At 63.7% G+C, this 54,954-nt stretch carries 60 protein-coding genes (2 of these 60 running past the window's edge); 21 read left to right on the top strand and 39 right to left on the bottom strand.

From position 1 onward, the window contains the following. A protein-coding gene (locus CQ12_RS19780; protein WP_057836973.1) for a histidine kinase crosses the window boundary here: on the bottom strand, window positions 1–1,259 show its 5' portion. Its footprint begins 97 nt before the window's first position; only the first 1,259 of its 1,356 coding nucleotides appear in the window; its start codon is at window positions 1,257–1,259; its stop codon lies off the left edge, out of view. A gap of 184 nt (window positions 1,260–1,443) precedes the next feature. On the opposite strand from CQ12_RS19780, the gene CQ12_RS19785 reads away from it, so the two are divergent. The 7 genes from CQ12_RS19785 to CQ12_RS19815 all read left to right on the top strand — a co-directional run bounded on the left by CQ12_RS19785 (window position 1,444) and on the right by CQ12_RS19815 (window position 7,498). After that, entirely contained in the window at window positions 1,444–2,100 is a 657-nt protein-coding gene (locus tag CQ12_RS19785) for a response regulator transcription factor (RefSeq protein ID WP_057836974.1), read from the top strand. Then, entirely contained in the window at window positions 2,097–2,942 is an 846-nt protein-coding gene (fghA, locus tag CQ12_RS19790; RefSeq protein ID WP_057836975.1) for an S-formylglutathione hydrolase, read from the top strand. Before CQ12_RS19785 ends, fghA begins: the two co-directional genes overlap by 4 nt. Before the next feature lie 114 nt (window positions 2,943–3,056). Next, entirely contained in the window at window positions 3,057–4,238 is a 1,182-nt protein-coding gene (locus tag CQ12_RS19795) for an ABC transporter substrate-binding protein (RefSeq protein WP_057836976.1), read from the top strand. Between the two features lie 17 nt (window positions 4,239–4,255). Next, window positions 4,256–5,227 (top strand): YVTN family beta-propeller repeat protein, encoded by a 972-nt coding sequence (locus CQ12_RS19800; RefSeq protein ID WP_430642248.1) that lies wholly within the window; start codon window positions 4,256–4,258, stop codon window positions 5,225–5,227. Next, window positions 5,224–6,045 (top strand): ABC transporter ATP-binding protein, encoded by an 822-nt coding sequence (locus CQ12_RS19805; RefSeq protein ID WP_057836978.1) that lies wholly within the window; start codon window positions 5,224–5,226, stop codon window positions 6,043–6,045. Before CQ12_RS19800 ends, CQ12_RS19805 begins: the two co-directional genes overlap by 4 nt. Further along, window positions 6,042–6,890 carry an ABC transporter permease gene (locus CQ12_RS19810; RefSeq protein ID WP_057836979.1) on the top strand — a complete coding sequence of 283 codons (849 nt, stop codon included), beginning with the start codon at window positions 6,042–6,044 and terminating at the stop codon, window positions 6,888–6,890. Before CQ12_RS19805 ends, CQ12_RS19810 begins: the two co-directional genes overlap by 4 nt. Then, on the top strand, window positions 6,887–7,498 hold the full coding sequence (locus tag CQ12_RS19815; RefSeq protein WP_057836980.1) for a hypothetical protein: 612 nt from the start codon (window positions 6,887–6,889) through the stop codon (window positions 7,496–7,498). The genes CQ12_RS19810 and CQ12_RS19815 overlap by 4 nt, the downstream gene beginning before the upstream one ends. Before the next feature lie 130 nt (window positions 7,499–7,628). On the opposite strand, the gene CQ12_RS19820 is transcribed toward CQ12_RS19815, so the two are convergent. Next, window positions 7,629–8,204 (bottom strand): PQQ-dependent catabolism-associated CXXCW motif protein, encoded by a 576-nt coding sequence (locus CQ12_RS19820; RefSeq protein WP_057836981.1) that lies wholly within the window; start codon window positions 8,202–8,204, stop codon window positions 7,629–7,631. Next, the gene (locus tag CQ12_RS19825; RefSeq protein ID WP_057837100.1) at window positions 8,201–9,085 is read right to left on the bottom strand and encodes a substrate-binding domain-containing protein; all 885 of its coding nucleotides are present in this window, start codon (window positions 9,083–9,085) and stop codon (window positions 8,201–8,203) included. The genes CQ12_RS19820 and CQ12_RS19825 overlap by 4 nt, the downstream gene beginning before the upstream one ends. A 234-nt stretch (window positions 9,086–9,319) precedes the next feature. Between CQ12_RS19825 and CQ12_RS19830 the strand changes: the two genes are divergently transcribed. Beyond that, window positions 9,320–10,243, top strand: a complete 924-nt coding sequence (locus CQ12_RS19830) for a quinoprotein relay system zinc metallohydrolase 2 (protein WP_057836982.1) — start codon at window positions 9,320–9,322, stop codon at window positions 10,241–10,243. A 56-nt stretch (window positions 10,244–10,299) separates the two neighbouring features. Then, on the top strand, window positions 10,300–11,118 hold the full coding sequence (locus CQ12_RS19835; RefSeq protein ID WP_057837101.1) for a quinoprotein dehydrogenase-associated SoxYZ-like carrier: 819 nt from the start codon (window positions 10,300–10,302) through the stop codon (window positions 11,116–11,118). 17 nt (window positions 11,119–11,135) lie between these two features. Here CQ12_RS19835 and CQ12_RS19840 read toward each other — a convergent pair whose 3' ends face one another. Next, entirely contained in the window at window positions 11,136–11,495 is a 360-nt protein-coding gene (locus CQ12_RS19840) for a hypothetical protein (protein WP_057836983.1), read from the bottom strand. An 86-nt stretch (window positions 11,496–11,581) separates the two neighbouring features. Here CQ12_RS19840 and CQ12_RS19845 point away from each other — a divergent pair, with 86 nt between their 5' ends. Genes CQ12_RS19845 through CQ12_RS19865 form a run of 5 tightly spaced genes read left to right on the top strand, consistent with a single transcriptional unit; the run spans window position 11,582 to window position 15,242 of the window. Then, on the top strand, window positions 11,582–12,556 hold the full coding sequence (locus CQ12_RS19845) for an ABC transporter substrate-binding protein (protein ID WP_057836984.1): 975 nt from the start codon (window positions 11,582–11,584) through the stop codon (window positions 12,554–12,556). 1 nt (window position 12,557) lies between these two features. Then, complete coding sequence (locus CQ12_RS19850) at window positions 12,558–13,295, top strand: ABC transporter permease (RefSeq protein ID WP_057836985.1); 738 nt, start codon at window positions 12,558–12,560, stop codon at window positions 13,293–13,295. Next, window positions 13,285–14,013, top strand: a complete 729-nt coding sequence (locus CQ12_RS19855) for an ABC transporter ATP-binding protein (protein ID WP_057836986.1) — start codon at window positions 13,285–13,287, stop codon at window positions 14,011–14,013. The genes CQ12_RS19850 and CQ12_RS19855 overlap by 11 nt, the downstream gene beginning before the upstream one ends. 49 nt (window positions 14,014–14,062) lie before the next feature. Continuing rightward, window positions 14,063–14,857: a pentapeptide repeat-containing protein gene (locus tag CQ12_RS19860; protein ID WP_057836987.1), complete on the top strand. Its 795-nt coding sequence runs from the start codon at window positions 14,063–14,065 to the stop codon at window positions 14,855–14,857. A 34-nt stretch (window positions 14,858–14,891) separates the two neighbouring features. Then, on the top strand, window positions 14,892–15,242 hold the full coding sequence (locus tag CQ12_RS19865; protein ID WP_057837102.1) for a hypothetical protein: 351 nt from the start codon (window positions 14,892–14,894) through the stop codon (window positions 15,240–15,242). Between the two features lie 18 nt (window positions 15,243–15,260). On the opposite strand, the gene CQ12_RS19870 is transcribed toward CQ12_RS19865, so the two are convergent. The 10 genes from CQ12_RS19870 to CQ12_RS19910 all read right to left on the bottom strand — a co-directional run bounded on the left by CQ12_RS19870 (window position 15,261) and on the right by CQ12_RS19910 (window position 24,820). Further along, window positions 15,261–15,497, bottom strand: a complete 237-nt coding sequence (locus CQ12_RS19870; protein ID WP_057836988.1) for a hypothetical protein — start codon at window positions 15,495–15,497, stop codon at window positions 15,261–15,263. A 115-nt stretch (window positions 15,498–15,612) separates the two neighbouring features. Beyond that, window positions 15,613–16,473 (bottom strand): DUF6662 family protein, encoded by an 861-nt coding sequence (locus CQ12_RS19875; RefSeq protein ID WP_057837103.1) that lies wholly within the window; start codon window positions 16,471–16,473, stop codon window positions 15,613–15,615. 299 nt (window positions 16,474–16,772) lie between these two features. Further along, on the bottom strand, window positions 16,773–16,853 hold the full coding sequence (gene pqqA, locus CQ12_RS42515; protein WP_035728097.1) for a pyrroloquinoline quinone precursor peptide PqqA: 81 nt from the start codon (window positions 16,851–16,853) through the stop codon (window positions 16,773–16,775). Between the two features lie 283 nt (window positions 16,854–17,136). Further along, window positions 17,137–17,460: a hypothetical protein gene (locus CQ12_RS19880; RefSeq protein WP_063799780.1), complete on the bottom strand. Its 324-nt coding sequence runs from the start codon at window positions 17,458–17,460 to the stop codon at window positions 17,137–17,139. Between the two features lie 426 nt (window positions 17,461–17,886). Next, window positions 17,887–19,383: an ABC transporter substrate-binding protein gene (locus CQ12_RS19885; protein WP_057836990.1), complete on the bottom strand. Its 1,497-nt coding sequence runs from the start codon at window positions 19,381–19,383 to the stop codon at window positions 17,887–17,889. 52 nt (window positions 19,384–19,435) lie between these two features. Continuing rightward, a complete protein-coding gene (locus CQ12_RS19890; RefSeq protein ID WP_083519382.1) occupies window positions 19,436–20,464 on the bottom strand; it encodes an ABC transporter ATP-binding protein in 1,029 nt (342 codons plus the stop codon). Next, entirely contained in the window at window positions 20,461–21,474 is a 1,014-nt protein-coding gene (locus tag CQ12_RS19895) for an ABC transporter ATP-binding protein (protein WP_057837105.1), read from the bottom strand. Before CQ12_RS19895 ends, CQ12_RS19890 begins: the two co-directional genes overlap by 4 nt. 2 nt (window positions 21,475–21,476) lie before the next feature. After that, complete coding sequence (locus CQ12_RS19900; RefSeq protein WP_057836991.1) at window positions 21,477–22,373, bottom strand: ABC transporter permease; 897 nt, start codon at window positions 22,371–22,373, stop codon at window positions 21,477–21,479. Then, on the bottom strand, window positions 22,370–23,320 hold the full coding sequence (locus CQ12_RS19905) for an ABC transporter permease (RefSeq protein ID WP_057836992.1): 951 nt from the start codon (window positions 23,318–23,320) through the stop codon (window positions 22,370–22,372). The genes CQ12_RS19900 and CQ12_RS19905 overlap by 4 nt, the downstream gene beginning before the upstream one ends. 69 nt (window positions 23,321–23,389) lie before the next feature. Continuing rightward, complete coding sequence (locus CQ12_RS19910; RefSeq protein WP_057836993.1) at window positions 23,390–24,820, bottom strand: amidase; 1,431 nt, start codon at window positions 24,818–24,820, stop codon at window positions 23,390–23,392. 104 nt (window positions 24,821–24,924) lie between these two features. Here CQ12_RS19910 and CQ12_RS19915 point away from each other — a divergent pair, with 104 nt between their 5' ends. After that, window positions 24,925–25,812, top strand: a complete 888-nt coding sequence (locus tag CQ12_RS19915; RefSeq protein ID WP_057836994.1) for a LysR family transcriptional regulator — start codon at window positions 24,925–24,927, stop codon at window positions 25,810–25,812. Between the two features lie 17 nt (window positions 25,813–25,829). Here the strand turns inward: CQ12_RS19915 and CQ12_RS19920 are convergent, their stop codons facing one another. The 9 genes from CQ12_RS19920 to phnG are packed head-to-tail and all read right to left on the bottom strand — an operon-like array spanning window position 25,830 to window position 32,774. After that, entirely contained in the window at window positions 25,830–26,441 is a 612-nt protein-coding gene (locus CQ12_RS19920; protein WP_057836995.1) for a pyridoxamine 5'-phosphate oxidase family protein, read from the bottom strand. Window positions 26,442–26,454: 13 nt separating this feature from the next. Next, on the bottom strand, window positions 26,455–27,054 hold the full coding sequence (gene phnN / locus CQ12_RS19925) for a phosphonate metabolism protein/1,5-bisphosphokinase (PRPP-forming) PhnN (protein ID WP_057836996.1): 600 nt from the start codon (window positions 27,052–27,054) through the stop codon (window positions 26,455–26,457). Further along, entirely contained in the window at window positions 27,051–28,205 is a 1,155-nt protein-coding gene (locus CQ12_RS19930; RefSeq protein ID WP_057836997.1) for an alpha-D-ribose 1-methylphosphonate 5-triphosphate diphosphatase, read from the bottom strand. The genes phnN and CQ12_RS19930 overlap by 4 nt, the downstream gene beginning before the upstream one ends. 13 nt (window positions 28,206–28,218) lie before the next feature. Further along, window positions 28,219–28,917, bottom strand: a complete 699-nt coding sequence (gene phnL / locus CQ12_RS19935) for a phosphonate C-P lyase system protein PhnL (protein WP_057837106.1) — start codon at window positions 28,915–28,917, stop codon at window positions 28,219–28,221. An 8-nt stretch (window positions 28,918–28,925) separates the two neighbouring features. Continuing rightward, on the bottom strand, window positions 28,926–29,726 hold the full coding sequence (phnK, locus tag CQ12_RS19940; RefSeq protein ID WP_057836998.1) for a phosphonate C-P lyase system protein PhnK: 801 nt from the start codon (window positions 29,724–29,726) through the stop codon (window positions 28,926–28,928). Further along, window positions 29,719–30,603 carry an alpha-D-ribose 1-methylphosphonate 5-phosphate C-P-lyase PhnJ gene (locus CQ12_RS19945; protein ID WP_057836999.1) on the bottom strand — a complete coding sequence of 295 codons (885 nt, stop codon included), beginning with the start codon at window positions 30,601–30,603 and terminating at the stop codon, window positions 29,719–29,721. Before CQ12_RS19945 ends, phnK begins: the two co-directional genes overlap by 8 nt. Further along, window positions 30,600–31,703, bottom strand: coding sequence for a carbon-phosphorus lyase complex subunit (locus CQ12_RS19950; RefSeq protein WP_057837000.1), 1,104 nt, complete (start codon window positions 31,701–31,703; stop codon window positions 30,600–30,602). The genes CQ12_RS19945 and CQ12_RS19950 overlap by 4 nt, the downstream gene beginning before the upstream one ends. 2 nt (window positions 31,704–31,705) lie before the next feature. Next, entirely contained in the window at window positions 31,706–32,311 is a 606-nt protein-coding gene (phnH, locus tag CQ12_RS19955) for a phosphonate C-P lyase system protein PhnH (protein ID WP_057837001.1), read from the bottom strand. Between the two features lies 1 nt (window position 32,312). Then, window positions 32,313–32,774, bottom strand: a complete 462-nt coding sequence (phnG, locus tag CQ12_RS19960) for a phosphonate C-P lyase system protein PhnG (protein ID WP_083519383.1) — start codon at window positions 32,772–32,774, stop codon at window positions 32,313–32,315. A 111-nt stretch (window positions 32,775–32,885) separates the two neighbouring features. On the opposite strand from phnG, the gene phnF reads away from it, so the two are divergent. Beyond that, complete coding sequence (gene phnF, locus CQ12_RS19965; RefSeq protein ID WP_057837002.1) at window positions 32,886–33,614, top strand: phosphonate metabolism transcriptional regulator PhnF; 729 nt, start codon at window positions 32,886–32,888, stop codon at window positions 33,612–33,614. A gap of 99 nt (window positions 33,615–33,713) precedes the next feature. Here phnF and phnE (CQ12_RS19970) read toward each other — a convergent pair whose 3' ends face one another. From phnE (CQ12_RS19970) to phnC, 4 genes are all read right to left on the bottom strand, one after another. Next, on the bottom strand, window positions 33,714–34,562 hold the full coding sequence (gene phnE / locus CQ12_RS19970; RefSeq protein WP_057837003.1) for a phosphonate ABC transporter, permease protein PhnE: 849 nt from the start codon (window positions 34,560–34,562) through the stop codon (window positions 33,714–33,716). Next, the gene (gene phnE / locus CQ12_RS19975; protein WP_057837004.1) at window positions 34,559–35,443 is read right to left on the bottom strand and encodes a phosphonate ABC transporter, permease protein PhnE; all 885 of its coding nucleotides are present in this window, start codon (window positions 35,441–35,443) and stop codon (window positions 34,559–34,561) included. Before phnE (CQ12_RS19975) ends, phnE (CQ12_RS19970) begins: the two co-directional genes overlap by 4 nt. Before the next feature lie 76 nt (window positions 35,444–35,519). Continuing rightward, window positions 35,520–36,455 carry a phosphonate ABC transporter substrate-binding protein gene (phnD, locus tag CQ12_RS19980; RefSeq protein WP_057837005.1) on the bottom strand — a complete coding sequence of 312 codons (936 nt, stop codon included), beginning with the start codon at window positions 36,453–36,455 and terminating at the stop codon, window positions 35,520–35,522. A 75-nt stretch (window positions 36,456–36,530) separates the two neighbouring features. Then, window positions 36,531–37,331 (bottom strand): phosphonate ABC transporter ATP-binding protein, encoded by an 801-nt coding sequence (phnC, locus tag CQ12_RS19985; RefSeq protein WP_057837006.1) that lies wholly within the window; start codon window positions 37,329–37,331, stop codon window positions 36,531–36,533. Between the two features lie 182 nt (window positions 37,332–37,513). On the opposite strand from phnC, the gene CQ12_RS19990 reads away from it, so the two are divergent. The 3 genes from CQ12_RS19990 to CQ12_RS20000 are packed head-to-tail and all read left to right on the top strand — an operon-like array spanning window position 37,514 to window position 40,079. After that, window positions 37,514–38,179: a transferase hexapeptide repeat family protein gene (locus CQ12_RS19990; RefSeq protein WP_057837007.1), complete on the top strand. Its 666-nt coding sequence runs from the start codon at window positions 37,514–37,516 to the stop codon at window positions 38,177–38,179. Then, window positions 38,176–39,369: an alpha-D-ribose 1-methylphosphonate 5-triphosphate diphosphatase gene (locus CQ12_RS19995; RefSeq protein WP_057837008.1), complete on the top strand. Its 1,194-nt coding sequence runs from the start codon at window positions 38,176–38,178 to the stop codon at window positions 39,367–39,369. Before CQ12_RS19990 ends, CQ12_RS19995 begins: the two co-directional genes overlap by 4 nt. Before the next feature lie 20 nt (window positions 39,370–39,389). Beyond that, complete coding sequence (locus tag CQ12_RS20000; RefSeq protein ID WP_057837009.1) at window positions 39,390–40,079, top strand: DUF1045 domain-containing protein; 690 nt, start codon at window positions 39,390–39,392, stop codon at window positions 40,077–40,079. 12 nt (window positions 40,080–40,091) lie between these two features. Here CQ12_RS20000 and CQ12_RS20005 read toward each other — a convergent pair whose 3' ends face one another. The 3 genes from CQ12_RS20005 to CQ12_RS20015 are packed head-to-tail and all read right to left on the bottom strand — an operon-like array spanning window position 40,092 to window position 43,050. Further along, window positions 40,092–41,591 carry a tripartite tricarboxylate transporter permease gene (locus CQ12_RS20005; protein ID WP_057837010.1) on the bottom strand — a complete coding sequence of 500 codons (1,500 nt, stop codon included), beginning with the start codon at window positions 41,589–41,591 and terminating at the stop codon, window positions 40,092–40,094. A 13-nt stretch (window positions 41,592–41,604) separates the two neighbouring features. After that, complete coding sequence (locus tag CQ12_RS20010; protein WP_057837011.1) at window positions 41,605–42,054, bottom strand: tripartite tricarboxylate transporter TctB family protein; 450 nt, start codon at window positions 42,052–42,054, stop codon at window positions 41,605–41,607. A 9-nt stretch (window positions 42,055–42,063) separates the two neighbouring features. Then, complete coding sequence (locus CQ12_RS20015) at window positions 42,064–43,050, bottom strand: Bug family tripartite tricarboxylate transporter substrate binding protein (protein WP_057837012.1); 987 nt, start codon at window positions 43,048–43,050, stop codon at window positions 42,064–42,066. Window positions 43,051–43,284: 234 nt separating this feature from the next. Between CQ12_RS20015 and CQ12_RS20020 the strand changes: the two genes are divergently transcribed. Together CQ12_RS20020 and kdgD are read left to right on the top strand one after the other, a co-directional pair. Further along, window positions 43,285–44,211, top strand: coding sequence for a LysR substrate-binding domain-containing protein (locus tag CQ12_RS20020; RefSeq protein WP_057837013.1), 927 nt, complete (start codon window positions 43,285–43,287; stop codon window positions 44,209–44,211). 63 nt (window positions 44,212–44,274) lie between these two features. Beyond that, complete coding sequence (gene kdgD / locus CQ12_RS20025; RefSeq protein WP_057837108.1) at window positions 44,275–45,225, top strand: 5-dehydro-4-deoxyglucarate dehydratase; 951 nt, start codon at window positions 44,275–44,277, stop codon at window positions 45,223–45,225. Between the two features lie 241 nt (window positions 45,226–45,466). Here the strand turns inward: kdgD and mmsB are convergent, their stop codons facing one another. The 9 genes from mmsB to CQ12_RS20070 all read right to left on the bottom strand — a co-directional run. Beyond that, window positions 45,467–46,648, bottom strand: a complete 1,182-nt coding sequence (gene mmsB, locus CQ12_RS20030) for a multiple monosaccharide ABC transporter permease (protein WP_057837014.1) — start codon at window positions 46,646–46,648, stop codon at window positions 45,467–45,469. After that, window positions 46,645–48,207, bottom strand: a complete 1,563-nt coding sequence (mmsA, locus tag CQ12_RS20035; RefSeq protein WP_057837015.1) for a multiple monosaccharide ABC transporter ATP-binding protein — start codon at window positions 48,205–48,207, stop codon at window positions 46,645–46,647. The genes mmsB and mmsA overlap by 4 nt, the downstream gene beginning before the upstream one ends. An 88-nt stretch (window positions 48,208–48,295) precedes the next feature. After that, window positions 48,296–49,369: a multiple monosaccharide ABC transporter substrate-binding protein gene (chvE, locus tag CQ12_RS20040; protein WP_057837016.1), complete on the bottom strand. Its 1,074-nt coding sequence runs from the start codon at window positions 49,367–49,369 to the stop codon at window positions 48,296–48,298. A 109-nt stretch (window positions 49,370–49,478) separates the two neighbouring features. After that, window positions 49,479–50,363: an SMP-30/gluconolactonase/LRE family protein gene (locus tag CQ12_RS20045; RefSeq protein WP_057837017.1), complete on the bottom strand. Its 885-nt coding sequence runs from the start codon at window positions 50,361–50,363 to the stop codon at window positions 49,479–49,481. A gap of 14 nt (window positions 50,364–50,377) precedes the next feature. Next, window positions 50,378–51,514 carry an aldose epimerase family protein gene (locus tag CQ12_RS20050; protein WP_057837018.1) on the bottom strand — a complete coding sequence of 379 codons (1,137 nt, stop codon included), beginning with the start codon at window positions 51,512–51,514 and terminating at the stop codon, window positions 50,378–50,380. Further along, on the bottom strand, window positions 51,511–52,443 hold the full coding sequence (locus CQ12_RS20055; protein WP_057837019.1) for a Gfo/Idh/MocA family protein: 933 nt from the start codon (window positions 52,441–52,443) through the stop codon (window positions 51,511–51,513). Before CQ12_RS20055 ends, CQ12_RS20050 begins: the two co-directional genes overlap by 4 nt. After that, window positions 52,440–53,219 (bottom strand): FadR/GntR family transcriptional regulator, encoded by a 780-nt coding sequence (locus tag CQ12_RS20060; protein WP_057837020.1) that lies wholly within the window; start codon window positions 53,217–53,219, stop codon window positions 52,440–52,442. The genes CQ12_RS20055 and CQ12_RS20060 overlap by 4 nt, the downstream gene beginning before the upstream one ends. Next, complete coding sequence (gene yjfF / locus CQ12_RS20065) at window positions 53,216–54,196, bottom strand: galactofuranose ABC transporter, permease protein YjfF (protein ID WP_057837021.1); 981 nt, start codon at window positions 54,194–54,196, stop codon at window positions 53,216–53,218. The genes CQ12_RS20060 and yjfF overlap by 4 nt, the downstream gene beginning before the upstream one ends. Continuing rightward, window positions 54,193–54,954, bottom strand: partial view of an ABC transporter permease gene (locus tag CQ12_RS20070; protein WP_057837109.1) — the 3' portion only. The gene runs 222 nt beyond the window's last position; the window shows 762 of its 984 coding nt (coding positions 223–984); the start codon falls outside the window, past its right edge — the gene reads right to left on this strand; the stop codon is at window positions 54,193–54,195. The genes yjfF and CQ12_RS20070 overlap by 4 nt, the downstream gene beginning before the upstream one ends.

The raw sequence follows: 54,954 nt of genomic DNA on the forward strand, positions 1-54,954 counted from the left end.
TCGCGCATCCCGATCAGGCCGAAGCCGGACTTGTGATCCGGCGCCAGACCGCGGCCGTTGTCGCTGACGCGCACCAGAGCGCAGCCGCGACTTCCCGGAATGCCTTCGGTCTGTTCGACCGTGACGCTGACAGTCGTCGCGTCGGCATGGCGGAAAGCGTTCGTCAAGGCTTCCTGGACGGTGCGGTAGATCGTCAGATCAGCAACTTCTCCGCCCTCACCCGGCGCGCATGCAATGCTCGCCTCAATCGCAACGTCGGGTCGGGACTCGCGCCACAAGCGCAGCAGCACGCCGAGCGCCTCGGCTAGTCCAAGCTCCGCGAGCCCGACGGGCCGCAGCTTTTCCAGTATCCGGCGATTGAATTTCTGAAGCGCATTGAGCTGCTCCATGATGGCGGTGGCATGCTTGCGCAAGGCATCGGCGCTCGGCGCACGCCCATCCTCGGACAGCCGCGCCAGCGCGCCGGCGTGCGCGCGCAGCGTAAAGAGATGCGGCCCGAACTCGTCATGCAGTTCGCGCGCAATCTCCTTGCGCTCCATGTCCTGCAGCGAGACCGTACGTTCGGCGAGTAGGCGCTTGTCCTCGACGGCTTCGCCGAGGGCACCCGCAAGGTGGTTCAGCTTGGCACAGATTACCGCCAGTTCGGGCGGGCCGCCGGGCTCGACGCGTGAATCATACTGCCCGGCCTCGATATTGGCCATGGTTTGCGACAGCGCCTGCAGCGGCGCCAGCGCGCGGCCGACCACCGTCATCGTAACCAGAAAGAGCGCGAGCGCGAGGGCGGTACCGACCGCAAGCTGGGTCACGATTCCGTCCCAGATCTCGGCCACCTCGTCGTTCGGATGCGAGGTGATCAGCAGCGATTGCGGCTTGCCGTGGATCGTGATCGGCACGCTCACGGTGGTGGTTTCCGGATGAACGAGCGCAATGAACCACGCCGGCGGCGACCGCTCGCCGTCGCCATTGCCGGAGTGTTCGCCCGTGGCGGCGTCGCCCTGCCGCGTGATGCTGACATGACGGAGCCGGCTGAGGTCAGACGCGATCTGGTTCAGCCGCGCTTCCGGGTCCGGCGCCTCGTTCAGGCTTGGCACGATCGTCTCGACGAACTCCCGCGCCAGCCGGATGACGCTCTGATCTTCGGCGCGAACACGGGGCGCCGCCTCTACCACCAGCCGCGCGATGTTGATCGCTAAACCTAGCGTGAGCCCCAGCGCCAGCAGCAAATTGATCCGGGAACGCAACGATAATTTCTGCCACATGACGTTTGCCCCAATCGCGTCTCAATCAGTTCCTCGACGAGAGGACCGTTGACAGTCGAAAAACCGACGATCAGATTGAAGCGTACAGCAATCGCGTCGGCGTTGCATGATCGGCCTCGCGCCGAACTCGGCGTAACGTGATGCGATGCAACAACGCGATCGAAGCAACTCGGGGATCAATGTAATGCGTGTACTGATCGTCGATGACCATCCCATCGTCGCCTCGGGCTGCCGCACGGTGTTTGCAGACGATCCCGAGGTCGTGCTGCTGGAGGCTGCCGACGCGGAGAGCGGCGAACGCGTGTTCATCGCCGAGCGACCCGACATCTGCGTGATCGATATCAACCTGCCGACCGTGTCGGGATTTGAGCTGGCGCGGCGCATTCTTGCGCGCACCGCTTCCGCACGAATCATCATGTTCAGCATGAACGACGATCCGGTCTTCGCGGCGCGCGCCATCGACATCGGTGCCAAGGGTTATGTCGCCAAGACCGGCGATCCGCAGGATCTGGTCGAGGCGATCCGTGAAGTCGGCAAGGGCGGCGTCTATCTGCCGTCTGCGATCGCGCGGAGCATCGCCTTCGCCGGACCGGCATTCGCCCGCAGCCCGCTCTCCAAACTCACGTCGCGGGAGATGGAAATCCTCCGCCTGCTCAGCGCGGGCAAGAGCCTTTCCGAGATCGCGTGGCTGGTTCATTCCTCGTACAAGACCGTTGCCAACACATCGTCGATCATGCGCCAGAAACTCGGCGTGCGAACTTCCGCCGAACTGGTGCGGCTGGCGATCGAAAGCGGCATCGGCGTAACCGTGCCGCACGGCGCCGGAGTAGCAAGACAATGACCATGCAGACCGTTTCGCTCAACACGTCATACGGCGGAACGCAAGGCGTGTACCGACATGCCAGCGGCGAAACCCGCACCGACATGACCTTCTCGGTCTATATCCCTCCGCACGCCGCCGGCGCCAGGCTGCCGGTGGTCTGGTATCTCTCCGGCCTGACCTGCACCCATGCCAACGTGACGGAGAAAGGCGAATTCCGCAGCGCCTGCGCCGAACTTGGACTGATCTTCGTTGCGCCCGATACCAGCCCGCGCGGCGAAGGTGTGCCCGGCGATCCCGCCAATGCGTATGATTTCGGGCTTGGCGCCGGCTTCTATGTCGATGCGACACAGGAGCCGTTCGCGCGCAATTACCGCATGTGGAGCTATGTGACGGAAGAACTGCCGAAGCTGGTCGCTGAGAAGTTTCCCATCGATCCTGATCGGCAGTCCATCTTTGGTCACTCCATGGGCGGCCACGGTGCACTGACGGTCGCGTTGCGTCATCCGGGCCGCTATCGCGCGGCCAGCGCATTTGCGCCGATCGTCGCTCCCTCGCAGGTGCCATGGGGCATCAAGGCGCTCGGCGGTTATCTCGGCAGCGACCGGCAAGCATGGCGCAGGCACGATGCGGTGGCGCTGATCGAGGACGGCGCCAGGCTGCCAGATATCCTGGTTGACTACGGCGATGCCGATCAGTTCTTGACGGAACAGCTCCGCCCCGAGCTGCTGCAAAGCGCATGCGAGAAGGCCAAGATCCCCCTCACCTTGCGCCGGCAACCCGGCTACGACCACAGCTACTACTTCATCTCGACATTCATGGGTGATCACCTGCGTTGGCACGCCGCACGTCTGAAGGGCTGAAACGACGCAGTTCCTGCGCTACAGAATTGAGTTGCAAGCCGAAGCAATTCGGTCATGGTTCAAGCTAACGGTCTTCCACAGCGCGAAATCGAGAAGGCCTTTTAGGGAGAAGCCATGATCCGATGGTTGGTCGCTGCGATCGGCTTGAGCGTCGCGGCTGCCCCCGTGCTCGCGGCCGCCCCCATCGAGATCGGCATCGGCTATCTCGGCCGCGCCGGCGTCAAGCCGAAATTGTCGCTCGTCGAACTGCCGGCCGAGAACGATGGCGTCGCCGGCGCGCGGCTGGCCGTCGAGGACAACAACACCACGGGCAAGTTCCTCAACCAGCGCTTCACGCTCGAAGAGGTCCGGCTCAAGGACAATGAGGACGTCGGGAAAGCCGCGGCGACGCTTGCCGAGCGCGCCGGATTCATCATTACCGACCTTCCGGCGGATGATCTGCTGAAGGCGGCCGACGCGCTTCGCGATCGCGGGACGCTGCTGTTGAACGCCGGCGCCATCGACGACCGGTTGCGCGAGCAGGATTGCCGCGCCAACGTCATCCATGTCGCGCCGACGCGCTCAATGCTGGCGGATGCGCTCGCCCAGTATCTGGTGTGGAAGCAGTGGAAGCGCTGGCTGTTCGTCGTTGGCTCGCATGATCGGGACAAGCTCTATGCCGACGCCTTGCGCCGCGCCGCCACGCGGTTCGGCGCCAAGATCGTTCAGGAACGAACTTTCGAGGACACCGGCGGGGCCCGGCGCACCGACAGCGGCGTCACCCTGATCCAGCGGCAGATACCAACCTTCACCCAGCAGGCGCCGGCCTATGATGTCCTCGTCGCGGCCGACGAGAGCGAGGCGTTCGCGTCCTACCTGCCCTACCGCACCTGGGATCCGCGCCCCGTTGCCGGCTCGGCTGGTCTTGTTCCAACCAGTTGGCATGCCGCACAGGATCAATGGGGCGCGATCCAGATCCAGAACCGGTTTGTGAAGTTGAACTCCCGACAGATGACCGCATTGGACATGCAGGCGTGGACGGCTGCGCGCATGATCGGTGAAGCGACGTCGCGCACGAAGTCCGGCGATCCAAAAGCGATATCGGATTTCCTCAAGGGGCCCGATTTTTCCGTTGCGGCGTTCAAGGGCCGTCGCTTGACATTGCGGGACTGGAACCTGCAGCTTCGGCAGCCGATCCTGCTGGTCGATGGACGCATGGTGGTCTCGGTTTCGCCGCAGGAGGGATTCCTGCATCAGGTGTCGGAGCTCGACACGCTTGGCGCCGATCGGCCGGAGACGAAATGCAAATTGCGTTGAGGAGAACGAAATTGCGCATGTGGCATCACTGCCTGATTTCCGGAATGGCCCTCTGGCTCGCGGCAGCGAGCCCCGCATCGGCCTTCATCGCCTATGTCTCCAACGAGAAGAGCAACACCGTAACGGTGATCGACACGAGCAACTGGTCCGTCATCAAGACCATCAAGGTCGGCCAGCGGCCGCGCGGCATCGAGTTCACGAGAGACGGCAAGTTCGTCTTCGTCGCCGTCGGCGACGACGACAGCATTCAGGTCATCGACGTGGCGAAGCAGGAAGTCGTCGATACCCTGCCCTCAGGCCCTGACCCCGAACTATTCGCCCTCGATGCCGAAGGAAAAATTCTCTACGTCGCCAACGAGAACGACAACACGGTAACCATCATCGACGTCGAAAAGCGTACCCGTCTCGGTGACATCCAGGTCGGCGTCGAGCCTGAAGGCATGGCCATAAGCCCGGATGGCAAAATCCTGATCAATACGTCCGAGACCACCAACATGGCGCATTTCATCGACACCACGACGCGCCAGATCGTCGCCAACGTGCTGGTCGATGCGCGCCCGCGCTACGCCGAGTTCAAGCGTGACAACTCCGAAGTATGGGTATCGTCGGAGATCGGCGGCACCGTTTCGGTGATTGATCCGGTCAAGCGGGAAGTGACAAAGAAGATTGCATTCGAGATTCCGGGTTTGCGGAGCGAGGCCATTCAGCCGGTCGGCATCGGCATGACCAAGGATGGCAAGACCGCCTTCGTCGCGCTCGGCCCCGCCAACCGCGTCGCGGTGGTCGATGTCGCCAGCCACAAGGTCACGAAGTATCTGCTGGTGGGACAGCGGGTCTGGCACGTGGCATTCACCCCCGACGAGAAATATCTGCTCACCACCAACGGCGTATCGAACGACGTCTCTGTCATCGACGTCGCCGCGCAAAAGGTCATCAAGACGATCCAGGTTGGCGAACTACCCTGGGGGATCACGATTGCACAGCCATGACGGCCAGTGACGCATATTCTTCCGGTCAGGATACGCGGGACATCGCCTCCCGGCCCGACGCCATGGCGACGCCTGCACTGTCGATCGACGGCGTCAGTCATTCCTATGGCACCCGGCGCGCGCTGATCGACATCGGCTTTACGGTCGCACCGGCAAGTTTCACCGCATTGCTTGGCCTGAACGGCGCCGGCAAGAGCACCCTGTTCTCGCTGATCACGCGGCTGTTCGGAATCCAGCACGGACGGATCGGAATTTTCGGCCATGACGTCGCGCGTACTCCCGGCGAAGCGCTGCGGCTGCTCGGCGTGGTGTTTCAACCCCGCACCCTCGATCTCGACCTCTCGGTGACGCAAAACCTGCTGTATCACGCCGCTCTTCACGGCATCGGCAGGCGCGATGCCCGCGCGCGCAGCCAGGAGGTACTGGCACGCATCGGCCTTGCCGACCGTGCGGGCAGCAAGGTGCGCGACCTCTCCGGCGGCCAGATGCGACGACTGGAAATCGCGCGGGCGCTGTTGCACCGTCCGCGCCTGCTTCTGCTCGACGAGGCAACCGTCGGCCTCGACGTCAAGGCGCGCGCCGACATCCTCAACCACGTCCGCCAGCTCGTTGCCGAACAGGGAATCAGCGTGCTGTGGGCGACGCATCTGTTCGACGAAATCGGTTCGAACGATGATCTCGTCGTCCTGCATCAGGGCCGGGTATTGGCCAAGGGCAAGGCTCCGCGCGTGATCGCCGAGGCCGGCGGCAGCGACATCAACACGGCGTTCATGCGATTGACCGGCTCCGCCGAACCGAGCGGGAGCGCGATGTCATGACCTCGACAACCATCGCGCCAGGCCGCAGCGGCTTCTCGCTCGCCGAATACCTCACCTGCCTGAACGGTATTGTGTGGCGCGAGGCGCTTCGTTTCCTGCACCAGCGCGAACGCTTCATCTCGGCGCTGGTGCGACCGCTGGTCTGGCTGTTCATCTTCGCCGCGGGCTTCCGCCAGGTGCTCGGCCTCTCCATCATCCCGCCCTACGAGACCTACATCCTGTATGAGGTCTATATCGCTCCCGGCCTGATGGCGATGATCCAGCTCTTCAACGGCATGCAGTCCTCGCTCTCCATGGTCTATGACCGCGAGATGGGCAATATGCGGACCTTGCTGGTGAGCCCGCTGCCGCGATGGTTTCTCTTGTCCTGCAAGCTGCTGGCGGGAACCGCGGTCTCGCTGCTTCAGGTCTACGCGTTCCTGCTGATCGCCTGGTTCTGGGATATCGCGCCGCCGCCGGCCGGCTATCTCACGGTGCTGCCGGCGCTGGTCCTGTCCGGCCTGATGCTCGGCGCACTGGGCATGCTGATCTCTTCCGGCATCAAGCAGCTCGAGAACTTTGCAGGCGTGATGAACTTTGTCATCTTTCCGATGTTCTTCGCTTCGTCAGCGCTCTATCCGCTGTGGCGCATCCTGGAGAGCAGCCCGATGCTCTACTATGTCTGCCTGTTCAATCCGTTCACGCATGCCGTGGAGCTGATCCGTTTTGCGCTGTATGGACAGATCAACTGGATCGCGCTCGCGGTCGTGGGAGGCTGCACGATCGTCTTCATGATCGGCGCGATCCTGGCGTACGATCCCTCGCGCGGCCTGATCCGCCGCGGGCCGGCCGGAGGCGAGACATGAAATACCGGACTGCGATCGCGGCATTTCTCGCCATGACGGCGATGAGCGGATACGGCCACGCCGCGGATCCCCGCTATCCGGATTGGCCGTGCGTTCAGGCCAAGGTGCCCGAGATTTCGCTGGCCGCGGTGTGGGCGGGCCCGCCGCTCGACGATGTCTCCGGCAAATGGAAGGACAATCCCAACGTCAGCACACTGGTCGCGCGGCTCGCAGCAAGGCGAACCCCGCTCGAGGACGCGCAAAAGGCGATCACCGAATATCTGCACGGTACAGCCGACAAGACTGCCAGCGGAAAACTGCTGTTTGCCGGCCTGTTCGAATCGCTCAATGCCCAACGTACCCAGGTGATGAACGGGCTCGAGCGCGTCACCCGCAAGCAACGCGAGGCAGCGGACAAGATCCGCGCCGACACGCTGGCCTTGCAGGCGCTGCAGGGTGAGACGCCGCCCGACCAGGCCAAGGTTGACGAGCTCGGCAATCAGCTCGTCTGGCAGACGCGGATCTTCGAAGACCGGCGGAATGTCATCAAATTCGTCTGCGAGGTGCCGACGGCGATCGACCAGCGGCTGTTCGCGCTCGGACGAACGATTCAGCAGGAGATCGAATAGGCTCTAAAGCGTGATGACTTTTCTTCGAATAGTCATCCCGCTTTATCCTTTGTTTGAGCATGATCTCCGCGCAAACGCTTTCCGCGTTTGTCGCGAGGGAAAACCGCTACACACTTTTCCGGATCATGCTCTAGCGCGGCGATGCGGTCTCCTCACCTGTCCGCGGCTCCGGCTGCGATTCCGCCAGCGGCAAGCCGACCCGCTCCCAACTGTCAGTTCCTTCCGGATACCAGGCCACGTTGGCATAGCCATACGACCGAATTCGCTTTGCCGCATTCCAGGACATCCAGCAATCGGCCTGGCAGTAAACCACGACCAGCGCCGCCGTGTTGCCGGCCGTTGCGCGAACCAGCCCACGCCGCAGATAGTCTTCCGTCACGGCCGCGAGCTTCCCGTAGCCGGTGTCCGGCAGCCATATGCTGCCGGGAATATTGAGCCGCGGCTTGTCACGCCAGATCGTACCTTGCGGAAGGTTTGGCGGCCTTGGCGCGTGCGGCATGACGTCGATGAACACGCCCGTCTTCGCCCGCCAGATCGACTCCGTCTCCGCGGTTGTCAGAACCCGCGCGCCGGCAAGTGTTGCAGGAACCGGCGCGCGGTAATCCTCCATGCGGTAATCGCTGGGTTCGGGAGGTCTTTCCTGCGCGAGGGGCGAGACGATGAACGGGAATACCGCAAGGATCAGGCCTGCGAGCGTGGCCCTCATGGCGCTTTCGTTGCCGTCTCCGCGCCGACCGCACGATCATTCTCGTCGAGCAGAGGAACGCCGTAGTCGAGCAGTATCTTGTTGATGGCGGGCTGGTTTTCCTGGATCAGGCGATTGAGTTGCCGCTTCCAGTTCTGGTCGGCCGCCCGCACCCCCATGCCAATACGAAACGCCAATCGCGGGCCTGTCTTTTCTTTCACGAGCGGCGTGACCTGAAGCGGCAGGTTCGCCTTCTTCGCATAGAAGCCCGCCATCGGTCCCCAGAGAATGCCGACGTCGATCTTGCCGGACACGAGGTCCGCAATCATGGACTCCGCTGACGACTCCAAACGGGTGTCGACCATCAAGTGATATGGCTTGGCATTCGCCATCAGGCCGTTGACCGCCATATTCGTGGCAGGCGGTGTTCCGGCCACGATGCCGATATGCTTGCCTTTGAGACGCTCGTCTTCCAGCGTTGTCACGTCCTCGAGTCCGCTCCCCTTCTTGGCGACAAGCGCATAGGCGGTGCGGTAATAGGGGTTGGTGCCCTGGACCAGATCGTCGCCTTGCGGAAACCCCATGATGACGTCGCAACGATGAGCGCCAAGCGTCATCCGGACGAAGCCCGTGGCCTGCGGGAAGTACATGTAGTCCAGTTTCTTGTTCAGCTTCTCGGCGAACAGCTCAGCGAGCTTGTTCTCGAACCCCTCGCCCTTGTCGTTGGAAAATGGCAAATTGTGCGGATCGGCGCAGACGCGCAGCACTTTGGGATCGACGAGTTCAATCGACAGATCGCCGCCTTCCTTGATCTGCGCGTGCGCCACATCACGCCCGAGGAGCACGGCGAAGACCGCTGCTATGGAAATCACCAGCCAGCGCTTTTGTCCGGCATATGTCATCGAGAACTGCTGCACTTCCGGCCCGCCATGGTTGCCAACTTCACAAAAATATCGGCAACCTCGACGAACAAAGTTCCGTTGAAGCCGCAGACGAGCAAAATGCTATGCTTGTCAATTGGGGCCTGCAACAGGAATAATCCTCGTCGCGGACTGCTGCCTGTGCTGCGACGCAAACATTGCCGCGATGAAACTCGACTCGCCGATCGTGCTTCGTGGTGAGACGGAGACCGAAATATGGCTCGCTCCGCATTGATCCTTGCCGCGCTCGCGATGCTCGCTTCGGCAAGCGCCTCGCTCGCGCAGCAGCGGGAGCTGGCCGTCAACTCCATTGCGGATGGCGTATTCGTGCACACCGGCCAGACAGCACCGATGACGCGCGAGAACCACGGTGCGATCGCCAATGTTGGATTCGTCGTTGGCGAGGATGCAGTTGCGGTGATCGATACGGGCGGCAGCCTCCACGAGGGACGGCAATTGCTGGCAGCGATCAGAGCCCGAACCGACAAGCCGATCCGTTACGTCATCAATACCCACGGCCACCCCGATCACGTTTTCGGCAACGGCGCTTTCGCGCAGGACGGAACGACGTTCGTCGGCCATGCGAACCTGCCGCGCACGCTCGCCGCGCGTGGACAACTTTATCTCGACGCCTTTCGCCGCACGATGGGCGATCAACTGATCGACGAGGTCCGCATCGTACCGCCGACGCTGCTCGTCGATGGCACCCTCAATCTCGATCTCGGCGGAAGAACGCTTATCTTGCGGGCATGGCCCGCCGCGCATAGCGATTGCGACCTCACGGTGCTCGATGAAAAGACCGCAACCCTGTTCGCGGGCGACCTCGTGTTTCTTGCCCATACGCCCGTGCTGGACGGCAGCCTCCGCGGCTGGCTACGCGCGATCGGTGAGCTCGCCGCCCTGCCCGCGCAGCGCGTGGTTCCCGGTCACGGCCCCGTGAGCGAATGGCCTGCCGCCCTCGCCGACGAGCGCCGCTATCTCGAGACGCTAGCCTCGGATATACGCGGGCTGGTCGCCCGCGGCGAGCCGATCGCGGCCGCGGGCACTGCAGCGGGCACCGAGAAATCCCGATGGCAATTGTTCGACGACTTCAACGCCCGCAACGCAACCGCAGCATTCTCGGAAATTGAATGGGAATAGGCTCCGCATTGCCCTATATTGCGCTCGTTGCTTGCATCCGCGTGAAGGTGGTGACCATGTTTGGATATCTCTTCCGCCCGCTCGGCGTTGCTCTCTTGCTGCTGTTCAGCGCGCCACTGGCGCTCGCGGCCGGGACAAATGACCCTTGGCCAGGTCTGGTCCAGGATATCTTCAACAATCGTCCCATGAGCGATGGCAGCGACGTGATCGGCATTGAAATGCCCGCTCGTGCCGAGGATGCCGCAATTGTCCCCGTGACCTTGCGAACCAGGCTTTCGCCTGAAGACAGCCGGCAGGTGGTGAGCATTACGCTGGTCATCGACCAGAACCCTGCGCCGATGGCGGCGAAATTCCAGCTCGGCCCCGACGCCCGGGTGTCAGAAATCTCTACTCGCGTCCGCGTCAACAATTACACCGACGTTCATGCGGTGGCCGAACTCAGCGACGGCAAGCTCTACATGGCCAAAACCTTTGTGAAGGCGTCCGGCGGTTGCTCAGCGCCGGCCGCCAAGAACGCCGACGAGGCCAAGGGCCGGCTCGGCCAGATGCGCTACCGGCAATTCGCAAAGGCCGGCGAAGGTCCGGCCAGCGGCGTCCGCGAGGCCCAGATCATGATCGGGCATCCCAACAATTCCGGCCTGCAGATGGACCAGGTCACGCACCTCTACGTCCCCGCATATTTCATCAACGAACTGCGGCTGTGGCAGGACGACAGCCTGGTTTTGACGATGGAAGGCGGCATCTCGATTTCGGAAGATCCAAATATCAGATTCACCTACGTGTCGAATGGCGCCAAACGCTTCCGCGCCGAGGCAAAGGACACCGAGGGACGTGTCTTCCAGCGCGAGTGGAAGGTCGACGACTCCGGGATGTGATCAGGCGGCGTATGCGCTCAGAAGCAGCGCACTTCCGCTTCGGCCTGGGCGCGCCTCAGTTCGTTGAGCGCACCCGCCGCCTGCTCGGAGGTGCGGAACGGGCTTCCCATATCGCCCCGGACCTGCGACATGCTGAGCACGGTTTCAGCCGTGATATAGCGTTCATAAGGCAGGAGCGAAGCCACGACATCGATCGAACAGGAGCATTGCTCGATCGCCTGCCGCGTCTCGCCATTCGCCTTCAGGCAACCGAAAACGTACTCGACGCGCGCTGACGTCGGGTAATCGTTGAAATCCTGGGCGCGCGCAATCACGGCCATCGTCATCAGCGCCAGCAACGCGGCGACAATACGTCGTATCGATCCGACAGGCGTCATCGTCTTCCTCCCGCTGCTAACGTTGCAGGCTATGCTATGACTGGTTCGCTGAAAAGCCGACGTTCGAGGAAATCGCGCGGAGCACCATGACACATTTTGTTCGCCTGCTGCTTGCTACCATTGTTTTGGTCTCGCTCGGCACCTGCTGCAGCGCCGAGGCTTTGCGCATTGCAGTGCAGAAGACCGGAACACTTGCCTGGGAACTTGCGGTAATCCGCGCGCACGGCCTCGACAAGCAAGCCAACCTTTCGGTCAAGGTTCTCGAACTGGCCAGCCCCGAGGCGGGAAAAATTGCGCTTCGTGCCGGGAATGCCGACATCGTCGTCACCGACTGGCTTTGGGTGTCGCGCGAACGCAGCCTTGGCGCCAAACTGACATTCTATCCCTATTCGAGCGCGCTCGGCGCCGTGATGGTCCCTGCCTCATCGCCGATCCAGACCTTGGCCGACCTCAAGGGTCGCAAGCTCGCCATCGCCGGCGGGCCGATCGACAAGAACTGGCTGCTGTTGCTGGCATCGTTGAAGCAGAGCGGCATCGACCTGAAGTCGGATGCGACGATCGCCTACGGCGCACCGCCGCTGCTGGCCGCGAAGACGCTCAGCGGCGAAATGGATGCAACCTTGAACTACTGGAATTTCTGCGCGGCGCTGGAAGCGAAGGGCTTCCGCCGCGTCGCCGGCATCGAGGATCTGCTGCCGAAACTGGGCGCCAAAGGCCGCACCGCGATGATCGGCTACGTCTTCGACGAAAAATGGGCGAGCACAAACCAGGACAAGATTGCCCGCTTCATCGCCATGACGCGCGCCGCGAAAGAGATCCTGGCATCTTCGGACGCGGAGTGGGAGAAAATTGCGCCGCTGACCGGCGCTCCGGACGCCGCAACCTTGCGCGCCTATCGCGATCGCTATCGGGAGGGAATTCCGCGTCGCCCGATCGCCGATGAAGAAGCTGACGCGCGCATCCTCTATCGCGTACTGGCCGGAATCGGCGGTCACGAACTTGTCGGGCCGGCGCCTGAACTGGCTGCAGGAACATTCTATCACGCGATCCCGGGAGATTGAGGTGCCGCGCCTGCTCTCATTCGCCATGTTCTTCGCAATCTGGTGGATTGCCGCATTGTTTGCCGGTGATGCGAAACTGCCGCCTCCCCCCACCGTGCTCGGGGTCATGATTGCGGAAGCACGATCGGGAGATTTGTTCTTCCACCTCGGCGCGACATTGGCGCGCGTGACGCTCGCCTTCACGCTGGCGATGGCGCTGGGCGCCGCCATCGGCTACCTGATGGGCCGGGTCCGGCTCGCCGATCGCCTTGGCGACCCCTGGTTGATCCTGCTGCTCAACCTGCCGGCGCTCGTGGTCATCGTGCTCGCCTACATCTGGGCCGGATTGACGGAAGTTGCCGCCATTGCGGCCATCGCCATCAACAAGCTCCCGACCGCTGTCGTTACGCTGCGCGAGGGCGCGCGTGCCCTGGACGCTGCGCTTGATGAAATGGCGACGGTGTTTGCGCTGCCGCGGTGGAGCAAGTTCCGGCACGTTGTTCTGCCACAACTGTCGCCCTATATCGCAGCCGCAGCCCGATCGGGACTTTCCCTGGTCTGGAAGATCGTTCTGGTCGCGGAATTGCTCGGCCGCCCGAACGGCGTTGGCTTCGAGATTGGCGTGGCGTTCCAGCTGTTCGACATTCCGCTATTGCTGGCCTACTCGTTGAGCTTCGCGGCGATCGTGCTTCTCATTGAAACCTTGCTGGTGCAGCCGTTTGAGGCCCGGTTAACCCGGTGGCGTCCCCGTGCGGCTTGAAGTCGATATCGCCAGCAAAACGTTCAGGAGCGCGGCGGGCGAACAGCACGACGTCATCAACGGCGTGGCCTTTGCGCTCGATGCGGGAGAGGTCGGCGTATTGGTCGGGCCATCCGGCTGCGGCAAGAGTACGATGCTCCGGATTCTCGGAGGTCTCGACCACGACTTTCAGGGACGCGTCTCGCGTCCCGTCGATGCGCGGATCGGCTTCGTGTTCCAGGAGCCGCGGCTGCTGCCATGGCGATCGGTCGAGGAAAATGTCCGGCTTGCCGCGCCTCGCGCCGATGACAAGAAGCTTTCATCGCTCTTCGAAATTCTCGAACTGGAGGCACATCGCAACCATTTTCCGGGTGAGCTGTCGCTCGGCCTGGCACGGCGCGTGGCGCTCGCCCGCGCGTTCGCCGTCGAGCCGGAATTGCTCATTCTCGACGAACCGCTGGCCTCGCTCGATATCGCGCTCGCCAACCGTCTTCGCGATCAGATCGCCATGTTGATGGACGGCCGCTCCGTGATAACGCTGCTGGTGACCCATGATGTGGACGACGCGGTTCGTCTCGGCGACCGCTTGATCCTGCTGTCGCCGCGGCCGGCCCGCCTTCTCGCGGACCTGCCCATCCGCACCCCGCGAAGCGCGCGCGGCGAAGCCGAGACCGCCGCCATCAAGTCGGAAATCATGCGGTGGATCAATGGCCATCCCCCCAGGCAGAGCGCCTCATAGGCAGCGCCAGCAGCCGGTGCTAGGATCAAGTGATCGGCTGGAGTCGACGATGAAGCGCTCGATTGGAATTGCGGCGCTCGGTCTTGCTCTTGTGGCTATGACGGCAACGGCGCAGGACATGATGCGTCATGTCGACCTGTCGTCGCCCGATATGGTCACGGCCGAATTGACCCGCGCGGAGGTCGAAGCCGCTCTCGCTGCGGCGACCACCGCCACGCCCGCCGATTTCACGGGAAAGCGATTATCCGGCCTCGATCTGTCGGGGCTCAACCTGTCCGGAGCCATTTTTCGCGCAGCCAAGCTCAACAAGACAAAACTCGCCGGCGCCAAGTTAGACCGCGCCATCCTCGACCAGGCATGGTTGCTCGAGGCGGATCTCACCGGCGCAAGCCTGCGGGGCGCAAACCTGTTCGCTTCGCAGATGGCGCGCGCCCGCCTCGACGGCGCCGATCTTTCGGGCGCTCGCGTCGCTGCCGATCTCACCGGCGCAAGCCTCGTCGGCGCCTCGATCGCGGATGCAAATCTGGGCGCCGACATGCGCAACCAGTCCATGGGCCTGATGCGCGCGGTGCTGAAGTCAGCCAATCTTGAGCGGTTGAACGCGCGCGGCGCTGACCTGTCGCGCGTCGATCTCGAATTTGCCGTGCTGAAGGGCGGCGACCTCACGGGCGCGTCCCTCAAGGGAGCCCAGCTGGGGGGAGCCGACTTGACCGGTGTCACCGTCATCGATACCGATTTCGATAGTGCCGATCTCGCTTCAGTCCGGTTGATCGCTCCCATTGGCCTCGACCGGGCAAGGAATTTCGACAAGACCAGGAATCGCGATCGTCTGACCAGGCAGTGACAGCTGCACCCGTTCCACGATGAAAGGACTGCCCATGCGATGGATCCTGGCTTTGGCGGCACTGTTGTCAGCGAGCGCCAATGAAGCGGCCGCGCAGGGCAAGGGAAAAGGCGTCCGATTGTGGAATCTGACGACCGCGACCATTTCCGAGTTTCAGCTTTCCCCTGTCGGCAAGAACGACTGGGGACCGAACCAGACCCTGAACGACAAGGATAAGGAAGTCGACCACGACGAGCGCCTGCGCATCACGGGCGTGGAGCCGGGGCGCTATGACGCGAAGGTCGGCTATCGCGGCGCGAAGCACTGCTTCGTTCGTGACATCGAAATCAAGGCTGACGCCGTGTTTTCAGTCGCGGACAAGGATCTCAAGGACTGCAACAAGTAGCGGCCGCTGCAGACGATATCAGCCGACGGACCACACCGCCTCGCCGGAAGCCTTGCGGTTGGTGCCGGGATATTCGCAGCGCCATTTGACCGCCGTCCATTTTGGATGCTCATTCACCCATTGCGCGATGTAGGGCTGCGCCGCCATGGTGCATTGCCGCAACGACGCGTTCGAAGAAAAGACCAAATGGGTTTCCTCGCAGGTGGTCGGCGAGAGCACTGCACAAACGGTCACGATCAAATCTATCGGAGTCATGCCTGAGATCCCTTGAACAGTTCCCGGATGATAACGCAAAGAGATACTGTAATCAGCGGCACAAAGTTTCACTACAACGTGAAAAAGCCGGAACTCGGGCCACGCCCTCCCAGCGTTAGAAGTTAACGCCAAATATCAGCCGCGCCTGGTGGCGGTCGAAATTCATGAGATCCAGGCCGGCAGTTGACCCCGCCGGACGCCCCCACGCCTGGACGCTCCAACTCGCGGTCAGCCGCGAGCGCTTCGACAACTGGAAATACGCTGTCGGACCAACAAACAGCGCCTGCCCTGCAAGCTCCTCCAGGCCGATCCCCTCATACTTTCGCAAGTATCGCGCCTCGCCGCCCAGCAGAAAACCGGGCCGCACCTGCGCCAGAACCCCAAGCGCCGCGCCTGCCGTGGAGTCGCGCTCGATCGCGCTACTGCCGAGCACGCGCGTCCACTCCGGTTCGTAGATCAGGTTGAACGCCGCAATGACGCGATCCGGCACCAGCTCCCGATCGAATGCCAGCCTGAATTCCGTCCCGAAACTCCGCACCGGTTCGGCCGTCGTTTCATCGGCGCGATGCGCGTGCACTTCTGTCGCGAAGGTGAGCCCGAACGGTGCCGTCTCCCGATTGAGAAAACGGTAGCGAAAATCGATCGACGCGCCCTGCCACGACAGCCGGCGCTGATCGTCAAGCCCTGGCACGCCGCTGATCAGATGCGATGCAAACGTGCTGCCGACCTCGACTCGAAGGTTCTTGACCGGTACGAACTCGAGCTCGAACTCCTGACCGAGTGCCCGATAGGTGCCGCCGCTCCTGCCGAAACGCCCGGTCGTCTCGGTTTGAAATTCCCGTTCGCCAACACTGCCGACATCAGTACCAATCATGAAGCCGAAAATATGCTCGGTATCGATGCCCTCGGCATGAACGCAGGCTGGCAGCAGCGCAGCAAGAAACACGACCGCCGACGGTAAAGTCTTTGCACGCATCGACATTCGCATTCAGCGGGTCATTGGGTTGAGAGACAGAATCCGTCGTTGGCCGAGGACATACCCTAGCATGGCGCAGGGATCATCGGCGAGCCATCGGAACATCTGGAATGTGAGCGAAACGACGTGCAATCCGGCCGGGGCGCCGTCAATATCGACGGCCGCCCGAGAAATTCCTGTCCAGTTTGGCGGATTTTTGCCCTCTGCAGGCGAGCGGAAAATTTTCCGGGATCGCGCAGCTTGCCCGGCCCACAGCAACAGGTGTTGCCGGAACCGGGCAGACCGTTTCGGCGCGTTTATTATTTACGCGCCGCGCAGGCGTACATGTTGATTTCCATGCCCACCGACACTTCCACAATCTTCGGAGTCTTCCAACTCATCGGGGTCCTCCCAAGCAAGTGTTGACACGACCTCGTGCCGCCATCGAAACTAGGTTGCCCTCGAACGTAGCGCAAGCGCCGGAACATCGAACGTTGATGAATCGGCACACTTCGGGCGTCGGGCATTTCGCTCTTGGGCAAGGCTACTTCGCTCTTGGGCAAGGCGGCCAAAGCGGCGGATCGACGCAGCGCCGCATCGATCACTGCTGCTCGTCCGCTTACCTGCTGCCGGACGAAGAACCCACTGACGCGGCGACGTCTGTCACAGCGTTAGCTCTACGCCTTAGCAATCCTTGTCTGCGACTTTCTTGTCACCCTTGGCGCCTTCGGCCCGCTGTGCTGCCGTCGGTTCGCCCTGCATCTGGCGCTGTGTATCCTGCGACGATGCAGCAACGTCTCCGGCCGATTTATTCATCGTACCGGTCGGCGGATGTTGACCGGTATTGGCGGCCATACCCGTCGTCTGACTGTCGCCCGTCTGGGCAGGTCCGGAGCCCGCGTCCTTCAGGTTGGCGGCGCGGCCCGTATCACAGGGGCCTGCCAGTGCAACACCAGTGCTCAAGACCAGCACGGAGCAACCGGCAAGAATGAGATGTTTCATCTTCATCTGTCTCTCCTTTCGCGTGAGCGCGCACAACGTGACGAGAGGCAACCGACCCATTGTCTGCAGGTTCCGGGTGGCGACGTGAATATCGGCGGGTTTAATCTGACGTTTCCGGTCTCGGTGAGGACATCCGATGGAACCAAACAGCCAAGCGTTGATCAGCCTTCTTCTCGTGCTCTGCCTTGCACAGGGAGCCTTCGCGCAGGACAGGCAACCTGACCAAACCGCTCCGAGTTCAGCGACAACCCCGCCCGCTGGCGCGTCATCGCTAACCGGAAAAGAGCGCACGGGAAGAAAGTGGATGGACGAACAGCGGATCGACAATTGCAACGTGCCGGCCGACAAGCGCGGCAGCAAGCCGCGCCCAAGCAATTGCCCGCACTCTCCGTCGGGATGATCGGCGATCCCGCTTGTCGTGCCCGGCCGCGGCTATTCCCAGGACCAGGCGGAGAAGTCGTTCTCGAACTGCGGGACTTCCTTCCACACGCCCTTCAGCTTCTTGTTCGCAACGGTGATCCATTGCGGCTGGAACAGGAAGCCGGCCACCGCGTCGGTCGCCAGCATGCGCTGCGCGTCGCCGAGCAGCTTGGCGCGTTCAGCCTCGACCGGCGTTGCCCTGATCTTCTCGTAGAGCGCGTTGAAGGCTTCGTTGTTGTAGCCAAGATAGTAGTCGGGCTCGGTAATCTTCACGAGATCGAACGGCTCGACATGCGAGACGATGGTGAGATCGAAATTGTGCGGGCCGTTACCGGCAAACACCTGTGACAGCCACTGCGCCCATTCGACGTTCTCGATCTTGGCGATGATACCGACCTTGGCGAGTTGCGCCGCGAGGACTTCGCCGCCCTGCCGCGCGTAAGGCGGCGGCGGCAGCTTGAGACTCAGCTCTAGCGGCATCTTCACGCCGGCTTCCGCGAGCAGCTTCTTGGCCTTTTCGGGGTCATAGGGATTGATGCCTGTCGTGTCGACATAGCCCAGCGACGCCGGCGTATAGAAGCTGCCGATCGGCGCACCGAAGCCGTCGACGGCGCCGTCGATCATCGCCTTGCGGTCGATGGCGGCAAGGATGGCGCGGCGCACCCGCACATCGTCGAGCGGCTTTCTGCGTCCGTTGATGCCGACGATGGTCTTGGCCCTGGAGCCGCCGATCAGCACATTGAAGCGAGGATCGGCCTTGAACTGCGCCACGCTGCGCTGCACCGGCGCGCGCGGAATCGCATCGACGTCCCCGGACAGCAGCGCAGCAACCTGCGCGGCGGGATCGGGAATGAAGCGGATGGTGACCTTGGAAAGCTTGATCGCGCCGGCGTTGCGATAAGCCGGCCATTTGTTCAGGGTGAGCGACGACCCCTTTGCCCAGGCGCCGAGCGTGTAGGGGCCGGTGCCGACCGGCTGCGTCGCATTGGTCGGTGCGCTCTTCGGCTCGACGATCGAACCGCCCGCCTGCCCGAGCAGGAACGGCAGGTTCGGTTCGGAATATTTCACAACGACGACAATCGTTTCCGCATCGGGCGCGGCGACTGACTCAAACGCCTGATACAGACTCTTGTCCTTGTTGGTAGAGGTTGGCGCCGCGTTGCGGTCGTAGGAGAACTTCACCGCCGCGGAATCGAACGGCTCGCCATTGTGGAATTTGACGCCCTTGCGGAGCTTGAACGTATAGGTCTTCAGGTCGGCCGACGCCTGCCAGCTCTCAGCGAGCAGCGGCGATACCGAACCGTCCTCGTTGATCTTGGTCAGCGTCTCGTAGAGGTTATAGAGCGTGACCTCGGCGATCGCCGCGGCTGCTGCGTTGGTGGGATCGAGCCCCGGCGGCTCCAGCGTCATCGCCATGACGACGCTGTCCTTCTTGCCTTGCGCCAGACTCGGCAGCGGCATTGCAGCGAACGCTGCGGCCACCGCGAAAATGGTCAGTTTTTTCAGCATATCTGCTCCCCCGACGTATTTCACACAACCTAGTGCAGTCCCACAGAAAAGGCTAACCCCCCGCTGCTGGCGGTAACGCCATCACGGCTTCGGCGTGGTGGCAGGCGGCAAGGTGCGCCGTACCGACGTTGCGTAGCGCCGGCGCGGTGTCGCGGCAATACTGGTCGGCCAGCGGACAGCGCGACGCATAGGCGCATCCTGTCGCGCCGGTCGACTGGGACGCGATCGATTGCGCCCCGCGACGGCGGCGTGTCCCGCCGGCACTTGCGCGCGGCACGGCCTCGAGCAACGCCCGTGTATATGGGTGGGCACAATGCGCGAACAGATCCTCAGGGCTCCCCTGCTCGACGATCCGGCCGAGATACATCACCGCGATCTCGTCGCAGAGATAATCGACGACGGCGAGATCATGGCTGATCAGAATGTAGCTCAAGCCAAACTGATCCTGCAGATCCTGCAGGAGATTGAGCACCTGCGCCTGCACCGAGACGTCGAGCGCGCTGACGGGTTCGTCGGCGACGATCAGTTTCGGCTGCGTGATCAGCGCGCGCGCAATCGCGATGCGCTGGCGCTGGCCGCCGGAAAACTCATGCGGAAACTTGTCCATGTCGGCGTCGCGTAGCCCGACCTGCCGCAGCACGCCGGCAACACGCCCTCGCAGCGTGGCCCGGTCCATGCGCCCGAGCGCGGTCAAAGGCTCCGCAACGATGCGCGCGATGGTCTGCCGCGGGTCCAGCGAGCCATAGGGATCCTGAAACACCATCTGGAAATCGCGGCGGGCGCGGCGGAGTTCGCCGGCCGGCATCCGGTTGAGGTCGCGGCCCATCAGCGATACGGACCCCGACGATGGCTGTTCCAGCGCCATCACCAGCCGCGCAAAGGTCGACTTGCCCGATCCGGACTCGCCGACCACGCCGAGGCTCCGGCCGGCCATCACCCGCGCGGTGACGCCGTTGAGCGCATGCACCTGCCCAGCCGGCTTGAACATGCTTTCGCGCGGCAGCGTGTAGCGCTGCACCAGATCCTTGACATCGAGCAGCGGCAGTTCGGCGGGTGACGACGTCTGCTGCAGCATGGTCATGCCCCCACCGCTCCGACCGCCTCGGCCATTGAAACATCCGTCCTGACGCAGCGCACGCCATGGCCGGCGCTGACATCAACCACGGCCGGCAGCGCCATGCGACAGCGATCCTCGACGATCGCGCAACGATCGGCGAAGGTGCAGCCCGAGGGCAGATCGGCAAGTTCGGGTACGGTGCCGGCGATAGTTTGCAGCCTTGTACCCTTGCGCGCACCAAGGCGCGGACGCGCGCGGAACAGGCCCTGCGTATAGGGATGCCCCATCCGCGTGAACACGGCATTCGTCGCGCCGCTCTCGACGACGGTGCCGCCATACATCACCATCATGCGCTGCACATTCTCGGCAATGACACCGAGATCGTGCGAGATCAGGATCATCGACATGCCCCGTTCGGCAACAAGGCCCGCGATCAGGTCGAGGATCTGCCCCTGGATGGTGACGTCGAGCGCCGTGGTCGGCTCATCGGCGATCAGCACATCGGGCTGGCAGGCCAACGCCATGGCAATGGTGACGCGCTGTCGCTGCCCCCCGGAGAACTGGTGCGGATAAGCATCGACGCGTTTGGCCGCATCGGGAAGCCCGACGCGATCGAGCAAGGCAATGGCTTCCTTGCGTGCCTCGGCCGCCGAGCAATTGGTATGGCGGCGCAGCGGCTCGGCCACCTGGCGCCCGATCGTGTGCATCGGATTGAGCGCGGTCATCGGCTCCTGGAAGATCATGCTGATGCGATTGCCGCGCAGCTTGCCGTAATTCGCATCCGACAGGCCCACCAGTTCGCTGCCGTCGAGGCGGATACTGCCGCTGACGACGGCGCTGTCGGGTAAGAGACCCATCAGCGCGAGCGCGGTCACGGATTTACCGCATCCGGATTCACCGACGAGACCCAGCGTTTCCCCTCGCTTGAGCGAGAAGCTGACGCCGCGAACAGCCTGTGCGGGACCGCGGCTGGTGTTGAGCCTGATACCGAGATCCCTGACCTCGATCAGCGGCGTGTTGATGGACCCGCTCATCTTCAACGCTCCCGTGCCAACCGGGGATCGAGCAGATCGCGCAATCCGTCGCCAAGGAGGTTGAGGCCGAGCACGGCGATCGCGATCGCAGCGCCCGGATAGACCGCGAGCATCGGCGACTGGAACAGCAGCGTCTGCGCGTCGTTCAGCATCCGGCCCCAGGATGGTTGCGGTGGCTGCGTGCCGAGCCCGAGATAGGACAGCGCCGCTTCGGCCAGGATCGCCAGCGCGAACTGGATTGTCGCCTGCACGATCAGGATCGGCAGGACGTTCGGCAACACGTGCTCGATGGTGATGCGGAAACCGCCCTTGCCCGAGGCGCGCGCGGCCAGCACGAACTCCCGTGCCCAGATCGCATTGGCCGATCCACGGGTCAGCCGGACCAGGGTCGGAATCTGGAAGATGCCGATGGCGGTGATCGAGGTCACCATGCCCGGACCTGCGACGGCGGCCAGCATGATGGCCGAGAGCACCGCGGGAAATGCGAAGGTGAAGTCGCTCATCCGCATGATGATCTCTTCGGTCCACCCCTTGCGCGCTGCGGCGAGCAGCCCAAGCGACACCCCAAAAGTGATACCGATCCCGACGGCGATGATGCCGACCATGATGGTGGAGCGGGCGCCGACCAGCAGCAGCGAAACGATGTCGCGGCCGAGTACATCGGTGCCGAGCCAGTGCGCGGCCGATGGTGGCCGCAGCTTGGAGGCCACGTCGATTTCATAGGCCGACCACGGCGTCCAAACCAGCGACAGCAAGGCGGCGCCAAGCACCATCAGGCTGAGCGTGCCGCCAATGACAAAGCTGCGATGGCGCAGCGCACGGCGCCAGAAGCCGGTTGGGGCCTGCGGCCGCGCGGTGGCGGCCCCAACTTCAATCGATGCACTCATCGGCGTGCTCATAGGTTGTGCACCTTGATGCGCGGATCGATGAAGGCATAGAGCACATCGACCACGAAGTTGACGATGACGACGACTCCCGCCAGCAGCATTACGCAGTTGCGCACCACGATCAGGTCGCGGTTGGCGATCGACTGGAAGATCAGCCGGCCGAGACCCGGCAGATAGAACACGTTCTCGATCACGATCGTGCCCGCCAGCAGATTGGCGAACTGCAGACCCATGATCGTCATGACAGGGATCATCGCGTTGCGCAGCACATGCCGCCACAAGACGTCGCGCTTGCTCAAGCCCTTGGCGCGCGCGGTGCGCACGAAATCCTCGCGCAACACCTCGAGCACGGCGGAGCGCGTGACGCGGGCGAGGATCGCCGCCTGCACCACCGATAGCGAGATCGCAGGCAGCAGCAGCGACTTGATCCCGGCCAGTATGCTTTCGTCCCATCCCGCAAATCCGCCGGCCGAGAGCCATTGCAGCTTCACCGAGAACAAAAGAATGAGCAGGATGGCGAACCAAAAATTGGGAAGCGCGATGCCGAACTGCGTCAGCGACATCACGCCGACATCGCCGAGCTTGTTGTGATTGGCCGCCGTATAGATGCCGGCAGAGAGCGCCAGCACGACCGTCATGGACATGGACATGATCGCCAGTGGAATGGTGAGCGTGAGGCGCTCCGCAATCAATCCTGCAACCGGCGTGCCATAGACATAGCTGTTGCCGAGATCGCCTGTCAGAAGCCCCATGATCCAGTGGACGTATCGATAGTAGAGCGGTTGATCGAGCCCGAGCTTGATCGTCAGCGCGCGTACTGCATCGGGCGAGGCATCCGCGCCCATCAGCATCTGCGCGGCGTTGCCGGGCAAGGCATCCAGAACGAGGAAGATGATCAGCGACGCGCCGAGCAGCGTCGCAATCAGCGTCAGAAAACGGCGGAAAATGAAGACGCTCAAGTCCCTTATTCCCCTGTTAGCGGCGAGCCTCTTGTTAGCTATCAAGTGTAACGGCAGCCGCATTGTCACTTATCCTGCCAGGCTCGGCCACCGGCCGAGCAGATCTTGCGAAGCCTCGAACAGCGCGCTGACGCGCAGCAACTCGATATCTCCGCGGAATTGTCCGACCAACTGGATGCCGATCGGCAGACCTTCCGCATCGAAGCCGCAGGGCAGACTGACGGCAGGATGCCCGGTCATGTTGAACGGCATGGTCCAGGGAAACCAGCTCGGCCGCACGTCACTGAATACCCGCCCGTCGATTTCGATCGTACCGAACAGATCCTGGTCGATCGGAAGCGCGGTGCGGGTGATGGTCGGCATCGCGAGTATGTCCGCCCGTTGCATCAGGGTCTGGATCCGCCGGAACAGCGCCGTACGGTCAAACATCGCCCGCTGATAGTCAACACCGCTGACCTTCGTGGCCAGCGCCAGCTGCTTCATGAAGGTCTCGCTCAGATCATCGCCATGATCGGCCGCGAGCTTCTCGAACCGCGCGCGCCAGGCAGTGTGATTGATGGCGCGCCAGATCGGCTCCACTTCAAACCCCTCGCCGGGCATCTCCTCCACCTCAGCCCCGAGGGCCTCGAGCCTCGCCAACGCGACCTTGAATGCCGCGGCGACATCGGCTGCAACCGGCCGGCCGAGCGGCGCAAGACAGAATGCAATTTTGCGCCCGCGCAGGTCGCCGTTCGGCGCCGCTCCGTCGACAAAATTCCACTGCGGGAATCCGATCGACCACGGGTCGGAGGCGTCCTCCCCCGACATCGCCTGCATCATCAAGGCGGTATCCGCGACGGTGCGCGTCGTCGGCGTCACATAGGTCTGGTTGCCGAACGCGTCCTGCACCTGGCTGTGGGGAATGACGCCGTTGCTTTGCTTCAGCCCGACAACGCCGTTGCAGGCTGCCGGAATCCGCGTCGAGCCGCCCCCGTCCGAAGCAATCGCAAGAGGAGCGATGCCGCTGGCAACCGCAACCGCCGCACCCCCGCTTGAACCACCGCTCGAACGCGCGCCGCTCCAGGCATTGCGCGTGCGGCCGAACAGCGGCGAGTCGTTCAGGCACTTGGTGCCGAACTCCGGCGTCGTGGTCTTGCCCAAGAGGATGGCACCCGCTGCCCGCATTCGCGCCACCGCGACCGCATCATGGTCAGGAACGTTGTCCTTGTAGGGCACCGCGCCGAAGGTGGTGCGCACGCCCCTGGTGTTGACCAGATCTTTGGCGGTGTAGGGAATGCCGTGAAGGAGGCCCAGCGGCTCCCCGGCCATGATCTTGCGCTCCGCCTCCCGTGCCTCGGCCATCGCCTCCTCGCCACACAGCGTGATGAAGCAGTTCAATTCGGGCTGCAGCCGCTCGGCACGCGCCAGCACGGCACGCGTAATCTCGACCGGTGAAACATCCTTGGCCGCGATCCGCGCACGCAGTTCGGTCGCGGACAGGAAGCACAGTTCGTCACTCATCGCGCCAAAGTCCCCATGGTCGAATGACGTAAAGATGACATTCGGATTGACTTTACGTCCAATACCATCGCACAACTGACCCATACGATTTCGGTATAGCAAAAATGGACCTCCGGCGTCTCCGCTATTTCGTTGCCGTAGCCGAAGAGCGCAGCGTCGGCCGGGCGGCCGTACGCCTGCGCATGGCGCAGCCGCCGCTATCGGTGCAGATCCGCAAACTGGAATCGGAAGTTGGCACCCCGCTGTTTCGCCGGGGCGCGCGGGGAATGGAGCCGACGGCGGCCGGCCGCGCCTTGCTGTCGCGGGCGCGTGAAGCGCTGGCCCTGACGGCTGAGGGCTTCGAGGCAGCCCGCGCGGTGGCGGCGGGGCGCCGGGGAAGATTGTCGGTCGGTTACATGTTCGCGCTTGCTCACGCGGTGTTGCCGAAGCTCATTCCAGAACTACGTCGGTCGCTTCCGAAAATCGACCTGGAGTTCATAGAACTGAGCGCATCGACACGTGAGGCTCGGCTGCTGGATCACAGCGTGACGGTCGCACTGTGCATGCCTGCAATTCGCCACATTGAGATCGAGGCCTCCAACATCGGAACGCAGCGATTGATGCTTGCATTGCCTGCCAGCTCGTCGCTGGCGCGCGCCACGGCAGTGCCGGTGAAAAAACTGCAGGGGCGTCCACTGATCAGCCTGCCCTGGCCGGCCGAAGATCCCGCAACGTCTGTCGTGGCATCGCTCCTGAGGCGGCATCAGGTCAGCATGCCGGTTGCTAACCGGGTCGAGACGGTCCACTCCGCGCTCAGCCTCGTGCTCGCCGGCGAAGGTATGGCGATCGTTCCCGCCTGCGCGCAACTTGGATGCCCGACTGGCGTCGTGTTCAGGCCCTTCGTCGATGCCGACGACGCCATCGACGTCGCGGTTTGCTGGCGACGGGATTCTCTCAATCCGCTGGTCCGGAATTTTCTCAAATGCGCGGAAAAGGTGATCCGGCAGGTCTGATCGCCGTCAAGCGTCGATCACCACATGGTCTGCCGCGCGCGCTCCGGCCATTCACGGTCGTATTTCTCGCCGCCGACGGTGTTGTCGCTCATCTCGGCAAGGATCTGGCCAGGCGTGGGCAAACTCTTGGGATCGACACGCTTGTCGGGATTCCAGAGATCGGAGCGCACGATGGCGCGCGCGCACTGGAAGTAGACTTCCTCGACCGTCATAACGATAACGGTGCGCGGTGCCTTGCCCTCCATCTTGAACGAGGCGAGCAGATCCGGATCGGCCGAGACATGCGCGCGGCCGTTGATGCGCAGCGTGCTGCCGGAGCCCGGGATCAGGAACAGGAGCGCCACCCGCGGATCGCGCACGATGTTGCGCAAGGAATCGCAACGGTTGTTGCCGCGACGGTCCGGCATCATCAGCGTCTTCTCGTCGTGGATACGAACGAAGCCCGGCAAGTCCCCCCGCGGCGAGCAATCCAGCCCTTCCGGCCCGCAGGTCGCGAGCGCCGCGAATGGTGACTTGTCCATAAGCGCCCGATAGGCCGGCGTGACACGGTCGGCGACCTTGACCGTCGAGGCATCGCCAGGAAAGCCATAAATGGCCTCAAGCTGCTCTATGGTCGCGACAACGGTCATTTCCGGTTTCCTTTCACTCGTGCCATTTCTCATTCCTGATAACGCGGACCAACTGGCGGGCATGGTATTCGGCACTGCCGGTGTTGACGATGGTGACGTCCGGCGCGGCCGCTTCATCCTCCACCGTGCGACCCAGCCGGGATGCGAGCTTGCCGTCGCTGCTTCGTCGGCGCATCGCAAGCCGCTCGGCCAGAACGTCCGGCGGCGCCGTGATCGAAACCACCACCACGTCAGCATAGGCGCGGCGCGTCGCACCGATCACGGTGCGCGATATGTTGGCAACGATCGTTCGTCCGGCACGGATTTCGTTATCGATCGCGCGCGACAGGGCATAGCAGTGGCCGTGGGCTTCCCAGTGCATGGCATATTCGCCACACTTCAACGCCTCCTGGAACATGCCGAGGCTGACCTCTTCGTTCTCCTCCGATGCCGACGCTTCGCGCGTAATCACACGGCGCGGAAAGACGACATTGCCGTCATCAGCACACGCTGCCTTGGCAAGGCCGAGCAACGTATCCTTGCCGGCACCGCTTGGGCCAACCACGAGCACCAACCGGCCCGGCCCGATCGCAGCGGTCTGATCTGTCGTTGTTGGCGTCAGCGTCTCCGTCATGCGACCCGCCGCCCTTCCCGCCAGACGCTCCGCACCACCGGAACGTCGCGGGCGACATGCACCCGGATCAGATCGGCGCGCTTGCCGGGCGCGATCTCGCCACGGTCCGCAAGGCCCACGGCTTCGGCGGGCGTCTTGGTCACGGTGCGAATGGCGGAGGCCAGATCGATTGCGGCAACGTGCTTCGGCAATTGCAGCGCGGCCATCAACAGGCTCGATGGGATATAGTCGGACGACAGGATATCCAGCAGTCCCTCGCGGGCGAGATCGACGGCGGCGATGTTGCCGGAATGCGAACCGCCGCGCACGACGTTCGGCGCCCCCATCAGGATGCCGATGCCCGCCTGATTCAGCCCGCGCGCGGCTTCCATCGTGGTCGGGAACTCCGCCACCGATACCCGATCCCTGATCGCGTCGGCGACGTTTTCCTCGGTGGTGTCGTCGTGGCTGGCGAGTGGGATCTCGTAGTGATGGGCGAGCGCCACGATCTCGCGCATGTTGGTCGCGGCATAGGCCTTCTGATAGGCAAAGCGCTTCTCGAACAGCGCATCGAGCTCGGCGTCGGTCTTCCCGCCTCCCTTGCCGCGATAATAATCGCGCAGCTTGACCTCGTCGCGGAACTGGCGCTGCCCCGGCGTGTGATCCATCAGCGACATCAGCCGCACGTCCGGCCGGTCGATCAACTCCTTGGCTTCCTCGACCACGCTCGGCATCGGGATTTCGCAGCGCAAATGCAGGAAGTGATCGGCGCGAAGCAGCTTCGCCTCGCGCGCCGACGTGATCGCCTCCGCGAGCACGCCAGCCCTGCCGTCAACCTCCTCGGCGCCGTCCTCGCGCCAGACCCGCAGCGAGTCCAGAACGGTGGTGATGCCTGAGGTGGCCAACTGCCCGTCATAGGAAACCACTGCCGCGATCGGATCCCAGAACACTTTCGGGCGTGGCACATAGTGCATTTCGAGATGGTCGGTGTGCAGCTCGATCAGGCCCGGCATGATCAGGTCGCCGCCAGCATCGTCGCTGCCGGCCGGAGCGCTGCCCTCGCCGTACTCGAAGATGCGACCGTTGGTGAAAGCGACCCAGCCGTGCTCGATCACGCGGTCGGCCAGCACGATGCGGGCGTCGCCAAGAATGGTTTCGTGCTTCGAGTTCATCTCACCTCTTCCTTCATGCCGCGGCGGCAAATGACGTCACGTCGACGACGCGATCGGCGATCAGATGGCGGATTTCATCGTCATGGACGATCGCCACCATCGCGACACCCTGTCGCTTTTTCTCTTCAATCAATTCGACGACGACGGCGCGGTTGGCCGCGTCGAGCGATGCGGTGGGTTCATCCAGCAGCAGGATCGGCAGGTCGGAAATGAACCCGCGCGCGATATTGACCCGCTGCTGCTCGCCGCCGGAGAACGTCGATGGCGGCAGGGCCCACAGCCGCTCTGGAATGTTGAGGCGGCGCAGCAGTGCACCGGCCTTCTCGCGCGCTTCCGCGCGTGCGGTCCCGTTTGCGATCAGGGGCTCGGCGACCACATCGATCGTCGCCACCCGCGGCACTGCCCGCAGGAACTGGCTGACATAGCCGATGGTCGAGCGGCGCACGCTGAGCACCTGCCGCGGCTCGGCCGTGGCAAGATCGATCACCGCCCCCTGATGCCGGATGCCGATCCGGCCGCCATCGCAGCGGTAATTGCCAAAGATCATTTTCAGGATCGAGGATTTGCCGGCGCCCGAGGGGCCCGACAGCACCACGCATTCGCCCGGCTCGACATGAAAGGAAACACCGCGCACCACGGGCAGTTCGACGCCGCCCTGCAGGTGCATCGTAAAGGTCTTTTCGGCGTTGGAGATGTCGATCATCGCTGTCATCGGTGCGCTCATGCCGGCAGGATCGAGGAAACAAGCAGTTGGGTGTAGGGCTCGCGAGGATCGTCGAGTACCTGATCGGTCAACCCGGTTTCGACGACGCGGCCGCCCTTCATCACCATCACGCGATGCGACAACAGCCGCGCCACCGCGAGATCATGGGTGACGACGATCGCGGCAAGGCCGAGTTCGCTGACGAGGTTGCGCATCAGATCCAATAGCCGCGCCTGCACCGATACGTCGAGCCCGCCGGTCGGCTCGTCCATGAACACCAGCCGCGGCTCGGTGACGAGATTGCGCGCGATCTGCAGCCGCTGCCGCATGCCGCCCGAATAAGTTCGTGGCGCGTCGTCGATGCGCGCGGTATCGATCTCGACCCGCTCCAGCCAGGACGAGGCGGTATCGCGGATGCGGCCATAATGATTCCAGCCCACCGCCATCAACCGCTCGCCGACATTGGCGCCGGCGGAGACTGCCATCCGCAATCCCTGCGCGGGGTCCTGATGCACATAGCCCCAGTCGGTCCGGAACAGAAAGCGGCGCTCGGCTTCACCTAACGCGGCGAGATCGCGTAACACGCCGTCCCGCATCCGGTACGACACCCGCCCGGCGCTCGGCGCGAGCTGTGCGGACAACAGTTGCAGGAGCGTCGACTTGCCCGATCCGGACTCGCCGACGATGGCCAGCACCTCGCCGGGAAAGAGCGCAAAGGATACGTCGCGGCAGGCGGTCAGCCGGCCGTAATTCTTGCCGAGATGTTCGGCGACCAGCAGCGGCTCGTCGTCCAGCGTGACGTCTTGCGGCTCAGCCATGCGCCCTCTCCTTGTGCGGCGCCGCGCTCTCGCTGCCGCGATGACCTGCCGACTGGCGAGATTCGCAGTAGTCGGTGTCGGAACAAACGAACATCCGGCCGCCCTTGTCGTCGGTAACGATCTCGTCGAGATAGGAGTCGCCGGCGCCGCACAGCGCGCACGGCGCGTCGAACCGGTAGCGCGTGAACGGGTGATCCTCGAAGTCGAGCGACACGACATCGGTATGCGGCGGGATCGCGTAGATGCGCTTCTCGCGGCCGGCGCCGAACAGTTGCAGCGCCGGGCAATCGTCCATCTTCGGATTGTCGAATTTCGGCGTCGGCGACGGATCCATCACATAGCGCGCATTCACCTTCACCGGATAGGCATAGGAGGTCGCGATATGGCCGAAGCGCGCGATATCCTCGTACAGCTTGACATGCATCAGGCCGTATTCGCCGAGCGCATGCATGCGCCGCGTCTCGGTCTCGCGCGGCTCCAGAAAGCGCAGCGGCTCCGGGATCGGCACCTGATAGACCAGCACCTGCCCCGCGTGCAGCGGCGCCTCGGGAATCCGGTGCCGGGTCTGGATCACGGTGGCATCCGCCGTCGCGGTGGTCGTAGCAACGCCCGCCGTCTTGCCGAAGAACTTTCGGATCGAGATCGCGTTGGTGGTGTCGTCCGAGCCCTGGTCGATCACCTTGAGCACGTCGTCGGGCCCGAGGATCGCCGCCGTCACCTGCACGCCGCCGGTGCCCCAGCCGTAGGGCATCGGCATTTCGCGGCTGGCGAACGGCACCTGATAGCCGGGGATCGCGATCGCTTTGAGGATCGCGCGGCGGATCATCCGCTTTGTCTGCTCGTCGAGATAGGCGAAATTGTAAGCCGGCGCGTTCATTCCGCGGCCTCCTGCATTTGCGGGGCCTCGTTCGCCTCGGCAAACTCCTGGCGCAATTTGCGCAAGAGGCCGAGCTCGGACTGGAAGTCCACGTAATGCGGCAGCTTCAGATGCTCGACGAAGCCGGTCGCCTGCACATTGTCCGAGTGCGACATCACGAATTCCTCGTCCTGGCCGGGCGCGATCACCTCCTCGCCAAGCTCGCGGGCTCGCAGGCTGCGATCGACCAGCGCCATCGACATGGTCTTGCGCTCGCTCTGCCCGAAGGCCAGGCCATAGCCGCGCGTAAAACACGGCGCTTCCGTCGCCGAACCCTTGAACTGGTTGACCATCTGGCATTCGGTCAGCGCGATCGAGCCGAGCGGAACGGCAAAGCCGGCATCCTCGGCCATGAACTCGACCTCCACCTCGCCGAAGCGAATCTCGCCGGCAAACGGATGGTTGCGGCCATAGCCGCGCTGCGAGGAGTATCCGAGCGCCAGCAGAAAACCCTCGTCGGCGCGCGCCAGATTTTGCAGGCGCAAGTCACGATCAGCCGGGAAATTCAGCGGCTCGCGCGTCAAGTCTCCGACCGGAGCATCAGCGTCGGCAGCCGGTGATGGCTCAATCAGCCCGTCACGACCGAGAATATCGGTCACGCGCGGGGTCGCCGTGGCAGATGCTTCGCCAACGGCGGGCGTTTCGGGTGAAAACCCGCCAGCAAGCTGAGGGTCCAGCAAACGATGCGTGTAATCGAAGGTGGGACCGAGAATCTGCCCGCCCGGAATATCCTTGAACGTCGAGGAAATCCGGCGCCGTACCTGCATCGCGCCGGTATCGACCGGCTCGGTTGCGCCAAAGCGAGGCAGCGTGGCGCGGAAGGCACGCACAAGGAAGATGGCCTCGATAAGGTCGCCGCGCGCCTGCTTGATGGCCAACGCCGCCAATTCGCGGTCGTACAGCGAGCCTTCGGTCATGACGCGGTCGACACCAAGCGAAAGTTGCTCGGATATCTGAGGCAACGACAGTTCGGGAACATCGCGGTCGCCGCGCCGCTCATGCGCCAGCAGGCGATGGGCGTTCTCGATGGCGCGCTCGCCTCCCTTGACGGCAACATACATCGTCAGCCTCCCCTCACCAGCCGCGTCGTGCGCGGTATCGCAACAATGGCATCGTCATCGACCAGCACTACATCGATGCCGCGCGGAAACAACCCGGCGTTCACAGCCAGCCGCTCGAACAGATCCTGCGGCCGGATTGAAGCGCGCAGCGTCACGCTCCCGTCGATACCCGGGCCCCGCAACTCGATCGTGGGACCATTCGCCAGGCTTTCGACCTGCAGGATCAGCGTCGTCGAACGATCCGGATACTCATTGCTGCCGAACGCAAAACGATCGAGCGGCGGCAGGTTTTGCGGATCGGCCACCAGCGCGAACCCGGCAATCGACGAATCCGCGACGATCGGCGCGCTGGTGTGGAACTTGAGCCACCTGGCGACATCAGTCTTCGCCGACATCCGGGTGTCGAGCCACACCGGCGTGTCGTGGTCGAACAGCGTCAGCGCTATGGCGGCCGTGCCGCGCATCATCGTATCAGGCGTACCGGCCACGGACCCGATACGCTGAATGCTGCCCGGACGCGCCATGGCGTCCATCACGGAACGGAAGGTCGATTGCGCCGACAACACCTTGTCGGCAAATCCTGCGGGCAATTCGGCAACGCTCGTCATCTCAGCCCTCACCCCGCACCATCGTGTAGAAGTCGACCCGTGTCGCCGCGGCCTCAGCTACCTTGCGGTTGCGCTTTTCGATCATTGCCTCGCGCAGCGGCGCAATCACCTCGGCTTCAACCGCGGCCACGAACTCGTCCGACTGCACCATGGCGTCGCACAGCGCGATCAGCTTGGCCTTGTGACGGTCGCGACCGAGCGTGTAACCGAAACCGATTTCTCCGGTCGACAGCCGCACCGCCGCGCGCGAAACCGTGGCCTCCCCGAGATTGAAGGGCGCGCCATCACCGCCGATCCGGCCGCGCACCATGACGAGCCCATCTTCCGGCTCGCGCAGGTCCTCATGCGCCGGCAACGCAATCGCCTCGAGGTAACAGGCAATGTCGCCGACCTCGGAATGGGCCAGCACCGCCATCGCAGCCTTGCGTCGCGCCTGCTCGTGACTTTCGTCGCCTGCCATCATGTCGGCCTTGCCTGAATCAAGTTGTCTATGATACTAGACAACTTGATAACGAAGCGCCATGACAGTTTCGTGACTATGAGGTGATTTTTCTCCGATGCCCGGTTTCGTCCCATGAGCATCCAGGACACGCCCTCCGGCGTTGCGCTGTGGCGGCAGGTCGCCGACGGCATCGAGCGCGGCATTGCCGACGGCCGCTTTGCTGCCGGCGAAAAACTGCCGGGCGAGATGGAGATCGCCGAGACCTATCGGGTCAGCCGCCACACTGTGCGCCGCGCGCTCGCGACACTGGCTGAACGCGGCCTGGTGCGCGCCGAACGCGGCAGCGGCACCTATGTCGAGACGGGACGCCTCGCCTATCCCCTGCGCTCACGGACGCGGTTTTCCGAAATCGTCGGCGCCGGCGGCCGCGAGCCGCGCGGCCAGTTCATCGCCGCGTCAGAGGAAGAAGCCACGCGCGAGCTGGCGCGAGAACTAGGACTAAAGACCGGCGCGCCGCTGGTCCGGATCGAATCGGTGCGGCTCGCCGACCGCGTTCCGATCTGCGTCAGCACCACCTGGCTTTCGGCCGAGCGCTTCCCCGATGCCGGGAAGGTGTTTGCCAATGTTCGTTCGATGACCAAGCTGGTTGCGCATTACGGCATCCGGGATTTTCGCCGCACGTCCACCCGGATCACCGCAGGTATCGTCGACGCAACCGACGCCGCGCGGCTGGATCTCGCGCTCGGCCGCCCCGTGCTCGTGGTCGACAGCACCGACGTCGATACCGCGGGTCAGCCGCTGACGACCAAGCGTTCGCGCTTCGCGGCCGAGCGCGTCGAATTTCTGGTGGAGAACGGTTGAGTATCCGTAGGGTGGGCAAAGCGAAGCGTGCCCACCCTTCTTGCTCGCGGACAGATGGTGGGCACGGCGCTTCGCGCCTTTGCCCACCCTACAATATCATCACGCGATCGCGCGCTGTCCGATGATGGCAAACCGCAGCTTGCCCGAGATCCAGTCGATGGCGGCGACCGCTACCAGAATCATCAGGATCAGGAACGACACCTTCTGCCACTCCAGCACCCGGATCTGCTCGGCGAGCTGAAGGCCAATGCCGCCGGCGCCGACAATACCGATGATGGTGGCCGAGCGCGTATTGGATTCGATGAAGTAGAGCACCTGCCCAGCGATGACAGGCAGCACCTGCGGCATCAGGCCAAAGCGTATCTCGTGCAGCGCCGTGCCACCGGAGGCCCTGATGCCCTCGACCTGCTTCTTGTCGGCGGCCTCGATCGCCTCGGAAAACAATTTGCCGAACGCGCCGAAATCCGCCACCGCAATCGCCAGCACGCCGGCGAACGGCCCGAGGCCGACGACATTGATCCAGACCAGCGCCCAGATCAGCGTATCGACGCCGCGGATGGAATCGAACGCACGGCGCACCGGAAAACGCAGAAGCTGCGAAGGAATGATGTTGCGCGCCGCCAGCAGGCTGACCGGCAGCGCCAGGACGGCCGCAACGGTAGTACCGAGCACTGCAATGGACAGCGTTTCCCCGAGCGCGGAGAGATAGGCCGGCAATGACGAGCCTGGATCGGGCGGGATCATCATCAGGGTGATCCAGCCAAGCTGGCTCAGGCCCGACCACAGCCTTGCCGGCGAAAAATCGAGATTGACGAGGCCGAAGACAAACACGGCAAACGCGCCGACAATCATCGCCGGCGTTGCCAGACGCGTCTCAGCGGGCCTGTCGAACACATCGGGGTACTTCGCCCTGAGCTGGTCCCGATCGGGCTTCGGCAACTGGCTCATGCGCTGCTATCCTTGCCGAACAACCGGCCGCGCAGCCAACCTGTGGCGATATCGATGATGAAGACCGTGACGATGATCGTCACCAGAATGGCGCTGACGTCGGAGTAATAGAACTTCCGGATTGCGACCACGAGTTCCTGCCCGATGCCGCCGGCGCCCACAAAACCCATCACCGATGCTTCGCGGACGTTGATCTCGAAGCGCAGCAGGGCATAGCTCGCGTAACCCGCCGTGACCTGCGGCAGGACGGCGAAGCGCATGCAGGACATCCAGCCCGCGCCGGTCGAGCGCACGCCCTCGACGGGCTTCATGTCGGCATTCTCGACGATCTCCGAGAACAGTTTGCCGAGCGCGCCGGTCGAATGGATGGCAATCGCCAGCACGCCCGCCACCGGGCCGAGGCCGAAGGCCATGACGAAGATCAGCGCAAACACGATGGCGGGGACGGTTCGGGCAAATTCCAAAAGGCGGCGAACAGCGAAGCGCAGCCACGGCGCCGGCGAGGTATTCTGGGCGGCGAAGAAATTCAACGCGAAGGCCAGCACCGCCCCGATCATGGTGCCGACATAGCTGATCAGGATGGTCTCGCCGAGCATCCACAGCCATTTGCGCCAGCCCCAGAACCACTCGGCGGGATTGCTCCACACCCTGGTGCCGTCTTCCAGCGTGAGAATCCGGTCGAAATAACTGACGAAGTTGCCGAAGAACGTGAACAACGTGCGCAGGTTAACTTCGGCGCCGATAGCCGCGACGATCAGCACCGCGAAAAATGTGACAGCCGCGAGCGTCATCCGAAGCCGCTTGCGTGCGACCGCCTGACGATAGGCGTCGTTGAGCGCCGCCAGTTGCGGACCTGGGAGGATAGAGACGGCCGTTGTCATCAGAGGTTGCCGATGGAAAGTTGAACGGAAAAAGGCCGGGTCCCACGGACCCGGCCAGTTCGCCTGCGCCAGCCTGTCAGGACGCCTTCTTCTTGCGAAGATTGTCCACGAACTTGATCAGCTCGATCGTGCCGTCCCAATCCTTGGTCGTGGCGGGGTTAAAGCCCTTCTTCTGGCCGTCGGACAGGCGGTCGAACGCGGCCTTGTCCTTGGTCGGCGCTTCCGTGAAGGCCTTGGCAATGGCCGCCTTCAGGTCGGCCGGAAGATCCGAATTGTAGGCATACGGTCCGTTGATGATCGGGGCGGACTTGTGGACGATCCGGAAGTCGTCCTTCTTCATCGGCGAGCCGTCGGCGTTCTTCAGCATGCCCTTCAGCAGCATCTGGGCGAGCGTGGAATCGTTGTCGTTGGTCCATTGATTGGCAGCGACTTCCACCGTGCCCTGCGACAGCGCCAGCATGGCGTTCTCGTGGCTGCCGGTGAAAACGACCTTGCCGAAATAAGTGTCGGCATCGGAGATGCCAAGCTTGTCGAGTTCGAAGCGCGGCACGTTGTTGCCCGAGGTCGAATTCGGATCGACCAGGCCGAGGTTCTTGCCCTTCAGTTGGTCGAGGCTCTTGTAGGCGCTCGACGCCTTGACGAAGAACACCGAGTAGTAGCCGGTCGAGCCGTCGGCATTGATGTCGTTGGCGAAGGCATCGGTCTTGACGCCGGTCAGCCGTGCCCGGGCGAACGACGCCGAGCCGTAGCTCGCGATATGAATGTTGCCGGCACGCTGGCCTTCGATCACAGCCGCGTAGTCATTGGCGATCCGCAGCGTGACCTTGGTGCCCAGTTCCTTGGAGAGATAGGCGACGAATGGGGTCCAGCGCTCGGTGACGCCGGAAGCGTTTTCGGCCGGCACCACGGCAAACGTCAGTTCGGGATATTTGCTCTTCCAGTCCTGCGCCGAGGCGGAAACCGTGAATGCCAGCGCGACAGCGCCGGCCAGAACGATACGACGAGTGATCATGATGTGCCCTCTTGTTGTAATTATGCCTTCGCCGATTGCAGGTTTTGCAGCGGCTACCCTGTACAGAAACAGTCCTCAGGCCGCGGCGGGAACGGTCGCGCCGTCGGGCGTCTGCGCAGGCGCGGTGCCCATGACGTCGCTGGCTTCGAGATCGTAGAGTTCGCGCGCGATCCGATCGGTCAACATCTCCGGTGCGCCGTCGAACACCACGCGCCCGGCCGCCATGCCGATCAGCCGGTCACAGTAGTTTCGCGCCAGATCGAGCGAATGCAGGTTGCAGATCACGGTGATGCCGAAATGCTTGTTGATGCGCAGCAGCGCGTCCATCACGATCCGGGTGTTGCGGGGATCGAGCGAAGCGATCGGCTCGTCGGCAAGAATGATGTCGGGCTCCTGCACCAACGCGCGGGCGATCGCGACACGCTGCTGCTGGCCGCCGGAAAGCTGGTCGGCGCGCTGCGCGGCGATCGCAGCCATATCGAACTGCTCCAGCGCCGACATCGCCAGCGCCCGGTCCTCATCAGGCCAGAGCTGCGTCAGCGAACGCCAGGACGGAATTTCGGCCAGCCGCCCCATCAACACATTGGTGAGGACATCGAGTCGGCCGACCAGATTGAACTGCTGAAAGATCATCGCCGAGCGCGCACGCCACTGCCGCAATTCCTTGCCGCGCAGCGCGGTCACGTCGACACCTTCGAACAGGATACGACCTTCCGAAGGCTCGGCGAGGCGGTTGATCATCCGCAGCAGCGTGGACTTTCCGGCGCCGGATCTGCCGATCACGCCGACGAAGCTGCCGGGCGCAATCGAGAACGACGCATTGTCCACCGCGGCTTTGGTGCCGAACCGGCACGTCAGACCTTCCACAACCAGCATGCAATGCTCCAGAGTTCCTGTCGTGGAGCATCGCTAACGGCTCGATCTTACAGTTGTGTGACACGGCTGCTGCGGTGCGGCGTTCGTCCACAGCCACCCCTCGCGTCACGCATCCGTCATGATACTGTCATCGAGCACATCGAAGACGAGCATGATCTTCCCTCGACTGATGGGCGTTACCGATGGCCGGCAAGATGCTCTCCACTGAATCAACCATCGACCCCACCGCGTCGGTGCGCGACTGCCGGCTTGGCGCCTATACCGAGGTCGGCGCCCGCGCCATTCTGCTCGAGGTCACGATGGCGGATTATTCCTACGTCGTGAACGACGCGCAGATCACTTACACGACGGTGGGAAAATTCTGTTCAATCGCGGCGATGACGCGGATCAACCCCGGCAATCATCCGATGCACCGAGCCTCGCAGGCGCATTTCACCTACCGCGCCAGCAGCTACTTTCCCGGCGAGAGCGACGATGCCGAGTTCTTTGCATGGCGGCGCGAGCATCACGTCCATATCGGCCACGACGTCTGGATCGGCCATGGCGCGGTGATTCTGCCCGGCCGCTCGATCGGCACCGGCGCGGTGGTCGCGGCCGGCGCCATCGTCACCAAGGACGTGCCCGCCTACACCATCGTTGCGGGTAATCCGGCCCGCCCGGTCAGGCGGCGGTTTCCGGAATCGATAGCCGCGCGGCTCACGGAGCTCGCATGGTGGGACTGGGACCACGAGACACTTCGCCGCGCCCTGCCCGATTTCCGCAAGCTCGAAGTCGAAGGCTTTCTCGAAAAGTACGAATCGGCTGGAGCGTCCGGCCGTCCGCAATTCAATCAGAGTGCCGCATCGTGACCGAACTGTTCATCGAAGGTGGCCGAGCCCTGCTCGGTAACGAAATCGTCGAAGCCGATTTGCGGATCGCCGGCCGCGAGATCGCCGCCGTGGATGCGGACAACAGCCACGGCGCAACGGGCATCAACGCCAGCCGGCTGCTGGTGCTGCCGGGCATTGTCGACCTGCATGGCGATGCCTTCGAGCGGCAGATGATGCCGCGCCCCGGAGTCGATTTTCCGATCGATGTGGCGCTTGTCGATAGCGACCGGCAGGCGGTCAGCAACGGGATTACGACCGTCTATCACGCCACGACCTGGTCGTGGGAGCCCGGCCTGCGCAGCGCGGACAATGCGCGCAAGCTGCTGGAGGCGATCGAGCAGATGCGGCCGCAGCTCGCCGCCGACACCCGCTTCCATCTGCGCCACGAGACCTACAATCTCGACGCGGAAAGCGAGATCATCGACTGGCTCTCGGAAGGACGCGTCGACCTGTTCGCGTTCAACGACCACATGGACTCGACCGTCGCCAGCCTCGCCAAACCGCTGAAGCGCAGCCGAATGGTCGAACGCACGGGCCTGACCAACGAGGCATTCGATCGCCTGGTGCAAAGCGTGGTCACCCGAGGCCACGACGTGCCGGCGTCGATCAGCCGGCTGGCGCAGGCGGCACGCGCGGCAAACGTCCGGATGCTCTCGCATGACGATGCAAGCCCGGCGATGCGGCAGGCTTTTCGCGCGCAGGGCGTTGCCATCGCCGAATTTCCGGTCAATGAGGAAACCGCCCGCGACGCGGCCGAAGCCGACGACTTCATCGTGTTCGGCGCGCCCAATGTCGTGCGCGGCGGCAGCCACACCGGTTGGACCCGGGCATCCGACATGATCGCCAAGGGCCTGTGTTCGGTGCTGGCGTCCGACTATTATTATCCGGCGCCGCTACTGGCGGCCTTCCGGCTTGCGGCCGACGGCGTGCTGCCGCTGGCCGCGGCGTGGCAATTGATCTCATCGGCGCCGGCGCGCGCCGCCGGCCTCGCCGATCGGGGCACCCTCGCCGCGGGACAGCGCGCCGACATCATTCTCGTCGATGATTCGATGCCGCTGCGGCCGCGGGTAGTCGCCGTCATTGCCGCGGGCCGTCTGGTGCATCTGACAGAAGCGAACCGTCTCGTCCGCTCGTCCACAGCATCGCGCAAGGCAGTTGCAGCCGCATGAGGCGGCCCTATTCTGGCGCAATGGCAAATTATCCCCGTTACGCAATCTACTACACTTCCGCGCCCGGCAGCGCGCTCGACCGGTTCGGCGCGTCGCTGCTCGGCTACGACGCCCACAGCGGCGCAGACCTGCCCCTTCCGGAAGGTCTCCCGCCAGACTGGCGCGACCTGACGCTGGATCCGCGCAAATACGGCTTTCATGCCACGCTGAAGGCGCCGATCGCGCTGGCCGACGGCAAGGCCGAGACGCGCCTTGCCGCGGCATGCGAATTGTTTGCCGACCTTGCCCGGCCGGTGCCGGTGATCCGGCCGGTCGTCGATTCCATCAGCGGTTTCATCGCGGTCATTCCCGCTGAACCGTCGGCTGATCTCGACCTGCTTGCCGCCGAGGCGACCAAGGCGTTCGATCCGTTCCGCGCTCCTCTCAGCGCAGAAGATCGCGCGCGGCGAAATCCGGCAGCGTTGACGCCCCGGCAGCGCGACTATCTCGACCGCTGGGGTTATCCTTATGTCTTCGAAGAGTTTCGCTTCCACATGACGCTGACGGGGCGGCTGCCTGCGGAACGGCGCGAGCCGGTTGTGGCGATGCTGCGCGAGAGGTTTGCGGCAACCGGCATCGAGACGCTCGCAATCGACGCCATCGCGCTATGCCGTCAGGACGATGCGAATGCGCGGTTTCGGGTCATCGGCCGCTGGCAATTGCACGATTGACGTGGCCCGCATTCACTCCGCCAGCGCTTCCTTGCGTGTCTTCAGGATTGCCGGCGACAGCAACGCCACCAGCAGAATGGCGACGACGCCGAGGATGACCGCGCTGATCGGCCGCGACAGAAAGACGGTAAAATCGCCGTCCGCGATCAGCATCGCGCGTCGGAAATTTTCCTCGAGCTGCGGCCCGAGCACGAGGCCGAGCAGCAGCGGCGCCGGCTCGACGCCGACCTTGATGAAGAAATAGCCGAGCAAGGCGCACCCCATCATCAACCAGACGTTGAACAGGCTGTTGGCGATGCCATAGGTGCCGATGCAGCAGAACAAGACGATGGCAGGAAACAGAAACCTATAGGGAATTTTCAGCATCGAGACCCAAAGGCCGATCAACGGGAGGTTGATCACCAGCAACATCAGGTTTCCGACCCACATGCTGGCGATGACGCCCCAGACAAGCTTGGGCTGCTCGGTCATGATCTGCGGACCGGGCTGGATGCCCTGCATCATCAGCGCGCCGATCATCAGCGCCATCAGCGCGTTGGCGGGAATGCCGAGCGTCAGCAGCGGAATGAAGCTGGTCTGCGCGCCCGCATTGTTGGCGGCCTCCGGACCGGCGACGCCCTCGATGGCGCCCTTGCCGAAACGCGAGGGATCGCGCGCAAGCTTTTTCTCCAGCGCATAGGAGGAGAACGGCGGCAGCGCGGCGCCGCCGCCGGGTAACACGCCCAACACGGAGCCTAGCGTCGTGCCCCGCACCATGGCCGGAAACGCCGCCCGCAAATCCTCCCGGCTCGGGATCAGGCTGCGGATCGACTGGCTGACGACGCGGCGCTCGGCGGGTCGCTCCAGATTGGCGATGATTTCGCCGAGTCCAAACAGGCCCATCGCGATCGGCACGAAATCAAGTCCGTCCGACAGCGCGGGAATGCCAAAGGTCATGCGCGCGACGCCCGAACTGACGTCGATGCCGACGAGACCGAGCAGCAGCCCCAGCAGCACCATCGCCAGCGATTTGGCGACCGAACCATGCGCGAGGACGACCGCGGCGATCAGGCCGAGCACGAGCAGGCTGAAATATTCGACCGCGGTGAATTTGAGCGCCAGCACCGACAACGGCACGCTGAGGACGGCGATCACGATCGTCGCCATCGTGCCAGCAAAGAACGAAGCGATGGCGGCAATCGCGAGCGCGGTTCCGGCCTTGCCCTGCTTGGCCATCTCGTGACCGTCGATGCAGGTAACGACCGACGACGTCTCGCCCGGCACGTTGACCAGGATCGCGGTGGTCGAGCCGCCATATTGCGCGCCGTAGAAGATGCCGGCCAGCATGATCATGGCGCTGGCCGGCGACAGGCCGAAGGTGAACGGCAACAGCAACGCCACCGTCGGAATCGGCCCGATGCCGGGCAGCACGCCGATCGCGGTCCCGATCACCACGCCGATCAGGCAGAACAGGAGGTTGTTGAGTTCGAGGGCCGTCGAAAGGCCCATCAGCAGGTTGTTGAAGAGGTCCATATATGTCTGCCTGCTAGCGCGGCCAGATCGGGATCGGCAGGCCCAGCAACTTGACGAACAAAAGCACCGCCGCACCTGAAAGCAGGATGGCAAACGCTATCGTTTCGACGACCCGCCCTTCTCGCGTGGCGAGGCTGGCGAGGATCACGGTGACGATGGAGGCGATGGCGAGGCCGAGCCGCTCGGCCGTAAGCGCGAAAACGCCGACAGACGCCAGGATCGCCAGCAGCGGCCGCAACTGAACCGGCGCGATGCCGACACGCATGCGCCAGAGCCCGCGTCCCGTGAAGAACAGACCGAAGCCCATCAGTGCGAATGCGACGACGCGGGGCATATAGCCCGGCCCCATATCGGCGGCGTGCCCGACCGTCAGGTTGCGCGTGGCAACGAGCGTACCCGTCGCCACCGCCACCAGAAACAGGCCGAACAGCAGATCCTGCAGGTCGATCCGGAGACGCGTCATCGGCCCGTCTCAGCTACCCTTGATGCCGGCCTCGCGAATGATCGTGCCCCAGCGGCCCGTCGCATCCTTGAGCCAGGTCCGGAACTCCTCCGGCGATTGGGCGCGCACCACGCCACCCTGCTCGGCGACCTTCTGCTGAATCTCGGGCATCTCGAGAATCTTGCGGATTTCGGCGTTCAACCACGCGACCATGGCGGGCGGCGTTCCGCCCGTCGTCAGGATTCCCTGCCAGGTCCCGGCGTCGCCGCCGGGCAGGCCCGCCTCCTTGAAGGTCGGCAGATCCGGAGCCGACGCCAGCCGTTGCTCTCCGGTGACCGCAAGCCCGGTGAGCTGCTTGTTCAACACGAACGGCATGGTTGCGATAGCACCATTGATGATCACGCCGCTCTCTCCGGAAACGACAGCGCGCGAGGCGGCCGCGCCGCCCTTGTAGGGAACGTTCTTCCACTGAATCCCGAGTTGCTTCGCCATCGCCACCGCCGTGATGTGGGTGGCGCCACCGACGCCCGAATTGGCGATGGTGAGCTTGTTCGGGTTGGCCTTGGCGTATTCGATCAGTTCCTTCGTTGACTTCGCCGGCACCGATTCATGGACGGCCAGAACGTAGGGGCCGAACATCACCATGGAAATGGGCGCGAGTTCCTTCTCGACGTCGAACGTGAGATCGGAGAACAGGCTGGGCGCGGTCGCCAGCGATCCGACATCCATCAGCAACAAAGTGTGGCCGTCGGGCTGCGCCTTGGCGACCGTGTCGGCGCCAAGGTTGCCTGCGGCGCCGGGCTTGTTCTCGACCACCACCGATTGCCCGATCGCAGCTGATAGCTTCGGGCCGATCAGGCGGGCCAGAATGTCCGAGGTGCCACCGGGAGCAAACGGCACGATCAACCGCACCGGCCGTTCAAAATTCTGAGCCGCGGCCCCGCTTGGCGCCAGGACACATATCGACACCGAAAGGGCGGCGGCGGCGATCGCCCGGGCGAGAGATGACATGGACATCGGTCTTCCTCCGTTTCAAAGCGCAGTTCCGCGCGATCCCGCCGTTTCACCGGCCGGCTGCAGGCCTCCGAGGCTGCGTTGCGCGAAATGATAGGTCATGGGTCGGGCCGCCCATGAATTAGACTGCGGATAGGTCGATACCTTTTTTGGATGGATCGGCCGTGCGCGAGCCGATAGAAGCAAGACAACCGGCACGTCGCCGGCCCCTCGTTTCAGGTCGAAGATACAGATTTCATGTTTGAGTTGAGCCAGTTGCGTTGCTTCGTTGCGGTTGCAGAAGAACTGCATTTCGGGCGTGCGGCGCTGCGGCTGAACATGACGCAGCCGCCGCTCAGTCGTCAGATCCAGATTCTCGAACGCGTCCTCGATGTGACGCTCCTGGAACGCAGCAACCGGGCCGTCCGGCTGACGCCCGCCGGGCAGCGTTTTCTGGCGGACGCGCGACATCTGCTCAAATTGGCGGAAAGCGCTGCCGCGCTGGCCCGGCGGGTGGCAAGCGGCAAGGCCGGATCGATCAATATCGGCTTCACCGCGACATCGGCCTACAGCTACGTGCCGGCGCTGGTCGCGGCCTGCCGGCGCGAACTGCCCGATATTGAGATCTCGTTGAAGGAAATGGTCTCCAGCGACCAGCTCAAGCGGCTCGATTCCGGCGAGGTCGATATCGGCCTGCTCCGCCCGCCGATTCCGCGTGGCAACCTCAGTTCCTTCCGCGTCACGGCGGAGCCGCTGGTCGCGGCGTTGCCGGGCGGCCACCCGCTGGCGCAGGCTGATCAATCACGCCTGGAGGATCTCGCGAGCGAGCCCTTCATCATGTACGAGCCGTATGAAGCCCGCTATTTCCACGATCTCCTGGTTGAGCTGTTCTCGCGCGCAAGCCTGGTGCCGAATTACGTGCAGCATCTTGCGCAGATCCATTCGATCCTCGCCATGGTGCATTCCGGTGTGGGCGTGGCGTTAGTCCCCGAGACCGCGCTTAATCTGCGTTTCAGCGGCGTGGTGCTGCGACCCGTCCTGATGCAGTGGCAGCGGCCGGCCGAGCTGTTCTTCGTCTGGCGCAGCGACAACGACAATCCGCTTCTCCCCGTCATTGCCGGCATAGCCCGAGACCTTGCGGCTCGGGCGGGCTCGATCCAATCAATGGATCGATCGATACAGTGATTGGTCTCCATCGGTGACCATCTTGCATTAGTTCTTCAGCGTAAGCCGCTGAAGGATCAGAGCATGAGCAAGATGACCCCGAAGGAGATGGCCAGCCAGATCGGCAACGGCCTGCTGTCGTTCCCCGTCACACCATTTCGGCCCGACAACGCGTTCGACGAAACCCGCTACCGCTCCAATCTGGAGTGGCTGTGCGGCCATGAGGTGGCAGGTCTATTCGCCGCCGGCGGCACCGGCGAATTCTTCTCGCTGAGCCCGGCCGAAGTCCTGAAGGTGGTGGCAACGGCGGTGGATGAGACCAGGGGACGCGTGCCGGTGCTCGCCGGGATCGGTTACGGCACGGCGATGGCGACGCAACTTGCCATTGGGGCCGAGGCGGCCGGCGCCGACGGCTTGCTGCTGCTGCCGCCCTATCTGGTCTTCTCCGAACAGGAGGGACTGGCGGCCCATGTCGAGGCGGTGTGTAACGCCACCAAGCTCGGCGTCATCGTCTACAACCGCGATAATGCGATCCTGAACGAGGATACGCTCGAGAAGCTGTGCCAGCGCTGTCCCAATTTGCTCGGCTACAAGGACGGCATCGGTGACATCGAGCTGATGACCCGCATTCATCTGCGCATGGGCGACCGGCTGACCTATATCGGCGGGCTGCCGACCGCCGAGACCTTTGCACTGCCCTATCTGGAAATGGGCGTCACCACCTATTCCTCAGCGGTCTTCAATTTCGTGCCGGAGTTCTCGACCAAATTCTACGCCGCCGTGCGGCAGCGCGACCGCGAGACGGTGCAGGCGGGCTTACGCGACTTCATCCTTCCCTTGATCGCAATCCGCAACCGCAAGCGCGGCTATGCCGTCTCGATCATCAAGGCGGGCATGAAGGTGATCGGTCGCGACAGCGGCCATGTCCGCTCGCCGCTGACGGACCTGACGCCGGCCGAGACCGAGGAACTGACGGCCCTCGTCGCGCGTCTCGAGACCAGCGAGTTCGCTAGGCGGGAGCTGGCGGCCGCCTAGAGCGAGATGGGTTGGAGTCGAATCGAGATGCCGGTAGTGCGAAGCACTAACGATCTCGTGTCCCGGACGCAGTGCAAAGACCCTTCGGCGGCACACCACAGGGCCCAGACACAAAATCGCGAAAACAACCCCATGCAAAGTAGAATGGGCCCGGCTCGCAGCACTCACGCCGCTTGCGTCCGGGACACGAGATGATCCATCGTCACGGCCCAACCTAATCTCATTCTGCTCCAGCCCGCCTCTATCGCCGCTGGTTATAGACGTCCAGGCACACCGCGCCGAGCAGGACCAGTCCCTTGATCACCTGCTGGTAGTCGATGCCGATACCGAGGATCGACATGCCGTTGTTCATGACGCCCATGATCATGGCCCCGATCACGGCGCCGCCGACCTTGCCGACGCCGCCATAGGCGGACGCGCCGCCGATGAAGCAGGCCGCGATGACGTCGAGCTCGAAGCCGGCGCCGGCCTTCGGCGTCGCGGTATTGAGCCGCGCCGCGAACACGAGACCGGCGAGCGCCGCCAGCACGCCCATGTTGACGAAGGTCAGGAACGTCAGCCGTTCGGTCTTGATGCCGGACAGGCTAGCGGCCCTGGCGTTGCCGCCGATGGCATAGATGTGGCGGCCAATCACGGTGCGGGTGGTAACGAAGCCATAGAGTGCGATCAGCGCCGTCATGATGACCAGCACGTTGGGCAGGCCGCGATGCGAGGCGATCAGGCCGGCAAAAAATACGATCACCGCGAACAGCACCGCACTCTTGGCGACGAAGAAGCCAAAGGGCTCGACCTCGATGCCATGCGATGCCTGCCGCGCCCGGCTCTTGGCGCTGGTATAGACCAGCGCAACCGCCAGCACGGCCCCGATCAACAGCGATGTCGGATAAAGCGTGCCGGCGCCGGGAAACAGTTCGGGAATGAAGCCGGACGACAGTTTCTGGAAGGTCGGCGGAAACGGCCCGACCGACTGACCCGCCAGGATCGCGAGCGCAAGGCCCTTGAACACCAGCATGCCGGCCAACGTCACGATGAAGGACGGGATCTTGAAATAGGCAACCCAATAGCCCTGCGCGGCGCCGATCAGCGCACCCACCAGGAGGCAGGCGATGAAGGCCAGCGGATAGGCGACGTGGTAGCGCACCATCAGCACGGCAGCTACGGCGCCGACGAAGCCCGCCACCGAGCCGACCGAGAGATCGATATGGCCGGTGACGATGATCAGGAGCATGCCGAGCGCCATGATCACGATGTAGCTGTTCTGCAGCACCAGATTGGTCAAATTGAGAGGCTGCAGCAGCGTGCCGTCAGTCATGACCTGGAAGAACAGCATGATCGCAAACAGCGACAGCAGCATGCCGTAGTTGCGCAGATTGTTCTTGATGAAGCCGGCGTGCCCGGGCAGCGCAACCGCCTTGTCGGTCATGGCTGCAGTTCTCCCTGAAGTACCTTCTTGTCCATTTCCTTGTTGCGCATGATGGCGCGCATGATCCTTTCCTGCGTGGCCTCGGCGGCGGAGAATTCACCGACGAAGGCGCCGTCATTCATCACCAAAATGCGGTCGCAGACCCCGAGCAACTCCGGCATTTCCGACGAGATCATCACCACCCCCTTGCCCGCCTCGGCAAGCTCATTGATGATACAATAGATTTCGTATTTTGCCCCGACGTCGATGCCGCGCGTCGGCTCGTCGAGGAATAATACTTTCGGATCGGTCATCAACCATTTCGACAGCACCACCTTCTGCTGGTTGCCGCCGGAAAGCTGGCCGGTCTCCTGATAGACGTCGGAACACCTGATACGCATCCGGTTGCGATAGTCGTTCGCAACGCGCAGTTCGGACATGTCGTCGATCACGCCCTGCCGCGCCACCCGGCCAAGGCTCGCCAGCGTGATGTTCTTGCGAACGTCCGCGTCGAGGATCAGGCCGAGCTCCTTGCGATCCTCGGTGACGTAAGCGAGCCCGGCATCGATCGCGGCCGCCACGCTGGATAGATGCACTTCCCTTCCGTCGAGCCAGACGCGGCCGCTGATCCGCTCGCCCCAGGCGCGGCCGAACAGGCTCATGGCGAATTCGGTGCGGCCGGCGCCCATCAGCCCGGCGATCCCGACCACCTCCCCGCGCCGGACCTCGAAATCCACGCCCTTGATCACGCGGCGGTCCCGGTGCAGCGGATGATGCACGGTCCAGTCCTTGACGGTGAAGACCGGTGTACCGATCGTGGCCGTGCGTTGCGGAAAGCGATGGGCCAGATCGCGATTGACCATGCTGCGGATGATCCGGTCCTCTTCCACCGTCTCGGCCCGGCAATCGATGCTGTCGACGGTGCGGCCGTCGCGCAGCACCGTGATCCGGTCGGCGACGCGGGCTACCTCGGACAATTTGTGCGAGATCAGGATCGAGGCGATGCCCTGCGCGCGGAACGCCAGCAGACGCTCCAACAGCGCCGCGCTGTCGTTCTCGTTCAGGCTGGCGGTCGGCTCGTCGAGAATGAGCAGTCGCACCCGCTTGGACAGGGCCTTGGCGATCTCAACCAATTGCTGCTTGCCGACGCCGAGATCCGTCACCAGCGTATCCGGCATCTCGGTGAGGCCGACCTGGGCGAGCAATTCCTTCGTCCGGCGATAGACCGTGTCGCGGTCGATCACGCCAAGGCTCGATGGCGGATGCGACAGAAAAATGTTCTCCGCAATCGACATCAGCGGAATCAGCGCCAGTTCCTGGTGGATGATGATGATGCCGAGCGCCTCGGAATCATTGATGTCGCGAAAGCGTCGCTCCTCGCCGTCGAAGATGATGCTGCCTTCGTAGTCGCCGTGGGGATAGACGCCGCTCAGCACCTTCATCAGGGTCGACTTCCCGGCGCCGTTCTCGCCGACCAGCGCATGGATCTGCCCCGCCTCCACCGTGAAGTTGACGTCGCGCAACGCCTGCACGCCGGCAAAGCTCTTGCTTACGCCGCGCATTTCGAGAATTGCGGTCATCGCGTCATCACGTCCTTTATCTGTCTACCCGCAACAACCAGATACAGACAGGTGGCAGCGCCAGCTATCGCCGGCGCCGCCCTCCCGCTCAGTCGATCTGCGACTTCTTGTAGTAGCCGCCTTCGATCAGCACCTTCTCCCAGTTGCTCTTGTCGACGACGACAGGCTTAAGGAGATAGGACGGTACCACCTTGACGCCGTTGTTGTAGGTCTTGGTGTCGTTGACGGTCACTTCCTTGCCGCTGAGGGCTGCGTCGACCATGTCGGCGGTAACCTTGGCGAGATCGCGGGTATCCTTGAAGATGGTCGAATATTGCTCGCCGCGCAGCATCGACTTGATCGATGGCACCTCGGCGTCCTGGCCGCTGACAACAGGCATCGCCATGTTGCCGCTGCCATAGCCGACGCCCTTCAGCGACGACAGAATGCCGATGGATAGACCGTCATAGGGCGAGAGCACCGCATCGACCCGCTTGCGGCCGTAGAACGCGCTCAGGAGGTTGTCCATGCGGGCCTGGGCGGTGGCGCCGTCCCAGCGGAGCGTCGAGACCTTGTCCATGCCCTTCTGGCCGCTGCCGATCACCAGCTTGCCGCTGTCGATATAGGGCTGCAGCACCGACATCGAGCCATTGTAGAAGAAGTAGGCGTTGTTGTCGTCCGGCGAACCGCCGAACAGTTCGATGTTGAAGGGGCCCTTGCCTTCCTTCAGGCCCAGCGCCTGCTCGATCGATTGGGCCTGCAGCACGCCGACCTGGAAATTGTCGAAGGTGGCGTAGTAGTCGACATTGGGCGTGTCGCGGATCAGGCGGTCATAGGCGATCACGATGATGCCCTTGGCCTTGGCCTGCTTCAGCACGTCGGACAGCGTGGTGCCGTCAATCGCCGCGATCACCAGCACCTTGGCGCCCTTGGTCACCATGTTCTCGACCTGCGAGAGCTGGTTCGGAATATCGTCCTCGGCATATTGCAGGTCGGTGCCGTAGCCACGCTCCTTCAGGATTTTTACGATGTTGTTGCCGTCATCTATCCAGCGCGCCGAGGATTTGGTCGGCATGGCGATGCCGACGGTTCCCTTGCTCTGGGCAAAAGCGCCGGTCACCGCCGCTGCGGCCATGGTTGCTGCCAGCGCGAGCGCCGACAGTGTGGTCTTCAGACTAGTCATGCTTCACTCCCTTATCGAGGATCTGTAGTTCCTGGATTGTCGGACCGCTGAATACGGTTCTTGAAATTCACCTGCTCTTTCGCTTTTGTGCCGCGCCCCGTCTCCTCCATCAACCCGTCGCAAGTTTGACGTCTGGTTCGGGGCGGCCGCGCACCGCGACATCGAGCACAAACGTGCGGCCATGGTCGGGATCGGCGCGTTTGGCGTCCTCCGCCATTCCCTGCCAGGCCGACGTAACCAGCAGGCGCGAAAAATCCTGGCCGACAAAAGCGGGGCAGCTCGATTGCCTCGCCGGGACGCGGATCGTGCGCAGATGCACACCTTCCGGGCTGTAGACGTCAATGCAGCCGCCGCCCCAGCGCGCGTTCCAGATCACCCCCTCGGCATCGACCACCGCGCCGTCAATCCCGCCACCGTTCCGCCGGGTGACCAGCGCGGCGGGCTCGCCGCGCGGCAGGCCGGTCGCCGCGTCGAGATCGACACGGAACAGCACGTTCTTCCCGGTGTCGGCGAAATAGCCGATGGTCCCGTCCGGCGAGAAGCAGATCGCGTTCGGAATTGTGATGTGATCGTAGAGGCGCAACAGCTTGCCGCGGTGCAGCGCATAGATGGCGCCGAGCCCTCGCTCCGCCTTCCGGCCCATGGTCCCGATCCAGAAGGTGCCGGACGGATGCACCCTTGCGTCGTTCGAACGCGTGGCGTCATTATCGGCTTCAAGCGGAAGGAACAGCGTCATCCCTCCATTCGCGGAGTCGCGGATATAGAGTCCGTCATCGGCGACGAGCAACTGGCGACGCGCATCGATCCGCCCGAGCGCGCTGCCCATCACGCCGAGAGAATGGATGGTGGTCTGCCCGGTGTCGAGCCGCGCCTCGAACAGGCGGCGACCGATAATGTCGAACCACCAGGCCGTATCGGTTGCCGCGTCGTAGGTCGGTCCCTCGCCAAGATGGCACCGCTCGCCGCAGAGAACGGTCGTCGGCACCTCTTCCATCCTGTGACCACCAATCATCGCCCGCTCCTGGGTAACTCTACCTCGGATTGTGTTCCGATAGCGCCCTGGATCGCGTGCGTAAAGCGGTACGACGTGGTGTGACGATAGACCTCGCCCGGCGCAAGCCGTGCGGTCGGAAAGTCCGGCCGATTGGGCGTATCGGGCCAGGCGTGCGGCTCGAGGCAGATGGCGTCGGATTGACGATACAGGCGGTCCCCTTTTCCGCCGGAGGAGCCGTCGAGAAAGTTTCCGGAATAGACCTGCAGGCCGGGCTGATTGGTGAACAGTTCGAGCACGCGGCCCGAGGTTGGCTCGGCCAGCCGCGCGGCGAAGCGGGGCTCGCCACCTGCCGGCGCGAGACAGAAATTATGATCGTAGCCGCGGCCCACGCGCAGTTGCGGATGGTCGTTGCGAATCCGCGCGCCGACCTCGAAGCCTTCGCGGAAGTCGAACGGCGTGCCGGCGACCTCACTGGGCGGCTGCGGCAGCGGGATCGCGCCGGTATCGATGGCGAGAAAATGATCCGCCGCCACGGTGAGGTGGTGATTGAGAATGTTCCGGCCGGAGCGCGCGCCGGAGAGATTGAAGAAACTGTGATTGGTGAGATTGACCACGGTGGGCCGGTCGGTCCGCGCTGTCATGTCGAGAGAAAGTTCCATCGGTCCGCTGAGGCGCCAGGTCACCTCCACATCCAGCGTACCAGGATATCCCTCCTCGCGGTCAGCGCTGGTATAGGACAGCGTGACGGCCGGCCGATCTCCATCATCGATCCGGACAATGCGCCAGTTACGGCGATCGAAGCCCTCCAGCCCGCCGTGCAGCGCATTGACGCCGTTATTGGCCGCGAGCTGCACCTTGGTGCCATCGAGCACGAAGCGCGCACCAGCGATCCGGTTAGCGTAGCGCCCGACGGTCGCACCGAAGAACTGCCGGCGGGCGAGATATCCCTCGAACGCGTCATGGCCAAGCACGACGTCGTCGCGCCGTCCGGCGACGTCAGGCACCATCAACGCCTGCAGGCTCGCACCATAAGTGATAATCGATGCTTCGATCCCGCCATCCCATTGCAGGACAACGCGCTCGACTTCGCTGCCGTCAGGCAGGACGCCGAAGCGGGAATGCGCGACGCGAGAGACGGACGTAGCGTTCATGGCACGTCCTCGAATGGCTCGACCGTGCGGCGTCGTCCCAGCAGGAAAGCGTCGGCGACGAGTTGCATCGGCGCGAGATCGACGTCGCTCTCGCCGGTTGCCGTGAGTTCGCGGAAGCGGCGGTATAGCCCGGCATATTCGGCGTCCGCGGCATCGACGAGCTGCGCGCCCCCTGCCCGCAGCCTCGCGCCGCCCATGGACAGCGTGACCGGGCCGCCATTGGTATCAAGATCGATATCCCAGCTCTGCGGGCCGGTCTGGAGGAAATCCAATTCGGCCGTGATCTTCAGCCCCTCTGCATCGCTGAGTGCAAGGTTGGCGGCGATCGGGGCGTCGCGGTTGGCGGGAAACGCGAGATCGGCTGATGTTACGAACAATGGCTGCGGCAAGATCCGCGTCAGGATCGACAACGCATTGATGCCGGGATCGAACACGCCGAGCCCGCCCGCCTCGAAGATCCAGGCCTGTCCCGGATGCCAGACCCGCACGTCTTCCTTCCACGTGATCTTCACTGAAATGACCTTCCGGCCGGCCAGCAACTGCCGCGCCGGGTCGACGGCCGAGGCGAAGCGCGAGTGCCATGTGGCAAACAGCGTGCGTTGCGCAGCCCTCGCCGCGGTTACCAGCGGAGTGATTTCGGCGACCGTGGCGCCCGGCGGCTTTTCCAGCATCACGTGCTTGCCCGCGGCGAGCGCCATCGCCGCCTGGGCGTGACGAACCTGCGGCGGAGTGCACAGCGCCACCGCGTCGATTTCCGGGCCGTCGTGCAGGAGTTCATCCAGCGTCGCCGCATGCGGCACGCCGGGTAGCGAGGCATTGCGGCTGGCGATCGCAACCAGCTCTACGCCTTCAGTCGTAGCGATCGCCGGCACGTGCTGGTCGCGCGCGATCTTGCCGAAGCCGACGATGGCGACGCGAAGCGGGCTCATGATTGCTCTCCTGGCTCAGCCACCGCTGTGGTCGCAGGCGCGGCACTGGGCGATGGCGAAGTTCCCTCATGGCGCCGCAGCCCATTGTAGATCACCTCGGCCATGGCGGCGGTCGCCGCCTCGGCATCACCGCCGGCGATCGCATCGACAATTCGCTGGTGCCACAACAACACCGTCTCGCGGTCCTGCGTCTCCACCGGCGCGCTGAGCAGGAACGAGGCGCGCAACGCCGCCTCGATGACATTGCCGATCGAACGCATGAACAAATTGCCCGACGCATTGGCGACGGCCAGATGCAGGGCAAGATCGCCGTCAGCAAAGCCGACGGAGTCGGAGGCCTCCGCCCGCATTCGCGCCATGCTCCGGTTCAGCTCGGCGATATCGGCTTCCGAGCGGCGGGCCGCCGCAAGGGCCGCGGCGCGCGGCTCGACCGCCAGCCGGATTTCGGCGAGATCGTTGAGAAAGCGCCGATCGATACCGGCATCGAGATGCCAGGCCAGCACGTCGGCGTCGAACATGTTCCAGGCGCCACGCTCGCGCACCACGGTACCGACCCGCGCCTTGGTGGTGAGCAGGCCCTTGGCCACCAGCGTCTTCACACTCTCGCGCAGAACCGGCCGCGACACGCCGAACATCGCCGTGAGTTCGGCATCGCCCGGCAGCCGGACACCCTCGCCGTAACGGCCGGCGATGATGTCGACGCCGATGCTGCGGGCAACCTCGGCGTGGTTGGAGTGCGCACGCCGCGTCGGGATGACGACAAGCCGGGAAGTCATGATTTGAGGACTCCTGCCTTGCGGGGGCCAGCGCGGCGGGCGATGCCGAGCATGGCCTGCTGCAAGGCGATAAAAGCGAAAAGCAGGATACCGGTCACGATCTTGGTCCACCAGCTCGACAGGGTTCCATCGAAATTGATGTAGGTCTGGGTCAGGCCCTGGATCAGCACGCCGAGCAACGTGCCGACCACCGAGCCCTGGCCGCCGGTCAGCAAGGTCCCGCCGATCACCACGGCCGCGATGGAATCGAGCTCGACGCCGACGGCGGACAGCGAATAGCCCGCTGCTGTGTAGAAGGAGAACACGATGCCGGCGAGCCCGGCAAGCACGCTCGACAGCATATAAATGCGCACCGTCATCGACCCGACCGGTATGCCCATCAGCGCCGTGGTCGCGCGGCTGCCGCCGAGTGCATAGACGTTGGCCCCGAAGCGGGTGAAATGCAGCAGCACCGCACCTGCCGCGACCACCGCGAGCATGATCAGGGCGATGGCGGTGAGCCGGCCTCCGCCAGGCAGCCGCAGCGCGAAATCCGACACCGTCGAATAGAGCGGCGCCGTGATCGGCGTCGATTCCGTCGACATCAGGAAGCTGGCGCCGCGGGCAAGGAACATGCCCGCCAGCGTGACAATGAAAGGCGGCATGTCGAAGACATGGATGATGGCGCCCATCGCCGCGCCAAAGGCGGCGCATAGCAGCAGGATCGCCGCGAAGGCGACCAGTGGCGGCACACCAAGGCGCTCGATCGCCAGCGCAACAAACACGGTGGTGAAGCCAATCACCGAGCCGACCGACAGGTCGATGCCGCCGGAAATGATCACAAAGGTCATGCCGACGGCGACGATGCCGAGAAAGGCGTTGTCGGTCAGCAGATTGGCCGCCACGCGGGTGGAGGCGAAATTGGGGAATTGCACCGTGCAGAGCGCAAACCCGACGACGAAGACGATGGCCGTGATCGCAACCGGCGGCAGCCTCATTGGCGCGCCCTCCCCAGCACGGCCCCGGCATTGGCGAAGCGCGGCGACTGCAGCAGCAGCACGACGAGCACGACGGCCGCCTTCACCAGAAGGTTGAACTCCGGCGGATAACCCGAGAGAAGAATGCCGGTGTTCATCGCCTGGATGATCAGCGCGCCGACCATCGCCAGCGCCAGGCTGAAGCGTCCCCCGAACAGCGAGGTGCCGCCGATCACAACAGCCAGAATGGCATCGAGTTCGAGCCAGAGCCCGGCATTGTTGGCGTCCGCGCCCATGATGTCGGCAGCGGCGATGACGCCGGCCAGCGCGGCGCACAGGCCGCACCAGACATAGACCGCAAGGATCATGGCGCGGGTGCCGATCCCGGCGAGCTCACTCGCCCTTGCATTGCCGCCGGTCGCCTCGATCAACAGGCCGAGCGCCGAGCCGCGAACCACCGCGCCGGTGATGATCAGCATGCCGATGACGACCACGACCGGCGTCGGCACGCCGAGCACGGCGCCGTTGCCGAGCCAGACCAGATCAGGCGCGGTGAAGGTGACGATCCGCCCCTCGGTAATAAGCTGCGCGACGCCTCGCCCGGCCACCATCAGGATCAGGGTGGCGACGATCGGCTGGATGCCGAGGACTGCAACAAGAAAACCGTTCCACAATCCGCACAACAGCCCGGCGCCGAGCGCGGCAGCGAGGGCCACCGGCAGGCCGTACGTGTCGGCGAGACTTGCGGCAATCGCGCCTGATATCGCCATCACCGCACC

Source organism: Bradyrhizobium jicamae (assembly GCF_001440395.1).
Taxonomy (GTDB): domain Bacteria; phylum Pseudomonadota; class Alphaproteobacteria; order Rhizobiales; family Xanthobacteraceae; genus Bradyrhizobium; species Bradyrhizobium jicamae.

Coding starts and splice junctions, on each gene's coding strand:
- CQ12_RS19785 (WP_057836974.1), top strand. CDS start 1,444: ATGCGTGTACTGATCGTCGATGACCATCCCATCGTCGCCTCGGGCTGC.
- fghA (WP_057836975.1), top strand. CDS start 2,097: ATGACCATGCAGACCGTTTCGCTCAACACGTCATACGGCGGAACGCAA.
- CQ12_RS19795 (WP_057836976.1), top strand. CDS start 3,057: ATGATCCGATGGTTGGTCGCTGCGATCGGCTTGAGCGTCGCGGCTGCC.
- CQ12_RS19800 (WP_430642248.1), top strand. CDS start 4,256: ATGTGGCATCACTGCCTGATTTCCGGAATGGCCCTCTGGCTCGCGGCA.
- CQ12_RS19805 (WP_057836978.1), top strand. CDS start 5,224: ATGACGGCCAGTGACGCATATTCTTCCGGTCAGGATACGCGGGACATC.
- CQ12_RS19810 (WP_057836979.1), top strand. CDS start 6,042: ATGACCTCGACAACCATCGCGCCAGGCCGCAGCGGCTTCTCGCTCGCC.
- CQ12_RS19815 (WP_057836980.1), top strand. CDS start 6,887: ATGAAATACCGGACTGCGATCGCGGCATTTCTCGCCATGACGGCGATG.
- CQ12_RS19820 (WP_057836981.1), bottom strand. CDS start 8,204: ATGAGGGCCACGCTCGCAGGCCTGATCCTTGCGGTATTCCCGTTCATC.
- CQ12_RS19825 (WP_057837100.1), bottom strand. CDS start 9,085: ATGACATATGCCGGACAAAAGCGCTGGCTGGTGATTTCCATAGCAGCG.
- CQ12_RS19830 (WP_057836982.1), top strand. CDS start 9,320: ATGGCTCGCTCCGCATTGATCCTTGCCGCGCTCGCGATGCTCGCTTCG.
- CQ12_RS19835 (WP_057837101.1), top strand. CDS start 10,300: ATGTTTGGATATCTCTTCCGCCCGCTCGGCGTTGCTCTCTTGCTGCTG.
- CQ12_RS19840 (WP_057836983.1), bottom strand. CDS start 11,495: ATGACGCCTGTCGGATCGATACGACGTATTGTCGCCGCGTTGCTGGCG.
- CQ12_RS19845 (WP_057836984.1), top strand. CDS start 11,582: ATGACACATTTTGTTCGCCTGCTGCTTGCTACCATTGTTTTGGTCTCG.
- CQ12_RS19860 (WP_057836987.1), top strand. CDS start 14,063: ATGAAGCGCTCGATTGGAATTGCGGCGCTCGGTCTTGCTCTTGTGGCT.
- CQ12_RS19865 (WP_057837102.1), top strand. CDS start 14,892: ATGCGATGGATCCTGGCTTTGGCGGCACTGTTGTCAGCGAGCGCCAAT.
- CQ12_RS19870 (WP_057836988.1), bottom strand. CDS start 15,497: ATGACTCCGATAGATTTGATCGTGACCGTTTGTGCAGTGCTCTCGCCG.
- CQ12_RS19875 (WP_057837103.1), bottom strand. CDS start 16,473: ATGCGTGCAAAGACTTTACCGTCGGCGGTCGTGTTTCTTGCTGCGCTG.
- pqqA (WP_035728097.1), bottom strand. CDS start 16,853: ATGAGTTGGAAGACTCCGAAGATTGTGGAAGTGTCGGTGGGCATGGAA.
- CQ12_RS19880 (WP_063799780.1), bottom strand. CDS start 17,460: ATGAAGATGAAACATCTCATTCTTGCCGGTTGCTCCGTGCTGGTCTTG.
- CQ12_RS19885 (WP_057836990.1), bottom strand. CDS start 19,383: ATGCTGAAAAAACTGACCATTTTCGCGGTGGCCGCAGCGTTCGCTGCA.
- CQ12_RS19890 (WP_083519382.1), bottom strand. CDS start 20,464: ATGACCATGCTGCAGCAGACGTCGTCACCCGCCGAACTGCCGCTGCTC.
- CQ12_RS19895 (WP_057837105.1), bottom strand. CDS start 21,474: ATGAGCGGGTCCATCAACACGCCGCTGATCGAGGTCAGGGATCTCGGT.
- CQ12_RS19900 (WP_057836991.1), bottom strand. CDS start 22,373: ATGAGCACGCCGATGAGTGCATCGATTGAAGTTGGGGCCGCCACCGCG.
- CQ12_RS19910 (WP_057836993.1), bottom strand. CDS start 24,820: ATGAGTGACGAACTGTGCTTCCTGTCCGCGACCGAACTGCGTGCGCGG.
- CQ12_RS19915 (WP_057836994.1), top strand. CDS start 24,925: ATGGACCTCCGGCGTCTCCGCTATTTCGTTGCCGTAGCCGAAGAGCGC.
- CQ12_RS19920 (WP_057836995.1), bottom strand. CDS start 26,441: ATGACCGTTGTCGCGACCATAGAGCAGCTTGAGGCCATTTATGGCTTT.
- phnN (WP_057836996.1), bottom strand. CDS start 27,054: ATGACGGAGACGCTGACGCCAACAACGACAGATCAGACCGCTGCGATC.
- CQ12_RS19930 (WP_057836997.1), bottom strand. CDS start 28,205: ATGAACTCGAAGCACGAAACCATTCTTGGCGACGCCCGCATCGTGCTG.
- phnL (WP_057837106.1), bottom strand. CDS start 28,917: ATGACAGCGATGATCGACATCTCCAACGCCGAAAAGACCTTTACGATG.
- phnK (WP_057836998.1), bottom strand. CDS start 29,726: ATGGCTGAGCCGCAAGACGTCACGCTGGACGACGAGCCGCTGCTGGTC.
- CQ12_RS19945 (WP_057836999.1), bottom strand. CDS start 30,603: ATGAACGCGCCGGCTTACAATTTCGCCTATCTCGACGAGCAGACAAAG.
- CQ12_RS19950 (WP_057837000.1), bottom strand. CDS start 31,703: ATGTATGTTGCCGTCAAGGGAGGCGAGCGCGCCATCGAGAACGCCCAT.
- phnH (WP_057837001.1), bottom strand. CDS start 32,311: ATGACGAGCGTTGCCGAATTGCCCGCAGGATTTGCCGACAAGGTGTTG.
- phnG (WP_083519383.1), bottom strand. CDS start 32,774: ATGATGGCAGGCGACGAAAGTCACGAGCAGGCGCGACGCAAGGCTGCG.
- phnF (WP_057837002.1), top strand. CDS start 32,886: ATGAGCATCCAGGACACGCCCTCCGGCGTTGCGCTGTGGCGGCAGGTC.
- phnE (WP_057837003.1), bottom strand. CDS start 34,562: ATGAGCCAGTTGCCGAAGCCCGATCGGGACCAGCTCAGGGCGAAGTAC.
- phnE (WP_057837004.1), bottom strand. CDS start 35,443: ATGACAACGGCCGTCTCTATCCTCCCAGGTCCGCAACTGGCGGCGCTC.
- phnD (WP_057837005.1), bottom strand. CDS start 36,455: ATGATCACTCGTCGTATCGTTCTGGCCGGCGCTGTCGCGCTGGCATTC.
- phnC (WP_057837006.1), bottom strand. CDS start 37,331: ATGCTGGTTGTGGAAGGTCTGACGTGCCGGTTCGGCACCAAAGCCGCG.
- CQ12_RS19990 (WP_057837007.1), top strand. CDS start 37,514: ATGGCCGGCAAGATGCTCTCCACTGAATCAACCATCGACCCCACCGCG.
- CQ12_RS20000 (WP_057837009.1), top strand. CDS start 39,390: ATGGCAAATTATCCCCGTTACGCAATCTACTACACTTCCGCGCCCGGC.
- CQ12_RS20005 (WP_057837010.1), bottom strand. CDS start 41,591: ATGGACCTCTTCAACAACCTGCTGATGGGCCTTTCGACGGCCCTCGAA.
- CQ12_RS20010 (WP_057837011.1), bottom strand. CDS start 42,054: ATGACGCGTCTCCGGATCGACCTGCAGGATCTGCTGTTCGGCCTGTTT.
- CQ12_RS20015 (WP_057837012.1), bottom strand. CDS start 43,050: ATGTCCATGTCATCTCTCGCCCGGGCGATCGCCGCCGCCGCCCTTTCG.
- CQ12_RS20020 (WP_057837013.1), top strand. CDS start 43,285: ATGTTTGAGTTGAGCCAGTTGCGTTGCTTCGTTGCGGTTGCAGAAGAA.
- kdgD (WP_057837108.1), top strand. CDS start 44,275: ATGAGCAAGATGACCCCGAAGGAGATGGCCAGCCAGATCGGCAACGGC.
- mmsB (WP_057837014.1), bottom strand. CDS start 46,648: ATGACCGACAAGGCGGTTGCGCTGCCCGGGCACGCCGGCTTCATCAAG.
- mmsA (WP_057837015.1), bottom strand. CDS start 48,207: ATGACCGCAATTCTCGAAATGCGCGGCGTAAGCAAGAGCTTTGCCGGC.
- chvE (WP_057837016.1), bottom strand. CDS start 49,369: ATGACTAGTCTGAAGACCACACTGTCGGCGCTCGCGCTGGCAGCAACC.
- CQ12_RS20045 (WP_057837017.1), bottom strand. CDS start 50,363: ATGGAAGAGGTGCCGACGACCGTTCTCTGCGGCGAGCGGTGCCATCTT.
- CQ12_RS20050 (WP_057837018.1), bottom strand. CDS start 51,514: ATGAACGCTACGTCCGTCTCTCGCGTCGCGCATTCCCGCTTCGGCGTC.
- CQ12_RS20055 (WP_057837019.1), bottom strand. CDS start 52,443: ATGAGCCCGCTTCGCGTCGCCATCGTCGGCTTCGGCAAGATCGCGCGC.
- CQ12_RS20060 (WP_057837020.1), bottom strand. CDS start 53,219: ATGACTTCCCGGCTTGTCGTCATCCCGACGCGGCGTGCGCACTCCAAC.
- yjfF (WP_057837021.1), bottom strand. CDS start 54,196: ATGAGGCTGCCGCCGGTTGCGATCACGGCCATCGTCTTCGTCGTCGGG.